Origin of the sequence: Flavobacterium sp. N2550 (assembly GCF_025947265.1) — a bacterium.
Taxonomy (GTDB): Bacteria; Bacteroidota; Bacteroidia; order Flavobacteriales; family Flavobacteriaceae; genus Flavobacterium; species Flavobacterium endophyticum.
On the sequence record NZ_CP110007.1, the window covers coordinates 3,057,656 to 3,115,326 of the forward strand.

43 protein-coding genes (1 of these 43 cut by a window edge) are annotated in these 57,671 nt (G+C 45.3%); 14 read left to right on the plus strand and 29 right to left on the minus strand.

Annotated elements, in window-relative coordinates:
- From OLM56_RS13505 to OLM56_RS13530, 6 genes are all read left to right on the plus strand, one after another.
- On the plus strand, window positions 1-702 hold the 3' portion of the coding sequence (locus OLM56_RS13505) for a helix-turn-helix domain-containing protein (RefSeq protein ID WP_264527334.1). The gene continues 87 nt to the left of window position 1, outside the view; 702 of the gene's 789 nt are visible here — the last part of the coding sequence; its start codon lies beyond the left edge, outside the window; the stop codon is at window positions 700-702.
- A gap of 32 nt (window positions 703-734) precedes the next feature.
- On the plus strand, window positions 735-1,574 hold the full coding sequence (locus tag OLM56_RS13510; RefSeq protein ID WP_264527335.1) for an RteC domain-containing protein: 840 nt from the start codon (window positions 735-737) through the stop codon (window positions 1,572-1,574).
- A gap of 131 nt (window positions 1,575-1,705) precedes the next feature.
- Window positions 1,706-2,008, plus strand: coding sequence for a helix-turn-helix domain-containing protein (locus OLM56_RS13515; protein ID WP_264527336.1), 303 nt, complete (start codon window positions 1,706-1,708; stop codon window positions 2,006-2,008).
- Between the two features lie 74 nt (window positions 2,009-2,082).
- The gene (locus OLM56_RS13520) at window positions 2,083-3,486 is read left to right on the plus strand and encodes a DUF3945 domain-containing protein (RefSeq protein WP_264527337.1); all 1,404 of its coding nucleotides are present in this window, start codon (window positions 2,083-2,085) and stop codon (window positions 3,484-3,486) included.
- A 20-nt stretch (window positions 3,487-3,506) separates the two neighbouring features.
- Window positions 3,507-5,555: a type IA DNA topoisomerase gene (locus OLM56_RS13525; RefSeq protein ID WP_264527338.1), complete on the plus strand. Its 2,049-nt coding sequence runs from the start codon at window positions 3,507-3,509 to the stop codon at window positions 5,553-5,555.
- 121 nt (window positions 5,556-5,676) lie between these two features.
- Window positions 5,677-10,020: a hypothetical protein gene (locus OLM56_RS13530; protein ID WP_264527339.1), complete on the plus strand. Its 4,344-nt coding sequence runs from the start codon at window positions 5,677-5,679 to the stop codon at window positions 10,018-10,020.
- Between the two features lie 156 nt (window positions 10,021-10,176).
- Here the strand turns inward: OLM56_RS13530 and OLM56_RS13535 are convergent, their stop codons facing one another.
- From OLM56_RS13535 to OLM56_RS13550, 4 genes are all read right to left on the minus strand, one after another.
- The gene (locus OLM56_RS13535; RefSeq protein ID WP_264527340.1) at window positions 10,177-11,751 is read right to left on the minus strand and encodes a UvrD-helicase domain-containing protein; all 1,575 of its coding nucleotides are present in this window, start codon (window positions 11,749-11,751) and stop codon (window positions 10,177-10,179) included.
- The gene (locus tag OLM56_RS13540) at window positions 11,726-13,639 is read right to left on the minus strand and encodes an ATP-dependent nuclease (RefSeq protein ID WP_264527341.1); all 1,914 of its coding nucleotides are present in this window, start codon (window positions 13,637-13,639) and stop codon (window positions 11,726-11,728) included. The genes OLM56_RS13535 and OLM56_RS13540 overlap by 26 nt, the downstream gene beginning before the upstream one ends.
- 109 nt (window positions 13,640-13,748) lie before the next feature.
- On the minus strand, window positions 13,749-13,997 hold the full coding sequence (locus tag OLM56_RS13545; protein ID WP_264527342.1) for a hypothetical protein: 249 nt from the start codon (window positions 13,995-13,997) through the stop codon (window positions 13,749-13,751).
- Between the two features lie 8 nt (window positions 13,998-14,005).
- On the minus strand, window positions 14,006-14,770 hold the full coding sequence (locus OLM56_RS13550; protein WP_264527343.1) for an XRE family transcriptional regulator: 765 nt from the start codon (window positions 14,768-14,770) through the stop codon (window positions 14,006-14,008).
- An 87-nt stretch (window positions 14,771-14,857) separates the two neighbouring features.
- Between OLM56_RS13550 and dinB the strand changes: the two genes are divergently transcribed.
- The 4 genes from dinB to OLM56_RS13570 are packed head-to-tail and all read left to right on the plus strand — an operon-like array spanning window position 14,858 to window position 21,101.
- Complete coding sequence (dinB, locus tag OLM56_RS13555; protein WP_264527344.1) at window positions 14,858-16,012, plus strand: DNA polymerase IV; 1,155 nt, start codon at window positions 14,858-14,860, stop codon at window positions 16,010-16,012.
- Between the two features lie 2 nt (window positions 16,013-16,014).
- On the plus strand, window positions 16,015-19,092 hold the full coding sequence (locus OLM56_RS13560; RefSeq protein ID WP_264527345.1) for a DNA polymerase III subunit alpha: 3,078 nt from the start codon (window positions 16,015-16,017) through the stop codon (window positions 19,090-19,092).
- Complete coding sequence (locus tag OLM56_RS13565; RefSeq protein WP_264527346.1) at window positions 19,089-20,468, plus strand: exonuclease domain-containing protein; 1,380 nt, start codon at window positions 19,089-19,091, stop codon at window positions 20,466-20,468. The genes OLM56_RS13560 and OLM56_RS13565 overlap by 4 nt, the downstream gene beginning before the upstream one ends.
- A gap of 12 nt (window positions 20,469-20,480) precedes the next feature.
- Entirely contained in the window at window positions 20,481-21,101 is a 621-nt protein-coding gene (locus OLM56_RS13570; protein ID WP_264527347.1) for an alpha-ketoglutarate-dependent dioxygenase AlkB family protein, read from the plus strand.
- A gap of 141 nt (window positions 21,102-21,242) precedes the next feature.
- Here OLM56_RS13570 and OLM56_RS13575 read toward each other — a convergent pair whose 3' ends face one another.
- The 4 genes from OLM56_RS13575 to OLM56_RS13590 form a co-directional block, all read right to left on the minus strand.
- Window positions 21,243-23,975 carry a hypothetical protein gene (locus OLM56_RS13575; protein WP_264527348.1) on the minus strand — a complete coding sequence of 911 codons (2,733 nt, stop codon included), beginning with the start codon at window positions 23,973-23,975 and terminating at the stop codon, window positions 21,243-21,245.
- Between the two features lie 98 nt (window positions 23,976-24,073).
- Window positions 24,074-28,396 (minus strand): hypothetical protein, encoded by a 4,323-nt coding sequence (locus OLM56_RS13580; RefSeq protein WP_264527349.1) that lies wholly within the window; start codon window positions 28,394-28,396, stop codon window positions 24,074-24,076.
- A 68-nt stretch (window positions 28,397-28,464) separates the two neighbouring features.
- Window positions 28,465-30,990, minus strand: coding sequence for a KAP family NTPase (locus tag OLM56_RS13585; protein ID WP_264527350.1), 2,526 nt, complete (start codon window positions 30,988-30,990; stop codon window positions 28,465-28,467).
- Between the two features lie 286 nt (window positions 30,991-31,276).
- Window positions 31,277-33,811, minus strand: a complete 2,535-nt coding sequence (locus OLM56_RS13590) for a UvrD-helicase domain-containing protein (protein WP_264527351.1) — start codon at window positions 33,809-33,811, stop codon at window positions 31,277-31,279.
- A gap of 405 nt (window positions 33,812-34,216) precedes the next feature.
- Here OLM56_RS13590 and OLM56_RS13595 point away from each other — a divergent pair, with 405 nt between their 5' ends.
- Window positions 34,217-34,687, plus strand: coding sequence for a JAB domain-containing protein (locus tag OLM56_RS13595; RefSeq protein WP_264527352.1), 471 nt, complete (start codon window positions 34,217-34,219; stop codon window positions 34,685-34,687).
- A 146-nt stretch (window positions 34,688-34,833) separates the two neighbouring features.
- Here the strand turns inward: OLM56_RS13595 and OLM56_RS13600 are convergent, their stop codons facing one another.
- Both OLM56_RS13600 and OLM56_RS13605 read right to left on the minus strand, forming a co-directional pair.
- Window positions 34,834-35,565, minus strand: a complete 732-nt coding sequence (locus tag OLM56_RS13600) for a UPF0489 family protein (protein ID WP_264527353.1) — start codon at window positions 35,563-35,565, stop codon at window positions 34,834-34,836.
- 253 nt (window positions 35,566-35,818) lie between these two features.
- Window positions 35,819-36,589, minus strand: coding sequence for an exodeoxyribonuclease III (locus OLM56_RS13605; RefSeq protein ID WP_264527354.1), 771 nt, complete (start codon window positions 36,587-36,589; stop codon window positions 35,819-35,821).
- 94 nt (window positions 36,590-36,683) lie between these two features.
- On the opposite strand from OLM56_RS13605, the gene OLM56_RS13610 reads away from it, so the two are divergent.
- Window positions 36,684-37,448, plus strand: coding sequence for a class I SAM-dependent methyltransferase (locus tag OLM56_RS13610; RefSeq protein WP_264527355.1), 765 nt, complete (start codon window positions 36,684-36,686; stop codon window positions 37,446-37,448).
- A 154-nt stretch (window positions 37,449-37,602) separates the two neighbouring features.
- On the opposite strand, the gene OLM56_RS13615 is transcribed toward OLM56_RS13610, so the two are convergent.
- From OLM56_RS13615 to OLM56_RS13655, 9 genes are all read right to left on the minus strand, one after another.
- Complete coding sequence (locus OLM56_RS13615) at window positions 37,603-38,148, minus strand: dihydrofolate reductase family protein (RefSeq protein ID WP_264527356.1); 546 nt, start codon at window positions 38,146-38,148, stop codon at window positions 37,603-37,605.
- Window positions 38,149-38,228: 80 nt separating this feature from the next.
- Window positions 38,229-38,960: a helix-turn-helix domain-containing protein gene (locus OLM56_RS13620; RefSeq protein ID WP_264527357.1), complete on the minus strand. Its 732-nt coding sequence runs from the start codon at window positions 38,958-38,960 to the stop codon at window positions 38,229-38,231.
- Between the two features lie 35 nt (window positions 38,961-38,995).
- Window positions 38,996-39,349: a nuclear transport factor 2 family protein gene (locus tag OLM56_RS13625; protein WP_264527358.1), complete on the minus strand. Its 354-nt coding sequence runs from the start codon at window positions 39,347-39,349 to the stop codon at window positions 38,996-38,998.
- Window positions 39,350-39,602: 253 nt separating this feature from the next.
- A complete protein-coding gene (locus tag OLM56_RS13630) occupies window positions 39,603-40,706 on the minus strand; it encodes an alpha/beta hydrolase family protein (protein WP_264527359.1) in 1,104 nt (367 codons plus the stop codon).
- 229 nt (window positions 40,707-40,935) lie between these two features.
- Entirely contained in the window at window positions 40,936-41,856 is a 921-nt protein-coding gene (locus OLM56_RS13635; RefSeq protein WP_264527360.1) for a helix-turn-helix domain-containing protein, read from the minus strand.
- Between the two features lie 254 nt (window positions 41,857-42,110).
- Window positions 42,111-42,533, minus strand: a complete 423-nt coding sequence (locus tag OLM56_RS13640) for a RidA family protein (protein WP_319800566.1) — start codon at window positions 42,531-42,533, stop codon at window positions 42,111-42,113.
- A 130-nt stretch (window positions 42,534-42,663) separates the two neighbouring features.
- Window positions 42,664-43,305 (minus strand): Crp/Fnr family transcriptional regulator, encoded by a 642-nt coding sequence (locus tag OLM56_RS13645; RefSeq protein WP_319800567.1) that lies wholly within the window; start codon window positions 43,303-43,305, stop codon window positions 42,664-42,666.
- A gap of 534 nt (window positions 43,306-43,839) precedes the next feature.
- Window positions 43,840-44,307, minus strand: coding sequence for a hypothetical protein (locus tag OLM56_RS13650; protein WP_264527361.1), 468 nt, complete (start codon window positions 44,305-44,307; stop codon window positions 43,840-43,842).
- Between the two features lie 410 nt (window positions 44,308-44,717).
- Window positions 44,718-44,858, minus strand: a complete 141-nt coding sequence (locus OLM56_RS13655) for a hypothetical protein (protein ID WP_264527362.1) — start codon at window positions 44,856-44,858, stop codon at window positions 44,718-44,720.
- A gap of 41 nt (window positions 44,859-44,899) precedes the next feature.
- On the opposite strand from OLM56_RS13655, the gene OLM56_RS13660 reads away from it, so the two are divergent.
- Together OLM56_RS13660 and OLM56_RS13665 are read left to right on the plus strand one after the other, a co-directional pair.
- The gene (locus tag OLM56_RS13660; RefSeq protein ID WP_264527363.1) at window positions 44,900-45,118 is read left to right on the plus strand and encodes a hypothetical protein; all 219 of its coding nucleotides are present in this window, start codon (window positions 44,900-44,902) and stop codon (window positions 45,116-45,118) included.
- A gap of 104 nt (window positions 45,119-45,222) precedes the next feature.
- Window positions 45,223-45,414: a cold-shock protein gene (locus OLM56_RS13665; protein ID WP_264527364.1), complete on the plus strand. Its 192-nt coding sequence runs from the start codon at window positions 45,223-45,225 to the stop codon at window positions 45,412-45,414.
- A 285-nt stretch (window positions 45,415-45,699) separates the two neighbouring features.
- On the opposite strand, the gene OLM56_RS13670 is transcribed toward OLM56_RS13665, so the two are convergent.
- The 10 genes from OLM56_RS13670 to OLM56_RS13715 form a co-directional block, all read right to left on the minus strand.
- Window positions 45,700-46,860, minus strand: coding sequence for a cation:proton antiporter (locus tag OLM56_RS13670; RefSeq protein WP_264527365.1), 1,161 nt, complete (start codon window positions 46,858-46,860; stop codon window positions 45,700-45,702).
- 108 nt (window positions 46,861-46,968) lie between these two features.
- On the minus strand, window positions 46,969-47,415 hold the full coding sequence (locus tag OLM56_RS13675; protein WP_264527366.1) for an Hsp20/alpha crystallin family protein: 447 nt from the start codon (window positions 47,413-47,415) through the stop codon (window positions 46,969-46,971).
- A gap of 812 nt (window positions 47,416-48,227) precedes the next feature.
- Window positions 48,228-49,142, minus strand: coding sequence for an NAD(P)/FAD-dependent oxidoreductase (locus OLM56_RS13680; protein ID WP_264527367.1), 915 nt, complete (start codon window positions 49,140-49,142; stop codon window positions 48,228-48,230).
- A gap of 134 nt (window positions 49,143-49,276) precedes the next feature.
- Window positions 49,277-50,053, minus strand: a complete 777-nt coding sequence (locus OLM56_RS13685; protein WP_264527368.1) for an SDR family NAD(P)-dependent oxidoreductase — start codon at window positions 50,051-50,053, stop codon at window positions 49,277-49,279.
- A gap of 26 nt (window positions 50,054-50,079) precedes the next feature.
- Window positions 50,080-53,130 carry an efflux RND transporter permease subunit gene (locus tag OLM56_RS13690; protein WP_264527369.1) on the minus strand — a complete coding sequence of 1,017 codons (3,051 nt, stop codon included), beginning with the start codon at window positions 53,128-53,130 and terminating at the stop codon, window positions 50,080-50,082.
- An 8-nt stretch (window positions 53,131-53,138) separates the two neighbouring features.
- A complete protein-coding gene (locus OLM56_RS13695; RefSeq protein ID WP_264527370.1) occupies window positions 53,139-54,182 on the minus strand; it encodes an efflux RND transporter periplasmic adaptor subunit in 1,044 nt (347 codons plus the stop codon).
- Between the two features lie 12 nt (window positions 54,183-54,194).
- Window positions 54,195-55,532, minus strand: coding sequence for a TolC family protein (locus OLM56_RS13700; protein WP_264527371.1), 1,338 nt, complete (start codon window positions 55,530-55,532; stop codon window positions 54,195-54,197).
- A gap of 54 nt (window positions 55,533-55,586) precedes the next feature.
- Window positions 55,587-56,204, minus strand: a complete 618-nt coding sequence (locus OLM56_RS13705; RefSeq protein WP_264527372.1) for a TetR/AcrR family transcriptional regulator — start codon at window positions 56,202-56,204, stop codon at window positions 55,587-55,589.
- Window positions 56,205-56,546: 342 nt separating this feature from the next.
- Window positions 56,547-56,999: a carboxymuconolactone decarboxylase family protein gene (locus OLM56_RS13710; protein WP_264527373.1), complete on the minus strand. Its 453-nt coding sequence runs from the start codon at window positions 56,997-56,999 to the stop codon at window positions 56,547-56,549.
- 68 nt (window positions 57,000-57,067) lie between these two features.
- Window positions 57,068-57,643: a Crp/Fnr family transcriptional regulator gene (locus OLM56_RS13715; protein WP_264527374.1), complete on the minus strand. Its 576-nt coding sequence runs from the start codon at window positions 57,641-57,643 to the stop codon at window positions 57,068-57,070.
- Between the last annotated feature and the right edge of the window lie 28 nt (window positions 57,644-57,671).

The window sequence follows — 57,671 nt, forward strand, 5'->3', positions numbered from 1 at the left end:
CTGGTCATTCTGGTCCGTGAAGGAAAGGTGGAACTTCGGGCAGACGGGTTGCAATATACAATAGATAGTGGCTATTTCATGGCGGTCCCTGTCAGCACGGAATATGCCTTCAGGACAGCAGGTAATATAAGGGGCACGGCCATCTTGGCTTCGCATGTGGGATTTCCTGCAAGCCGTCTTGCGTGGCTTGCCAGGCTACGCGGGATTTCGGTGCGGCTCGATCACGGCAAAGCCCTTATGGCAAATCTGATGAGGAGTGCCGTCCTTTGCCAGGAAGAGCGGCTCTGCAGTGAAGGGCTTATTCCAGGCCTTCTGGATCTCATATTCGGATTGGCAGTGGAAAACTATCTGGCAAACAACGATCTTCGCCATTTTCATGGTTCCCTGCTCATACAAGGCTTCCTGGGGCTTGTTTACAGAAACATACGCCGGGAGCATTCCGTGGGTTTTTATGCATCGGCCCTGCATGTTACTCCCTCGCACCTGAACCGGACATCAAAATCAGGCACAGGCCTGTCGGCCAAGGGCTGCCTGGACTGCTTTTTGGTCCATGAGGCGAGACAGCTCCTGGCTGATCCTGCGTACAATATCACCGAGATCAGCGACCTTTTGCACTTCAGCCATCCGGCAGTCTTCCAACGGTTTTTCAGAAGGCTCACCGGCACCACTCCCCTGTGCTATCGCGCACAGCTGGGCAGGTGATGGCAAGACAGAGAAATTGAAAAAAGACGCCTATGGTACAATCTGCCTTTTACAAAGACATGCTTGTCAGGGTCAGCTCCAAGGAACAGGAGGTGATCCTGGGCGGGCCCGACAGTATCGGCCAGTCGTATGTGATGGCCGCATTCCTGAGGGAAGCGCTCCAGGAGCTCAAGGAACATATCTTCCGCAAGGGGTTTGAGGACCCGCGCCAGGAGATAGAATTCTTCCGCAAGGTCAAGCCCCAGGTCCTGGGGCGGCTCATCTTCTACAACAAGGTATACAGGATCGAAATCTCCTGCCCCTTCCGCCTTGGAAAGATGTACCATAAGTTCTTTGCGGCGCAGCTCCAGCGCCTCAAGTCAGAATTCAAGCAGCACCTGGCCGATTCCGAATTCTACAGGTATTACCGATCGGGAAGGACGGACCTTGATGCGGTCTACTTCCGTCTTGGCAACCTGGAACAGTCCGTAGGGCTCAACAGCTATCTTTTTGAGATAGACCCGCGTTTCTCCACCTACTATGACTACAAGGCGGCGCGGATCATTGCCGCAGACTTGCTGTACGGCTACCTGCTTGCAAGGGCGAGTCCGGAGCAGGCCCTGGAAGGCCAGCACGCAGCGGCTGATATCTGCTGGACCGGAACCAAGAATGCTCTGATTGAGCTCATTTACGCACTGCATACCTCTGGAGCCATATCCGATGGAAAGGTGGGGCTGCGAAGGGTCAGCATGGTACTCCAGTCCGTATTCCGCATCCCCTTGGGCGACATCCATCATGCCTTCCACAGGATGAAGGACAGGGCCGGCAGGCGTACGCTTTTTATCGACCAGCTCAAGTCCTCGCTGGAGGAATATATGGACAGGGAACTTTAGGTCGGGAGAACAGATCATGGCAGCACTTCGGTGCTGCTTTTTTGTTAAAATTTGGTTGCCCATTGGCAGGACTTGGCAGATGCTGTCATCGGCATTTTGGAATTTTGGCCCATAACTTAAAACATATGGCCATGAATATTGACAGGACCGAATTTATTGCATGGATGGAGCGGATCATGGACCGCTTTGATATCATTGGCGAGAATATCGCCAAGACCTCCCAGCAGCGCAATGCCATAGATGGCGAGGAGCTCCTTGACAACCAGGATCTCCTGCAGATGCTCAAGATCAGTTCCCGCTCCCTGCAGCGCTACCGCTCTGGCGGAAAGCTTCCCTACTATACCATCAGCGGCAAGATCTATTACAAGCTCTCCGATGTGCACCAGTTTATCCGGGACGGATTCAGCGAATCGCGCAAGGTGGACCGCGGGTGACAAAAGGCGACCTGGACTGCCAGGCGCAATTCTGGCGCTTGGCATAGAATACATTAGCACCAAAATAAAAAGAGATGGCAACGGAGGCAGACAATAAGGATACGGCAGAAGGACAGGAAACCCTGCTGGTGATGGACAAGCACGAGAAAAAGGTCAGGGCTGTGAGCCGGATTACCCCTGAAGGACATATGGAAACGGTGGCGCCTTCGAGAAAAAATACTGCCCGCTTTATTACCGTGGACCGCGGCGGGGACCTGTTCTCCAACTTTTTTTCCAATTTCATGAGCCAGCTGCAGAATCCAACGAGGTTTTCCTTTTTCGTGGTACCCAAAAAGCTGGCTTTTGAAATGGCGCCGCTACTTTCAAGGGTACTGGAGAAGGCCGCCACCGCTATAATGCCGCTGAACCAGATCAGCATTCCCTCACTTGCAGAAGAAAAAAATAATTTAAATCAGGATACTATGGAAACAACAGAAAGAAATGCAGATGCAGCAGAATTGCGCTACAAGCCCGAACAGGTCAACTGGGAGGCTTTGGCTTCGATGGGACTTGACCGTGACAGGCTTGAAAAGCTGAACCTTCTTGAACCCCTATTGAAAGGTTACAAGACCAACGAGCTGGTGCCCCTCACCCTCACCATGGGGAATGCCGTGGTGCGCATGGATGCCAGGCTCTCCCTCCAGCCCAACGACTCGGGCGAGATCGTGGTGGCCATGCACGGCATCCGCAGGGAACCCAACCTCAACTATTCCTTTTTCGGGCACGAGTTCACAACTGAGGACAAGCAGAACCTGCTCAGCACCGGAAACATGGGAAGGGTCGTGGATCTCTACAACCAAAGGGACGCACAATATTATCCATCGGTGGTAAGCGTGGACCGCATGACCAACGAGCTGGTGGCCTGCCGCGCCGAATGGATGCGGATACCCGAGGAGATCAAGGGCGTGAAGCTGGACGATTCACAGAAACAGGCACTCTTGGAAGGAAAAGCCATCCACCTGGAAGGGATGATCTCAAAAAAGGGCGAGCCCTTTGATGCCAGCGTGCAGTTCAATGCCGACAAGCGCTATGTCGAGTTCCAATTCGACAGGAATCCGTCAAATGCCAAGGCACAGGATCTTACCGCGCCGAGGATCTTCAGGGACAGGGAACTGACCAACGAGCAGTATGGCAAGTTCAAGGAGGGCCAGACCATATACGTTCCCGGCCTTATCGACAGGCAGGGTAAGGAATACAATGGATACATCACCTTCAGCAAGGAAACGGGCAAGACGGACTTCTCTTTCCAGAACCCGGACAAGGCACAGAAGGTCACCCCGGCTGAAGAGAGCAAGACCCAGGTGGCGGTCAACTCGGAAGGCAAGACCAATGAAGCCACCAAGGCCCTAAAGGAACCGCTCAATACGCGCCAGCAGGAACTCGAGACTGAAAAACAGCAGGAAGAGCAGACTCCTGCCCGCAAGGGAAGGAAGATGTAACCCTTAAAAACCGATTCCGAATGAAAGCAATCATAGCAGAAAAGCCGAGCATGGCGAGGGAAATCGCGGCCGTGGTGGGCGCCAGGGAAAGGAAGGACGGATATATCTCCGGCAATGGGTACCTGGTGACCTGGGCCTTCGGGCACCTGGTTGGGTTGGCCATGCCGGAAGATTACGGTATAGTTGGATTCAGGGAAGAGAACCTGCCCATCCTGCCCGACCCTTTTCTCCTCACACCACGCAGGATAAAGACGCCAAAGGGTTATGAGGCGGACCCTTCCGCCCTCTCCCAGCTCAAGGTTATAGCCGGTGTCATCGGCCAGTGCCAGAGCATCATCGTGGCTACCGATGCAGGTCGCGAGGGGGAATTGATCTTCAGGTACATCTACCAGCACCTGGGATGCCGCAAGCCCTTCGAGAGATTGTGGATAAGCTCCCTTACCGAGAAGGCTATCCGCAAGGGGATGCAGGAGCTCAGACCCGGAAAGGAGTTTGAAAGCCTGTACCTCTCGGCCATGGCCAGGAGCCATGCCGACTGGGTCATCGGCATCAATGCCTCGCAGGCCCTCTCCTTGCGCGCCGGCGAGGGAACCTACTCCCTTGGGCGTGTACAGACCCCGGTCCTGGCAATGATCTGCCTGCGGTATCAGGAACACAGGGAGTTTGCCAGCAGGGACTATTGGCAACTGCAGCTGCAACACCGCAAGGAATATACGGATTTTACCAGCCTCTCGGAAAAGAAATGGGAAGACCGCAAGGAGGCCCTCGCCGCACTCAGGATTATAGAGCGCGGCGGCAGGGCCTTTGTGAAATCCGTCGATATCAAGGCAGTCGCCGAACAGCCTCCCCTGCTTTTTGACCTCACCGGCCTGCAGAAACAGGCCAATCGTACCCTCAGTCTTTCGGCTTCGGAAACACTTGAGATCGCACAGTCACTCTACGAGAAACGCTTCATCACCTATCCAAGGACCGCCAGCCGCCATATCACCGAAGACCTTTGGCCCGAGGTCCCTGCCCTTATACGCCTGCTGGCAGAAAGGCTATCTTGCCGCACGGCTGCTTCAAAGGCAAACCCTAGCCGTCTCAACAGGCGGATCGTCGATGACCTGAAGGTAACCGACCACCACGGGCTGCTCATCACCGAGAAGATTCCCACTGCACTGTCGGCACGGGAAAATGCTATGTACGACATGATTGCCATGCGGCTTCTTGAATCACTGGCCGAGCCCTGCCATAAGGAGATGCAGAACATACAGCTCGAGGTTGGGCACCACGACTTCACCATACGGGGCGCCAAGGTGCTTCAGCCCGGATGGCGCGCCTTAAGCGGCAGCCTTTCGGAAAGTACTGAAGAGCTTCAGTCGCTGCCCACTTTTAAGGAAGGTGATGAGATAAAGATCAGCAGCGTACAAGTCTTGGACAAAAAGACAGTCCCCCCTGCCCTGTACAACGAGGCGTCCTTATTGCAGGCCATGGAATCAGCAGGAAAGCTGCCTGATAATCCTTCCCTTGCGGCCGTCGGACTGGGAACGCCCGCCACAAGGGCGGCCATAATAGAGACCCTGTTCTCCCGAGAATATATCCGAAAGGAAAAGAAGCAGCTCATTCCAACCGAAAAGGGGCTACAGGTATATCAATGGGTACACGATATGAAGATTGCCGATGCGGCAATGACTGCGCAATGGGAATTGGCATTCAAGGCTATTGAGAATGGCGAGACCAGTCCTTATACCTTCCAAAAGGATATTGAGGAATATGCCAGAGCTGTCACTTCAGAACTTTTAGGAATTACATCTGTGGGAAATCAATATCCTCAGCTCCCGTGTCCAAAATGCAAGGGGCACAACCTGATCTTCACCAACAAAATCGTCAAGTGTCCTGATATTGCCTGCGGATGGATACAGTTTAGGATGGTCTGTAAAGTTCAGATCTCCATTGAGGAAATCATAAGCTTGATTACAAATGGAAGGACCTCTTTAATCACTGGTATGCAAAGTAATTCGGGAAAGAAATTTGATGCTTACCTTTATCTTAGCAACCATGCAAAGGTTTTATTCAAATTTGACTAATAAAATAGGTTGAGATTCGTATTTACAGGAAAGGATTTGTAGTTTAATAAGTCCTAGAAAAGTTTGAATAACATTTTTAAAATTCAGACATTTAGACAGTGAATAACAAGTTAAAGTACCTATGAAAAGACCTTTAATATCCCCTGAATTACATTTCCTTATGGTAAAAGCCGATGCAAACCCTTTTGCAGATACATATAAGTCGGAATGGTACAAAAAAAAGGAAAGCTCAGTTTCAAAAAAGGAACAGGATATTATAGATTTCTTACATTTTTGCAATAGGGAATTCATTAAGCATACAGATCTCATTTTAAAAAGCATTGATGAGCTTTGCTTAAATAGAGATGAGTTATTTGATTTTATCTACTGTCAGGCCAACAACAAAACACTATTGGCTATCCCTGAGCTCACAAGGCAGATGTTTCCCTCGCTGATAATCACGGTTGAAGATACTGAATTTGCCAAATATCGGGACAAAATGGGAAATGAGCATTCCATCAGCTCAATTGTGGAAGTTGCAGCCGATATTACTGCTTACCTTCAATCCCTAATTGAAAAATTAAATTTTCAAGATGGAAAAGAGCATAAAACTTCTAAAATTGACAAGCATTCGTTATATGATCGAATGTGGTTTTCCGCAATGCATATACTGAATCTTGAATACTTATATGACCAGATAATTTATGAGAACGCAGCTGTGAAATGGTCAAAAGATTCCAAGAAGGCAAAGATAATACCCGGCCTGAAGGAAATTGAATTGATAAGACGTTGCGGTGAAATCCGAAAGGACAAAACGATTCAGGAATGTGTTATTTTCCTACACTCTAGATACTTGCAGAAGAAAGTAAAAAAAAACAGGCTAAAAGAACTAGAAGTGTACGATGGTGCATTAAGGCCGTCCATTGAAAACGCATTTCAGAGTGAGGATGATTTTCTCTATGATGCATCATATATTGGCAAATACTATTTTTACAGCGGGATTAAGTTTGATTTTTACAAAGGCCTCACCCTCTTGGATATCAACGGGATTCTCAAAGCTATAGTACAGCTTCCCAGAAAATGCCTTAACGAGGGTAGGAAGAGTCTAATTACAAATAAAATTCCCTATAAGATCAGTGAAGAAATTTTCTTAAATTATCTCGCCGGCATTACATCGCTGAAAGTTGTACAGATAAAGCTTGTTCTTGATGCCATAACTTCTCAAGAGAATCGTCCATTTCCGTGGAGAAAGCCCTTCATCAAGCATAATGGCTATTATTACTTCACTTTGTCTGCCTTAAATAGTCCCAATAACACGCTTATTTTTGAAGAAGTGCTTCGTTACGCTGGGTATGGCGTCGCAGAAAATGAGCTTTTATTGCGAGATACTATCCGTTATGAGTTACTAAAAACCAAGAAGGGATATGCATTTGAAGAGATTGATACAATCGAACTGGTTGCATCTGACATCCTGTCTCAAAGACATCTCCTCTATAAGCTCAGAGATTACTATGTACTGATAGAACCTGTATATTTCGAACATCCTGTTATTTCTATAGACTTAAACAAAGTTCTTTCTAATTTGGCAGAAAGGGTAATCGATTTTAATAAATATATTGACAGGCTCATTAAGGAATTTAAGAATGAAAAGATAATTCCATTGATTGCTTCGCATCACATGTGTCTTTCCTCCTTAAGCATGGATAATGTGCATATTGTAGACATTCAAATGCTTGCAAACTATTTTACCAAAGGCTCATTTGGCCGTGCCCAAGTTATCATGGAAGGGAATAAAATACACCATGCAAATGAGTTTGCGACCGTACAATATTATCGTGATGAAAACGATTTCAATCAAAATTTTCTTCAATTCATTAATTTCCCTCCCCAGATAAGTTCCATTTATAGCAAGCTGGTCTGGAAGGAAATCCCAATGTCATTCAAAGGATCTGTTCCCGAAATCATTACTGAAAGCATCGATCTTGTGGAGACAGAAAGTACTGTCGCAAGCGAGATAAGGATAGTCAAAACTATGCTGGAAAATAAGAAATATCTTGATTTTGAAAAAAAAAGATTTACAATTACCGATGAAGCAATAGCCTATTACATCAACAATATATTGCATACGATAGCTTTTAACGAATATAGCATTACGCTATATCGCACCGAACTATATAGTATTTTAAGTCAATCTAATTTCGAGGGCTTCGCCCACATGATATTGTTTTTACAGAAGGCGTTGAGCAATATATCATTTGCTAAAATAAGGCCTGATAAAAAATTCAAAGGACTGTCCTACCAAAGCGATGAAATTTTAGAAATCCTCAAGAAAATAATCTCGGAATATCCTTCGGGAATTTCTTTTGACTTATGCATACCGGAAGGTAATCTTACAAAACAGGAAGAAAAAAAGATCGTCTCTTCGGCCATTGACGTACTCTCGCTTATGACTGTAAATGAACTTGATGATTCCCAGCTTGATACGCTTCACTTCCAGATCATAATCCTCAATGCTTTACGTCGAAAATATAATTTAGATTTTGAATTTACCCAAGCCTGCAGCAATTATGTATCACTCTTAAACTTCAACCGTAAGTTCCAGAGGGCAAGGAATTTTGCGGAATCAGTCCTAGCAATTGCAATTCCTGAAAAGAAACATTATATGGGCTGGTCACTCCTGTACAAATGCTTTACTGAACAGGAAAATCCTTACTACGCCTCAATATATGGTACACTCTACAACATATCGCTGACAGTGTTCACAGAAACAAAGTATTATGTAGCGGTCGATCTCCTAACCCTTTCTCTAAAATACTTCAGGACATTTCATCTGTACGACATGATGGATACCCTAATGGAGTCAAGAGAAATGTTCAAACTAAACAAATATGATGATCAAAAAATAGCCTTAGTATACTTTCAAGCCAATATGATAAGGGTAGACAGGCACACATCAGCTATAGATGATGCACTTCAATATTTGCAGAAGCACCGTGAATCGATAAAAAAATATGGCTCTTTAGCAATTGTTCCATGGCTTAATTACTTATATAATATCAAAAGGATACATTCGGAAGGTTTTGAAGGTTTTGATAAGGAAATCGATGTTATTATCCTGGATCTTGAAAAAGAAATATCGGAAGAGAAATATCAAGTCCTGAAAAAAAAGCATTTTGACACGGTAGACTTAAAAAATGATTTTATCAAGTCACTAAACGGAGCCTTTGAGACATATGATTCGGATGACTTTCAGTTTGAAATAAAACAACTTGAAATGTCTGCAAAAAGGCTGCTGTCAAATTCAATCATAGACAATGATGTCGAGGGAATTCTACTTTGCAGTCTGGTACTTAATGATAATTCAGCTAACTATAATAATGAATATCCAAAGGACAGCTATAAAATAAGTTCAGTTATTGATCCTGGCCAAGAGATTATATATAAGTTATCGGCCTATAAGGATTATATCATCAATTCTATCAAACTGGAAAAAGATGAACTATTCATTTGGCTGTTTAATATAAATGATAGAATATACATTCTGACCATTAACCATGAAGCTACAGTAAATACTAGAGAATTGCCTGATTGGGATTGGTTGAAAATGACTGATTGGTTGAAAAACAAAGACAGTTTTTATTACAAAGGCCATCTTTACTCCAGCTTGGGAGAACAGGAAGAGCATTATGAGAAGTTATTGGATGCCCTTTCATTTACCGAACTGTCTTTGACACAGAACTATAAGGAAATCTTTTACTGTAGCAGCATCGATCTTGTACAATTCCCTACAAATCTAATTGAAAACAACCTGGACTTCATCAGTTCAAGAGTTCCGGTAACGAACATAATTTCATTCGAATACCTAATCAATTCAAATAGAAATAGTCTCTTATCTCCCAAGTATAGCTCTACAGCATGGATTCCTATTGTAGATCAGGATGGTTCTCTTCTGGTTAGTTATGATAAAATAAAGCCGATTTTACAAAAAATGGGCGCCAAAATCATTACCCAAAGGCAAATCACTGAAAAGATAAATACTGATGTGAATATATTCTTGGCTCATGGAGAGCTAAATCTAAGAAGTTTTAAGGGAATATATACTAATCATAAGGCAGAGAGCGCAATAAGGCATACCGACTATCTATTCGGTTCAGGCAGGGTAGCAATCCTTTTTATTTGTAATTCAGGCGTGGCAAACGATGACATACTTTCCAATAGTATACTTTCACTCAGTCATGATATCCTCAAATTAGGTTACGAAACTGTAATTGCCCCTTTTTGGAAACTCGAAATATCAATAACACCCTATTGGCTCGAAAACTTCCTTAGTGCATTTAATGAAGGATATAAAGTATCTGAAGCTGTCTATCTGGCAAACGCATCACTGGCAGAATATAAGGAAGATATCTCCAATTCATTTTTTGTAGCTGAAGGAAGGCTTGACATGCATATTTATGGAAATCCATATTTGAGAATAAAGCTCTAGTATCATTTTGCAAAAGACACACTCTTGCGAATTTGCGAACGCTATTATAAAAGGTTCCTAGCGATTTACCCCCATTCACACTTCGGAATTTCAGAAATTTTTGATCATGATAACAATTGCAAACTTCAATAACCTAATGTGAATTGGTGAGTTTCTTTAATTAAGTATATCCACTCCCAAATTTTCGAGCTTATCAAGGGTATTTCGTGAAACTTCGGTCAGGCAACCTATACACAGAAACTTTTTGGCTCTGCTAAAAGCAACATATCCTAAGCGAGGATAGTCGGTGGTTTCCCTGGTTCGTACTTTATCCCTTTCTGCCATCCGGGTTTCCAACCATAACTTGAGCTCATCCTCCCCTTTAGCAATAACAAGAACGCTATCGTATTCCAGCCCTTTTATACTGTGTATTGTAGAAACAACAGGAATGCCTGGTGAGGTGTTCCTGTTTATCGAAAATCTAAGGCTCTCTATTTTTACAGGCAGGCCCTGTTTTGGAGAACGTTTTAGTTCATCTTGCAAAAAAACAACAAACGTATTCTCATTGGTGATTGTACCATCTTCAATAGCCCATAGTATTCTAAGAGCATCTTTGCGAAGCCCATATATATCAGTATTGTATACTTCAAAATATTGCTTTGAGCTCATTCTGATAACCGATAGCAGCGTATCTTGAATCATTTTTAAAGGATTACTTTCACTGCCCTTGACAGGTCCCATAAACTTATCATTTATAGCAGCAGTTATCCTTTTTATGACCTCGCTCTTTTTTGCGATAATACATCTTTGCGAAAACGGCACGTCCAACGCTTCACACCTCTCATAGAACTTATCTATAATTTCCTTCACCACACCTTTACCCTGAATATAAGATATGCTTCCTTTTAGCTCAGTATCCTCCTTTTTTATTCTGACCTGTTCAAATACAAACTCTGCCCTGCCCTTGCCATATGTGCGGGCATTGAACTTATTGAGAAATGTCACGATATTTTCAGCACACCTATGATTAGAGGTATTTACTGAAACATCATAGCCGGTCGAGGAAGCTGCCTTGAGTATTGGTATGTTACTAAAAAACTTAATCGACGAATCATAACTCATAATGTATTGCTCTGGATCCCCTACGCAGTAAAGTTTTGTGAGTCCTGCTTTACGGATCGCCTCAATTATATTGTAAATGGAATTCCCTGAATCCTGAAACTCATCTACAAACAGGAATTGAAGCCTGTTGCCAACAATATCCCGGATTGTGGTATTACCAATACATACCTTGGCAATACTGATGGTCTGATCATAGGTAATATATCCCTTTTCATTTAGCCACTTATTAGCTATGGATTTGAGAACAGCCAATTCCTTTGGAGATTTTCTTTTTGTGTCGTTCTTTACCTCAAGCATTTTTTTTACTACTTCGTCGAGATCACACTGCATGAAGAGCTTTTCTTCTCCCATATTGGCTATCCCAAAATTTGAAAAGGGAATGACCAAAAACCTATTCAAAAAGGCATGCATTGTACCTATAAATAAATTTTCCGGTATAGCAATCCTTTCGGAGAGCCTCCGGTAAATATTTTGACGGGCAGCATTGGTATAGGTGATGACTGCCATATATCGCGACGCACTCAATTTGGGTAGTTCAGAAATGATCTGTTCTACCATGTTGTGGGTTTTCCCCGCACCTGGGCCAGCAATGACAAGTGTGGCTTTATTTTGTTGCTGTTTTTGTGTCATCGTTTAAAGAAGTTATACCTCGCTCTATATACTCAGGTACATTAAAACATGTTTTGTCCTTGCTATATTTTTGCTCACTCAACATTAACATGAGCGAATAGGCAAATTCAGATTTATATTCTTTTATAAGCGCGAAGTATTCTTCTGCTGAGATAGGCTTGGCCTTTAATTCTTCACAATACTTCTTACCACTATTGGGACGTACTTCCTTAATAACTTCAAGCAGTATCTTTCTTCCTTGTCCTTTGGTATTGGCATTGATAAGATCAATCTCAAAGGTACTTGCTTCTGTGATCCCGACGGTAATATCAGCCACGCCTTTGTATTTTTCAGCAAGATTGTCCGCCCTGTCTTTTGTTTTAGTTTCAGAATCCCTATCAGTGAGCACTAGACATTTGCGGAAAAACCCATTTTTTATAATTTCAAGAAAATAGCTAAATGCCAATCCATTAACATTAACTATGCAACACCCCAGTTTTTCGGTAGTGGCATTATTAAGGCGCTGGAAGAATACAGGGAGTAAAAGTTTTTCAGAAATGCCCTCAACAAGAATAATCTTGCTTGAGTAGAAAATATTGGTATTCACAGCATCCAGATATTTGTTGAGATATTTTATCTGCCGTTTTCCAAGAGCTGTATCACTAAAGCCATCCAAGATATAATGAGCCTTTAGCTTTTTATTATCTTTAAAGAGCACCACAGTGTTTTCATAATCTATCTTTGTAGTAATATGTGTTGAATGCGAAGTAATAAGCAGTTGAATGTCTTTACGATAAGCATCTTTTGACTCGTTCTTTATGAGGTCATCAATATTATGTGCCAAGTGGTCCTGTAGGTTAGGATGTAAATGTGATTCAGGTTCTTCCAGACCTACGACCCTGAAGTAAGAACTGTGCCCTCTGGTAATATCTTCGATGTATGATAGGACCAAGGATATAAACAAGAGATTATTTCTACCCGTCCCATTCCTATCTATGGTTATTGGATTGTCTCCGTATACCAAACTGATCTTCTTAAGAAGGTCCCCTACGTCGGGCAACGTGAATATCAGATTAACCAGATTGGTAGTATCATCTACTGCCAGTGATATCTTATCCAGCTGTTCAGAAATTCCTTTCTTTATTGTTTTTAAGGCAGCATTATCATCAATGGCGGCCTGCAATCCTACTAGTTGCCCCTTTAGATCTTGGTATTCTCTTTCTTCTTTAGAATTCAATATCCGATATAAAAGCCTTGAATGATGGCTGGCCACCAATTCAGTACCTGCATCACGCAAAGCATCAAGGAATTCAAAACGCAATTGATTCAAATGGTAAGTATTGACAGCAGCTGAAGCATCTGCACCGCCAGTGAGCGTATAATAATACTTTGAAATGGGAAAATTTATCAAATCCAGCCTTGCGGCTTCAGATAAATTCTGATAACATTCCTGTCCGTTATCATCTATGAATTTTTTAATAAATGCCCGTTGGAATTCCAGTTCCTCCTTCTTGACAAATTTACCCACAGGCTTAAAACTGTAGGTAAGCTTGGCTTCGGACATATCGGAATTGCTAAACCAATCTGCAATTACAGATTCTTGGTCCTTATCCCAGTCTTTTAATGTTGCCTCTATAAAAATTTCTGGAAATTCAATATCCTCAATAGGTATGGCAAAATCCAAAACCTTCCTTTTGAACTCTAACATAACATCATAATTGAAGTCAGCAACCTCCAGCATACGTTTTTTGAAAAAAGATATATCCTGTCCGAGTATCAACCCGATAGAATCCAATAGATTCGTTTTTCCGACATTGTTTTCACCAATGATGAGAGTCAAAGGTTTGAGCTGTATTACAAAATCTTGGAATGTCCTGTAATTCCTAATTGCAAGTCTAGAGATATACATGTAAGGTCTGGTATTAGAATTTTCTCGTTAAAAATAAAATTTTTAATCCAAATTCCAAACCATAAACGCCTTAATCATAGGAGATTCGAACACGACAGATGAAAGTGCCTCAAATAGTAATGCTTATGATATCTCCAAGACCTTCTTCGTGAATATATGATTGTATATAATTGGTTACTTCCTTTTTTTTGCTATTAGCCGTTAAGAAGTAATGTATATAGTTAATTTCGTCCGCGTCATCATAATGAATAAGATCTGTAAATGCGCTTGAAATGATACTGCCCTTGAGCTTGAGTATCTTTCTTGCCGTAGGGGTATCGACCTCCTTTTTTATTTTCAGGCGTATAGTGGTATTCATCTTTTCAATCAGTGTTTTAGCTTCAATGCCTTTATCTCCTCTTTTATCCCTGCCAGCATCTCCCTTATGCTCTGTGGTTCCATTGTATCCGGCTCGAAATCCCTCGTTGCAATGCTCCCGACATATTCCCAGATTTCCAGGATCTCGGACAGCCTGACAGTATAGGGTTCGTAGAAGGTATTGTCCGAGCTCAGTACCAGACCGTTCTTCTCGTGCCCGCTCAGCCTCTTGTATACGATACCCTCGTCCTTCATCAGGAAAACATAGCTCTTCCCGTTGCGGATCTCGCCCAGGTTCTCCACATAGCGGCCCACCACAAAGGAGCCCTCGTTGTGGGGCGGCATGGAATCCCCCTCGATCGGGAAGGCCCTCATCTTGCCCCTGCCGATAAAGGGCAGCGAGATCTGCTGCAGCCCCTCGATGAACTCCGGATCGCTGTAGCCGTTAAGGTATCCGGCCTTGGCCCTGTGCGGGATGATCTCGATGACGTTCTCGCCCTGCCTGTCCACGGTAATGGGCAGCAGGATGCGGTTGTCCTCCAGGCGGATCATCCCCCCCGTATCCACCTTGCGGATGTCCACCGAGAGCAGCAGGTCGATGCTGAAATGGTAATGCTGGGCGATGCGCCTGAGTATTTCATAGGGAGCCTCGGAGGCCCCGGACTCGTACTTGACATACCGCGCTCGCGTGATCTGGAGCTCCTCAGCAAGCTTTTCCTGGGAAATCTTCTTTTGGAGCCTCAGGTACCTGATGTTGTCGGAAAAGAGAGACATACGCTAATTGTTACTATTTGGAACAGCAAATATATACAATTTTGTTACAATATGATCTAATTTTGTCCGGTACAAAAATGATGGATTATGGAACGCTCGATTGTGCATATGGACCTGGATACCTTTTTTGTCTCCTGCGTGAGGCTGCAGAACTCTTCCTTGGAAGGGATCCCGCTGATCGTGGGCGGCGGTGACCGCGGCGTGGTGGCCTCCTGCTCTTACGAGGCGCGCAGGTTCGGCGTGCATTCGGCCATGCCCATCAAGATGGCGCTCCGCCTCTGCCCCGAGGCCCGCGTGGTCAAGGGCGACATGGAGCTCTTCTCGCGCTATTCCAATACCGTATCGCAGATCATAGAGGAAAAGGCACCCGTGATGGAAAAGGCATCCATCGACGAATTCTACCTGGACATCACCGGCATAGACCGGTTCCACGGTTCCTACAAGTGGACCAATGAATTGTCATCTCAGGTAACCCGGGAGACGGGACTTCCCATAAGCTTTGCCCTGTCGGTGAACAAGACCGTCTCCAAGATCGCCACGGGTGAGGGCAAGCCCAAGGGGAGCCTGGAGATCCCCCAGATGATGGTGCAGCAGTTCCTCAACCCGCTTTCCATACGAAAGATCCCGATGGTGGGCGATACCACCTTCAAATTATTATCGCGTATTGCCATACGCAACATACAGACCCTTGCCGAGATGCCCGTGAACGTCTTACAGGAGATGATCGGAAAGAACGGCATCGAGCTCTGGAAGAAGGCCAACGGCATCGACAACACCCCCGTGGAGCCCTACCGCGAGAGGAAGTCCCTCTCCACCGAGGACACCTTCCACCAGGATACCACCGACCTTGCCTTCCTGCGCTCGGTGCTCTCGGCCATGGTGGAAAAATTGGCCTACCAGCTGCGCAGCGAGCAGTGGCTCACCTCCAATGTGACGGTGAAGATCCGCTATTCCAATTTTGACACCGAGACCCGGCAGGTGACCCTGGCCTACACCTCATCAGACCATGTGCTGACCAGGGCGGTCCTGGAATCCTTCGAGAAGCTCTACCAGCGCCGCATGAGCCTGCGCCTTGTAGGGGTGCGCTTTGGCAAGCTGGTGCGGGGCTCCTACCAGATCAACCTCTTTGAGGATACCCAGGAGATGATGTCCCTCTACCAGGCCATGGACAGGATCAAGAATCGTTTCGGTGCCGGGGCCGTGATGCGCGGCAGCGGCATCCGTCAATCAAAAGCCCAGTAATCATGTACCTGAACTGCCATTCTTTCCACAGCCTGCGCTACGGCACCATTCCCGTTGGCGATCTGGTAGCCCAGGGAAAATCCCTGGGTGTTACCGCCATGGCCCTTACCGATATCAATACCGTCACTGGAATCTACGAATTCTACAGGGGCTGCCTGGAAGCGGGCATCAAGCCCCTGGTCGGCATGGAATTTCGTGAGGACAACCGGCTGCTGTATATCGCACTGGCAAAGAACCGTTCGGGCCTGGCCGAGATCAACCGCCACCGTACCCAACATAACCTTGAAGGATTGGCGGTACCGGCGCTTGCTCCGGATTTTCGGGAGGTACTGGTGGTGTATCCTATGGAAAATGTGCCCGAGGTGCTTAGGGATTTTGAATTCATCGGCGTCCGCCCTGAAAACCTGTCCCTGCTGATCCGCCCCGAGTGGAAGGCAAGAGTGGACAAGATGGTGGTCCTGCAGCCCGTCACCTTCCGCACCAAGGCAGAATACAACCTGCACCGCATCCTCAGGGCCATTGACCTCAACACTCTGGGCAGCAAGCTCGTGCCGGGCGATTATTGCGCGCCGGATGAGATGATGGTTGCCCCGGAGGAGGTCATGGTACGCTACAGCCAGTATCCCGGGATACTGGAGAACACCTTTGCCCTGGTGGGCCAATGCTCGTTTGAATACGAATTCGGGGTATCCCGAAATAAGAAGCACTATACGGCAGGCCGGGATACGGACCTGGAACTGCTGACCAGCCTGGCCCATCAGGGACTTATCCGCAGATACGGTGCTGACAATATCCTGGCCAGGGAACGCGTGGAGAAGGAACTGGCCGTGATCCACCAGCTGGAATTCAGCGGCTACTTCCTGATCACCTGGGACATCATCCGCTACAGCAATTCCATGGGGTTCCTGCACATCGGGCGCGGCAGCGGCGCCAACAGCATCATTGCCTACTGCCTGGGCATTACCGACATATGCCCGCTGGAGCTGGACCTGTACTTCGAGCGCTTCTTGAACCTGAACCGCAAGAGCCCGCCAGATTTCGATATCGACTGGTCCTGGAAGGAGCGCGACGTGATCCTGGATTACATCTTCAGGCGCTACGGTGCCGGGCACGTGGCCTTCTGCGGGACTAATGTCGAGTTCAAGTACAGGTCCATATTCCGCGAGGTCGGCAAGGTCTTCGGGCTTCCCAAGGAGGAACTGGATGCGCTCTCGGGCACTTCGATGGACAAGCATGACAGGAACGAGGTGGTACGCCTTGTGCACCGCTACGGGATGATGATGGAGAAATACCCCAACCAGCGCTCCATGCATTCCTGCGGCATCCTGATATCGGAAGACCCGATAACGGATTTCACCGCCCTTGAGATGCCGCCCAAGGGATTTCCGATCGTGCAGTTCGACATGCACGTGGCCGAGGAGATCGGATTCGACAAGTTCGACATCCTCTCCCAGAGGGGCATCGGCCATATCGACGATTCCGTAAAGCTGATCAAAAAGAACCGGGGCATAAGCGTGGACATCCGTGATACTTCCATCTCCAAGGACGAAGCTACCTGCAATGAGTTTCTCGGCCAGGGCAGGACCATCGGCTGCTTCTATATCGAGAGCCCTGCCATGCGGGGACTGCTGCGAAGGCTCAAGTGCAACAACTACAAGGTGCTGGTGGCCGCCTCGTCGATTATCCGACCGGGAGTGGCCCAGAGCGGGATGATGAAGGAATACATCTTCCGCCACAATTATCCTGACCGGTTCGAGTACTTCCATCCGGTATTCGAGGAGCAGCTGGGGGAAACCTACGGCATCATGGTCTACCAGGAGGACGTGATCAAGATTGCCCTGCACTATGGCGGGGTGGCCGCCGCTGACGGGGATATCCTGCGCAGGGCCATGAGTGGCAAGGGGCGCTCCCTTAGCGCACTGCAGAAGGTCAAGGATAATTTCTTTGCTTCCTGCGCCGCCCAGGGGCATCCCGAGCAGCTGAGTACCGAGATCTACCGGCAGATCGAATCCTTTGCCGGCTATTCCTTCTGCAAGGCCCACTCGGCCTCCTATGCCGTGGAGAGCTACCAGAGCCTTTACCTGAAGGTGCACTACCCCATAGAGTTCATGGTGGCGGTGATCAACAACCAGGGCGGCTTCTACCGCACCGAGGTATACGTGCACGAGGCGCGGATGTCAGGTGCGGCCATACACAATCCATGTGTCAATAAAAGCGAGGTGGAGACCACCCTCTACGGCAAGGATATCTACTTGGGATTCATGCACCTGCAGGGACTGCAGGGCGATATAGCCCATCGTATTGTGGAAGAGCGTCTGGCAAATGGGGAGTACCATTCCCTGGAGGATTTTATCAACCGCATACCCATTGGCATTGAAGGACTGCAGCTGCTGATCTATATCGGCGCGTTCCGCTCTACCGGCAAGAACAAGAACGAGCTGTTGGTCATGGCCCACCGCATCATGATGAATTTCAAACCGGAGCACCGCCAGCCCCAGCTACTTCCGGAGCCGGTACGGGAATACAAACTCCCGGAACTCAAAAGGTCCCCCTTTGAGGACGCCTTCGATGAGATCGAGCTGCTGGGCTTCCCGGTATCGGTGACGCCGTTCAACCTTTTGAAGACCGGCTACAGGGGCGATGTCATGGCACGGGATTTGGTACGGTACCACAAGCGGCAGGTAAAGATGCTGGCCTACCTGGTATCGCGCAAGCACGTGCCTACCAAGATGGGCGCCATGTACTTTGGGACGTGGATTGATGCCAATGGCGAATTCTTCGACACGGCGCATTTTACGGGAAGCCTCAAGGAATACCCCTTCAAGGGAGGCGGGTGCTACCTGTTGCTGGGTACCGTGGAGGTGGACTACCACTTCCCCACCATCACCATATCCAGGATGGAAAAGATGCCCTTCATGGCGGATCCCCGCTACAGGGAGACCGATGCCGAGAGCACCCGCACCCAGGAGAGGCTGCGCGAGGACGTCTCGATGACCCACCGCGCACCCTACCCGCAGGAACAGGAGATAGGCCTGCCAAGGCACAGGATGAACAGCAAGGAACAGAAGAAAGCGATATGAAAATGACGGAATATGCTATAGTCGACATCGAGACCACGGGCGGCAACGCCTCGGGCAGCCGCATCACCGAGATATGCATCATCATCCACGATGGCATGCAGGTGCTCGAGCGCTGGGAGACCCTTGTCAACCCGCAGAAGGAGATACCTCTTCCCATCTTTGCCCTTACAGGAATCAGCAACGAGATGGTAAGGGATGCCCCTGTATTTGACGACATCGCCGAGAAGGTGCTGGAGATGCTCTCGGGCAGGGTCTTCGTGGCCCATAATGTAAACTTTGACCATTCCTTTGTGCGCCACGAATTGGAACTGGCGGGCCTGAAGTGGATTACCCGCAAGCTGTGCACCGTACGCGCCGCCCGAAAGATAAGTCCGGGGCTTCCCTCCTACAGCCTTGGCAACCTCTGCAGGTCCCTGGAAATCCCGCTGGAGCGTGCCCACCGCGCCGGAGGCGATGCCGATGCAACGGCCATCCTCTTCTCGCGCCTGTTGGAATGGGATACTGAGGGTGAGATTGCCCAGATGATAAGGCGGAATTCGCACGATCAGAACCTGCCTCCCAACCTTGCCCCATCGGATTTCGAGCAGCTGCCCGAGAGGCCCGGCGTGTATTATTTCCATGACAGGACCGGAAAGGTGGTGTATGTCGGAAAGGCCAAGAATATAAAGAAGCGGGTGGCGCAGCATTTCGGGGGCCACAAGATCACGCCACAGCGGCAGCACTTCATGCGGGACATCCATTCGATCTCCCATGAGCCCTGCGCCACGGAATTCATGGCACTGCTGCTGGAATGCTGCGAGATCAAAAAGCTGTGGCCGGCGCACAACAGGGCGCTCAAGCGCTTCGAGCCCCGATTCGGGCTCTACCATTACCAGGCCCGCAGCGGCTACCAGTACCTGGCCGTGGGAAAGCTGGCAAAGGGACAGGCCTGCGTGGAGCTGTTCCACACCCAGTACGATGGGGTGAACCTCTTGCTTTCCCTGGCCGCGGAATTTGGGATCGACCACAGGTTCTGCCATTACGGGACACATGATGAAGGCGACCTTCTCATCAGGAAGGGCAATGACAGCCTGCCCGATCTGGACGAGCACAACCTTAGGATCGACAGGGCGCTGGAACACCTTTCCCTCAGCAGGCCCAGCTTCGGAATAGTTGACAAGGGACGCTCGGCTGATGAGCGGAGCTGCGTCTGGGTGGAAAAGGGCCATTTCTACGGCATGGGCTACCTGCCCTCGGATACCGGCATCAGGGAGGCATCAGAGATCAGGGATTATGTGACGCCCTACGCCAGCAACGGCTACCTGATGCAGCTCATCAACGCCTACGCCGAGAAATATCCCGGCAAGGTCGTCAGGCCTACAGTTGACGGCAATTGAAAAAAATGAACCATGACACTATTTAACGATACGGAACTCTTCACTGCCGGCAGCATGCCTAAGAAATGGTATGACCTGCCTGATATGGAATTGATGCAGTATGATGGTTTTGTTCACAAGGAACAGGCCGACCGATATTATACTACGTTTTTGAACAATACCCCATGGCGGCGCTATGAGATGCCTATGTATGACAAGATCGTAACGGCACCCCGTATGATCGCCTGGTATGGCGAGCCCGATGAGGCTGGCGAGGGTTCCCTTGCCTGGACCCCGGAGCTTCTGGAGTTGAGGTCCATGGTCGAGCAGGAAACAGGGCTTGAATTTAATGCAGTACTGCTGAACCTGTATAGGAATGGCAATGACAGCGTGGCCTGGCATTCGGACAAGGAGCATAAGATCGGCCGGAATCCCAATATCGCCTCGATGACCTTCGGGCAGACGCGTCCCTTCAGGTTCCGTCACAAGACTGACAAGGCACTCGGCCAGGTGGAAATCCCACTGCACCACGGCACACTGCTGCTGATGTCGGGAACCACCAATACCTTCTGGGAACACCATATCCCGAAGTCTGCAAAGAATATGTTGCCCAGGATTAATTTGACCTTCAGACAAGTGAAGTTGCAATTATAAATATTTAAGGCACAAATAATTAAGATTTTTTCATTCTTAATTCAAAGCTATTGATAAGCAAAAACATATCTAGTGTCTTGAATATCTTCAGACGATATTGTCTTAATCTAGTCGAAACTGGACACTATGTGACAAATATGCCTACAAAGTTCCAAATATTGACAATTCATAATCTTCTCCGGTCTGGTCAAGCTGCTGTATATATTCCTTAATAATTTTATCCTGTTTTGCGTAATCCTTATCTTCCCTTATATCTGTTTTATCTATTTGGTCAGTGCGGCCATATCGCTCGGCTATCACTTCTGCCTTTTCTTTTGAAAGACAGCTGTACGCTTCGAGAATTGACGAGTAGTCTTTTTTAGTTCCCAAGTTGCGATAATAATTATCAACCAATGGCTCTAATGCTGTTGAATACCAATTTCGAGTATCAGTATTACCATATGCGAGAAAATAGATAAGTATTCTGAATTCGTACTGGCTTCCCTCATAATAGCGTTTAATATTTTCAATAAGAATGTCTCCGTCTATAGCCATCACAATCTGTTTTATAACCCTGGAACCTGATTTTCTTGTCAATTCACCGAGTGCAGAAATTTTCTTCCAGTGCCTCGGTGTGGCCTGCTGAAGCTGTATTGCCAAACTTCTAATATCTAATACTGAGAGTATATCCTCAAGATGGTGATCATAAAAGTTGAGTTCAAACAAACCTGTATTCAAAAGCGGAATGTCCATTTCTTCCAATGGACAATCCTTAAGAAGCTTTTTGATGGTATCAACAACAAACTCGAGGTGACTTTTTCTGAAACTCAAACCATTTCTGAAAAATGAAACCACCTCCATCAAACTAGAAATATCACCTCTATTTAGTTTCCCAACAATCCGTTGAAAGTCTTCATAATTCAGATCTTCCCTCACTTCCCTAATCCATTCTGGATTACTTTCATAAATACCATAAAAGAGGAATCCCAAACTATCAAATTGGTAAGGCTCTGCATTTTTCACCATACCAATAAAGTGCATCTTGTCAATAAGTGGCAACAGGTTTCCAAAGATTTCAGTAGCATGATAACGTATTAATGTTACAATTTTACCAATAGCCGATAAACTACGAAAATCTGATTTGTTAATTTGCGCAGCAATGATATCCTCAATACCACGAAGAGAATCAGCTATAACACCATCCCTAAATTTTGGATGTACGGTATGCATCATATCCGCAATACCTCCCAAAGTTTGGATATCGTCAATAGAAGCAGCCCGAACGATCGCTGCCCAAGAAGTTACTTCAGGATTGTACCAGTTTCTCAAATAAGAACCTACCTCAGTACCTCGCAGCCAAGACCATAGATTGGCTATTTCCCTTATTAAGGTGGAATCCTTAAATATCATATCCAACAGCTCTCCCGAAATTTCCCGATGATAAGGATAGAAACTACTGATATATTTTCTTGCAAACTGTCTGTGTACAGTCTTGTACCTTCCCCGTTCCATTTTGAGCATACGTTTGGAACATAACCTTGAGAGTTGATCTTCAAGCCATCCCTTCTCTGGAACGCCTTTGCCTTTAAGCACGCTGTTATATCGGTACAGTAAAAGTAATTCATCAATACTCACCCCTCTTTCGAAAGTTGAGATATGCTTCATTGCAATGTAAAAAAATAAGATATCGAACCGATCATAAGCCTTCAGCTCATGCTGCAGATCTGTTGCCTTGTCTATCCCTCCCCCTAATAAAAAAATAAACTCCCAAACTGTACCTGCCGTATTGGCAAACTGGTGTACTACATTTTTTAACGGTCGGGTAAACTCTGAAAAACCAATCTGATCGTGATCAGATCCGTCAAGTTTATGCTCCTTTAGGTACTGTACAATATGGTGCTCATTTTCTAATATATTTACTATGACTGAGCCCTTCAACCTTGGCCAATCAAGAAAAACAACCGAGTTTAAAAAGTGTTGTTCGATATTGCTATCTCCTGCAAAATCATTACGGGTGTTTATAATAATTATCCATCTTGAACTTGTAGCAGCCTTTAGCAATTCCTCAATTTGTGCAGAATTCATAATACTATTTGCATCATCGACGATTAGTGTTATTTTACCAACTGTTTGCGATAGGAAATAAAATATTTTATGAATTGATTGCTGCAGGTTTGTGTCATCTATGAATGCTTTGAAGGTTTTTCTATCCGATTGCATTCCTGCGATTCCTAATGCAAGGGTAGTTTTCCCACTACCAGATGATCCCGCGATTATAAGGCATGACGAGGATTGCAAAGTTTCTGTAGCCTTTTGCGCAAACGCTCCACGTGAAAGTGTAGCACTTATAAAAGGTGATGGTGAACCAAAAGAAAAAATTTCGGTAATATTCCCCTGCTGTTCATAATCAATATAAACAAATGTCCCAAACGGAAAGCTAACACCGTTTTTATTATAAAACAACGCTATCTCCCATAAGTGTTCCCATTTTCTTTTAAAGGTATATTGTTCCGCTAAAGACATAGCTTCTTTATGGACTATAACGTGATGAGTAGGACACAAAAGCATTAGGTTGCTTTCCGAGTGATCCTGTGTGATATGGTACTCCTCCATATGGTGGATCTGATAGGGTCGTCCATCATAACCGTCCGCACAGATCGCACATATACCACCGCTTTTTGCTAAAATATTTGCAATCGTGTCTACTGCAATAGGAGCACGGTTTACTTTTTCCCGAATAAGGGCAACTTCCTCCTTTGAAAAACCCGCTTTTTCTAAAGCTTGCTTACTTTGATTTTGGAGCCCAGAAACTGTCAATGACTTTATCCCAATTTTATTGATTAGGTCTGTCGGAAACCCAAGAGCTAAGAATTTATTAAAGGTTCGCTTTTGCATTTATACTCGGTGTTATAATTAATATCCAAAACTTAATTATTCAATACTATTCAAGCCATGTTTTAGACTGGTAGGTTAGGTTGTAAGCAACATACACGCTATTCATTGCTAAACATTTTATCCCAGAATTTAACAGCCTTTAGTTTTCCATTTTCTTCCCAGATCAAATATTTTCTAACTTTCTGACAGAATGGAACGGATTTTATACTGTCATTGATTGAGTTTTTATTTATGATGGTCATGGCAAACCAAAAACGTACAAGTCCTTTCTTCTTCAGATTTGATGTCCATATACTATCATCAACAATCAAAATATTTTGAGATTCTCCGAAAACATCGGTTTTGACCTTGTGGGAGACGCCAACTATTGAATTCTTCTTATCGAGATAGCTGCTTCCTTCCAATGCCACTATTCCCAATGCCTTTCTAGCCTTTTTGGAGGGCAAATAAACCTCCTCTTCCCCTTCCACATTTTTTCTTACTATCTTCGCAAGTGAAACATCAAACGTGATGCTATCGTTAAAGTGCCTTCTTCCTCCATCTTCTGCAATCCAGTCCATCCATACAATATCGGACGGATTCGAATAAATATCTGTTCTGGGACTGGCATAGAACTGCAGGTCGTCACGTAAAATTTTTTCATTGAAACTCTTGGAGAGGTCTTCCCTGAAGGCTTCGAAGTCATTCTCTTTGATAAGGCAGCAGTGCACCTCAATCGAGCTCTGTATCGTCTTGGTCGAATTGTACAGCGCTGTATAATTATACAGTGCTGATCCACGCTGTCCCTCCTTTAGAAAATCAAAATCCGATCTGTTGTAGTAGATCCAATCTGCAAAGTTTATTGTGGGCTCATTGTCAACGGCTGCCTGAATTGATCCAGCTATATCCTTGCCATCTGAGAGCTCTGGAGCGAGCACGTCACTGATCAGCCATTTGGCTGGGTTGAAAAAGGTGTCTACCCTGCTTTCAAAGTCGTTGTCGAAATCCTCCCCAGGATTGTGGATTTCTGTGATGACGGAATAATCCTTTATCCAATATTTATCATCATAATCTGTATAGGGCAGGTAATCTGCCAAATATCCCTTCAGAAAATTTACTGCTAGCCATGTGTATTTTTCCTCATACGTGAATTTTTCACTCTTGCTTCCGTGCGACGCATCAGTATAACCGTTGCCCTTGATACGGTCTAAGCCTAGTGCCCTAATATAAGCAAGTGCTGCGGCCATTGCCCATTCCCTGCATCCAATCTCAAACTCATTACTGTGATGTGACTCATACTTCCTTATAAACACCTCCGTTTCCTTAGTCATTCCTTCCTTGCCATAGCCGATCTCATAAGTGAGGAACTTGTCGTATGCATCCCTGATCACATACCAGGCGAGGTCATGCACTATAGGATAAAACTCTTCCCTTGGATTTTCAAGATAACGTTGTTCAAGGGGAAGATAAACAAACTCCTCCAACTTACTCGGCCTTGCTTTGGCTACTTCGGCCTTGTCGATCAATCTCAATTGGAAGGCTTTTTCCACAATAGCATTAAAACCATATCTCACGATTACATTGCGGTGAATGATCTTGTTCTCAAAAATATTCTTGACGCTCCAAGTGGCTAGTACTGCAATGGCTGGCTTATCTTTACATCTGCTGGAGACCCCCAGCATCACAGCGGCAAGGTCCTCCTGGATCTGGGGATCGTTACAATCGAAAAGCTTATCCAGCAATTTGATGAATTCATACGGAACCATGACTGCCCACTCCGCAAGCTTTGTACGAAGATTTTCCCTTAGTTTTTGATCTAGCGTAGACAATCCCCAGGCATACATGAGCGGCCTTCCATCGTGCTTTTCAAATTCGTCAAGCCTACGATAGACATTCAGTACACTATTCAAACTCCATGAAGACTTGGGCTTACACACTGATTTTTCATAGCTGTCCAAACCTGACCAAAATTTATCACGGCTGAAGGCATCGGGAATATTATATAGGATACCATGCAGATAAAGCGCATTAAAGGGTGTGTCTGTCCTATTGGCCAAAGGGTAAATCAGCGATTTTAATATGGTAAACCTCTTCCCGTAGTCGTCCTTCAGTATTTCGCTTATCCACTTTTCAAACTTCTTCGCCAGCTCGTAAGGGGCTGTCGCCAAGGCTTCCAATTGCATCCCAAATATTTCTTGCTCAGTGAATCCTTTTTGCAGATATCCATCCCATCCGATTAGTTTTTCCGTCCGCAAAAATATTGAGTTGACGACATTCTGGATCAGCTGTTGGTTGGGTGCCTTATTGTATTTCCTTTGGAACTCTATAGGATTCATGTCAACGGGTAAGGCAAAATTTTGAAAGACAATATCCGGAAACTCCTCCAGCCCCCCATTGACAATTGCCTCGGTGATATTATCGGAGATCACGATCTCCAGGATTGACTGGTAGGTAATGGAATAGTGTTTTTCATACTTTTTGATCATACCTCTTGATTGCGATCTTTCAAAACGCGTCATGATACCATTTTCAGATAGGAACTGAAGCAGATGCTCGATTTCAGAATTATCCAGATAATGTTGCAGATCCGGCGTAATTCCCTCCTTTATGAATCTATGCGACATTTCGGGAGCGCTGTAGAACATCTCTGAAATAAGTAGCAGCGCATCAGTGACCGGATGCACATCCAAAGATTTCTTTCTAACCAGCTGGAGAAATTCTTCATTCAATCGACTTAACTTAAGGTTCAAGAGGGTACCCGTTGCGGTTTCAACACTGTCAACTTCTGTGATCGTTTTACCCTTATACTCTTCACAAAAGAGTCGCAATGCGAAAAGACTGTCAAGACCCCTGAACGAATCCAAGTTTGGAATCGATATGCTATACTCATCGAGATACTTAGGAAGTACTTCAAAGATGGCCACATCTCCTTCTCTTGGTAAGGTAAGTTCTTTCAACCAACCATTCTCAGAAACTTTGCTGTTATCGTAAAAGTAATCTCTTGCAGTAAATAAGAACCTTAATCTGGGAAATCTCCTAGAAATCTCTTCTACCTCGCTGATCCTGTCATACCAATTGTCCCAATTGGCAATGTCTTCCTCGAGGCCATCAATACATATCAAGACCTTTGAAAGCTCAAATTCAGGCTCTATGCCGACTTCATTTTGATTGGACTTCCTCACGTCATTCCTATGCGCCAAGGTTTCCAATGCAGAAAGCATCTCGCTGAGATTCCAGCTATGTAATCCCAGCTCAGAGCTTAGCAGGGATTCCCAACTTTTAGAATCGGATCCATAAGCCCGAATCAAAATGGCCGGGGCTCCTGCATTCAGAGATTCCTCAACCCCGAAAGCCAATCCATGGGTCTTTCCTGTCCCGGCTCTGCCATAGATAATGCAGCAGGGAACAGTGCGCAATTCTTCGCATAGCCTTTCAAAACCATACAGTAAATCAGACTGCAAGACATCAAGCTGGAGCACTAGCTTGTCGTACGTTGGCTTTTCAAGATTGGTAGGGATGTTTTCCTTTAGGGACTCTCGCAACTCTCCTACGGTTTCGTAGATCTCTTGGCTGTAGAAAGATAAATCTAAATTGCCTTCAAGCGCCTTGAGTGCCATCATCTTTATCTGATCCAGATAGGCAAGCACGTACTTTAGGGAAGCGGAAATATTGAGTATAATATTATAGTAATTTCGATTCACAGAGTACCTTACCAGTGGATCAAGTAGCAATTCAAATTCCGATATTTCCTTATGCAGTTTGGTTGCCGTTGAAAAAACCTTCTTTCTGAAGGGCTCCGAAAACGTCTGTTTACTGACCTGCATTTGTATAATGCCGCTACTGTTAAGATTTGGAACGTACCTTTCCTTAAGCCAACTGTTGGTCTTCTGCATTTGGAATCTTTCGCTCAACGTTTTGAAGAAGAAGATCTCCCTTTCGAACCAATATTTGTGGACACCTTCATTTTCTGGCTTTTGAATTTCTATTCCAAGTTCATGATCGAACCACCATGTGATATCCAGATCCGGGTAATCCTTACATAAATCTCTTGTAAGATTATTGATCCTGAACTCTTCGGAATCTTTTATTGGCTTCCTGCCTTTACCTATTTTGAGCGAATTAATATTTCTGGGAATGCAGATAATGTATTTTTTTATATTTGGCCTTAGTCCCATGGCCGTATGGACAGACTTCCTGATCTGGTTTATCTGCAGCTCTTCTAGATTGTTCCTGAACCACTTGGATTGTACAGCCAAGATCGAATTATCATTAAGCACGCCATAAGCCTCGATGCCCCCATCTCCCCCGGAACCATTTATGACCCTGAAATTAATTAGCTCATCTGAATAATTTCGATAGAGATATCTTTCGAATAACTGGTTGTTCATTGTCTCAAAAGCATCTTCAGGACTAAGATCGTATGTATTAAAAGAATTCCACATTGGTAACGTTTTTTTAACTTAAACAGATAAACCTAATTTTCAGCGTTTATTTATTGTAGCATGTAATTCTACAGAGGCAGACTCGTCTCCGGTTTTTTGCGGAGTTCGCTTTTAAAATTATACTCACTATATTTAAAGAAATCATTTTCTTTGCATGCGTCAAAAAACTCAATGTATTCACTTCTGGCGGCCTCATCGAGGAAATTATTGTCGGCTACAATCTTCCTTAACTCGAGCGGATCTTGAAATATTTTAAGTATCCTTCTATTGATAGTAAAATATGATTTCTCCCTGAAGTCTGCCTGGATGCTCATTCTTAAAAAATGTATCGGGTCATAATCAAGTAAAGCCTTCTTTATCTCTTCTGCCATCTTGTCCTCTATATACCAGTATTTATGACCCTTTGATGCATCATGAGCCAACGGTTCAAATTTCTCATATGCGGTCCAGAAAAAGATATATACCGCATCTTCGGACAATCCATCCTTTTGAAGGTGCTTCCTGAAAAATCCTATCTGGTAATCAACAAGTTCTTCGTTAGAGAGCACAAAGGGCCTTCCGTCCTGTCTTATATGATACACCAATTCGTTCTGGAATAGAAAAGGAAATGGCGCAGAGTCGAAAATAGCCTCGGCACACGCCTTGAACGCTTCCGGTTTATTATTGTAATATGCAATATTAGGATTATAGGAATTATTCCAAAACAAGCTTACAAGAGAGTCAAAGGGAAACGACCTCAATCCTTCCTGCTTCGCATATTTAGGTCCAAGGTAACATAGAGCATTGACCTGCAATTCAAATTTTTCCCTGTCGAAAACATTTAGCTGAATGACACGGGCACCAACTTGACGCATCATCTTACGCTCCTCATATATATCAATAAAGGCACGTATTCCGGCACATCCTTCATTTACTGCTCTATTGAAATCTTTCTCTGATAGCTCATTTCCGCTCAGACGGTACCGGAAATAGCGTTCAAAAAACATCGGGTATATTATGGAATTCTTGGCATTCTTTATTCTTTCAAAAGGGAAAAACATATGATGGAGTAGGCCTGCAATAAGCCCCAGCTCTTCTTCTCCATATTGTCCTTCACTTCGCAGAATTTCTATAATGCTAATTTTCCTTTCCTTGGCTTCGGTATAATTATCCAGCTCATAAAATTGGGCATGCAAATTTGCATAAGGTTGGTTACTTACAAACTCCTTCCTATTCTCATATAATCGATCATATATTATCGGAAATCTGAATTTTAATAATTCCAGCACGAAGAGGCTTTCAAAAAAGACTTCATCTTTTAGTTTTTCGTAGGTAATTCTAAAGCTGTTAACAAATTTTATAACATCGCGCGACTGCCTGAAAATCTTACTATAAGAATATTCATAATCATGATGAAAACCTGTGGCAATTATATTTTCTTTGTAGTTTTTAAGGTCTTCTTCTTTCAGAAATATCTTAAGGTATTGTTCAAGTAAAGCTTGAAGGCTGCCAGCTTCCCTCTTGGGTAAGGGAACTTCCAACTGTATTATCTTGTCTAGAAATCCACTGCCCGCATCAGTACGCAAGGTAGCGACAGCCTGATCAACATATTTCCTGTCATAGGCAACCAGGTAAAAGATATTGGTAAAATTACCGGTACTCCTGATTATACGGAGAACTTCCAGTATCTCCTCGTTATACAGTCGATCGAGATCATCTATCGCGACAACAATCTTCTTCCCCGAGCCTGCAAGTAATTCATTAATAATTTTATAATCGTCTGCATAACTTGTGTCATGGAACAGGCTCGTTAGAAGGCTTGCCTGTTTGAAAATTTTTGCAAGCGAGGATTCTGATCGCGCCAGCTTCCTAGAATAGTCAAGAATAAGACCGGATACCTTAGGATCAATCTTATATAACCTAGCGGATAGCAGGTCGAAAAAGTCTTCCTGTATGTTCGATTTTCCTTCCACACTCCAAGGATTGAATTCCATAAAAGATGTAGAGTTTTCATCAAGCTGCGAGCCAATAAGATTAATAAACGAAGTCTTACCACTTCCGTAGTCACCAAGTATTCCTATTGCAAATGATCTGCTGTTATATGTACTGTTTATTTTTTCAGCAATGTCCTTTGCAAGCCCCCGCCTATTAAAACTGTCTTCACTTTCGCTCTTAATTGGTTTGTCCTCTACAAATCCTTTGTCAAACTGTTGTGGTTCTTTCTTCTTTTTTGGAAGAAAGCTGAGCACGGAAGGAAATGATAAGGCAAAAACAATAATATCCCATATTCTAAAATATGCAAAAATCTTAAAAGAATAGAATGTCCAGTAATCGCTTGAAATTGTCAGGGCATATAATCCAATTGACAAAACAGCAATTTGCCTTACAAGTATCTTACTGGCAAACAGAATGAGTAATAGCGAGATGCAGATTGCAAACGCCATCACCAATACGTCGTTAAAGACACTGACCTCGAAATGAGAAATAAGCCAAACGACAACAAAATTGTTTAACAGATTATTTATAACTCCCCTGAAAAAAGACATCAGCGATATAAATAGAACTATCCACAAGAACCTGGACTGATTCTTTCTTAAATAAGGCAAGATCATCATTAATTATTCGATTTGAAGTACGTAAAAAGCTTTTGCTTTTACCGTCATAATGGATTCCAAATATAACTAAATTAGAAAGATATTCCGCGTCCAAAACTCAAATCACAGTATAACGTATTTAGCTTACTGTTAGCAATAATTCGTGTATTACCTACCTCATCCTCTATGCGAATTCTTACCAGAAGTAATCACTCAAAATTGCTTAATAACTTTCTCCCTTGCAGGGATGTCGTCCAATATGTTATAATATTGTATTCACCAATAAGCAAAAAATTCCGTGCCTGTGCTAAGCCATTATAATTTCGTTGTTTCTTATAATCCTTTTGAAATTGCAATGGGGATAATTGGAACATCCTAGGAATTCACTATAGGGACCCTTCCTTTCTACAAGCTGGCCGGCACAGTCAGGGCATTTTTCCCTCAGGGAATCATCATCAACATCCATGATCTCGCTAAGGAATTTGCTGGGGCTAAGGGTATTGTACAGCAGGAAATTCTTGTGCCTGGCCCTGGTGATGGCCACATAGAATACACGGCGCTCCTCCGCATTTTCAAACCGGTCCCCTTCATGGAGCAGGCAATTTAACAGGGGATCGTCGGCAATCTCAGAAGGAAATCCCATGATTCCCGAATTTACATCCAGGATTATGGTATAGTCGCAGGTCATACCCTTGACCCTGTGGGCCGTGTAGTATTCCAGCTTCAATTTGGGATAGTCACTTGCAAGTTGCCGGAATCCATCAGGTATATTGTGGTGGTATCTTCCGATCAAAAAGACCTTTGCCTCTTTTTTCAGCAAGGCAATCTCGTCAAGGGCAGATCTTACATCTCTCTCTTTTGCCTGCTGGCGTGCCTCACGGCTGCCTGCTGCTATAGATCCGATAAATGCAAAGCTGTCGTGCTCCGCCCGGCGGTCGGAAAAAAGCGTCTTTCTAATCTGGGAAGGATTTTTCTGGATGTAGTCGCTGGAGATCTGCAGGATCTGGTCATTGAAGCGGTAGGTGCGCAATATGGGCGTCATGCTGGTATGGCCGAAATGCTTCTCAAACTCGGTGATGATGGAGATGTCGCTGCCTGTAAAGCGGAAGATGGACTGCCAGTCATCCCCGACCGCGTATAGCTTGACACCTGGATTTTGCTTCCTCAGGCTTTTAAGAAGCTCGTACCTTCCAAGGGACATGTCCTGGAACTCATCCACCAGGATGTACTTGTAAGGCCTCTTGAACTCCCCTCTTGCTATATGCATTGCCGCGTGGTTGACCATGTCGTTGAAATCCAGCGCCGAATCCTTTTTCAGCCTGTCCTCATAGCCCCTGTAGACGGGCCCGAAGACATCCAGAAAGACCTTCAGCCTGCGGTCGCCTGTCCGGGCAGCGATAGTCTCGGGTTCCCTGGCATTGGACTTCATCAGGCCAAGGAAGGTATGGATCATGTTGATAAAGCTTTCATAGTAGGGGGATTCCTTTACCAGTGGCAGGATCTCCTCCGGCTTTCTTGGCTTGAGTTCTACCCCATGGTCCACCAGCATCTTTTTCAGGCTGGAGATCAGGCTGCCCTCTGCATTCTGGAACGAGTAGGTCTCTATGAGCGTGGTGCCGAGCTTCTTGTGTATGCCTCGTTTCCAGCTGATGCCCGCATTGTAGTAGTCCCTGGCCGTGGGATAGGGCGCCTTTGTCTGGAACCACGCCGGTACGTTGCCCTGGCGGTCAACCCCGAAATGCTCGTGCCAGATGTCATGGCCGGTCAGGTAGAAATCGGGATTATAGCTCCCAAAATCAGCATTGCGGTCCTCGGGCGGAAGCGGATAATGCTTCTCGTATTCGTAATTTATGCCAAAGAGGCAGAAGAAGTTGGCGATCTGCACCTCCTCCATGCTGTTCATTTTGTTTCCGTCCAGTGCCACATTCTCGAAGCTCTGTTCATGCTTGAGATAGTCGTCCTTGGTCTCAAACCGGAACTCATCGCGCTCGGGCCTGCTGAAGAATGCGATAAAATTGACCGCCTTGCGCTGGAAGTCAGCGTCGTTGATAAACAGGTCATCAAAGATTCCCTGCAGGCAGGCCTTGGCATCGTCTTCCTTCCCCTTGAATGCCAGGTGCAGCTCGGTATCAGAACAGTGCCTCTTGACAAGGTAGCCGAAACTGTTGAAGGTCCTCACATCAAGGTTTTCAGCTCCCGGAATGTGACCGCAGAATTTCATGCAGCGTTCCTTCATCTCGCTGACAGCGTTCTTGGTGAAGGAAATGATGAGCAGCTCCTCTGGACTGGCCAGGCCCCTTTCAAGGATATAGGCTACCTTGGCCGATATGGTAGTGGTCTTGCCTGTACCCGCCCCTGCCAGTACCAGATTGTTGTCCTCGTCCCTTATTACCGCCTCTATCTGGTCCTCGGACAGGGGATATTCTTCAAGCGAATCGAAAAGCGGGCGGTACTCCTGGGCTTCCCTTTTGACGAACGCATCGTTATACTCCTTGCGCACCGCAGAGATAGTGTCGTAGTTACTGGTAAATGCACGGATGGCCGCTTCATACTGGGGATCCATTCCAAGGTCGGCAAAGCCGTGTACGGCCAGCTTCCTTGTAGCGGCATAGGTCTGTATGTATCGCTGTTCGTGGCTGAAAGCAAAATATCTCTCAAAATTGGTAAGGCGCTCTACAAGGGCATTGCCCTGGAGGATCTCTTCACGGGCACCGACAAGGAGCTGGCGCTGCCTTTTCTGAAGGACATGCTTCTTGTAGAGGTACCAGATGCCAAAAACCGATACGAACAGCAGCACTGCGTAAAGGACAGAAACTATACCGGGTTTGCGACTCTTGCTCATTCGGCGGATGGTAAGGTTATTATGCGGCAAGAACGTAAAAAAAATCCTATCGCACAAGCAAGCGTGCCTGTAAAATTTTGGACACCAGACGGTAAGGCCTCTTGGCAATGCCGCTCCATAGGCCTTATTGCATCTTAATGCTCCATAATGTCTTAGATACGGAATTTCACATACTTGGCCGTGCTGCCTCCAATGGCAGTTCGTTTACCTTAGCTTGCCATTATAGGGCACAGTCCTATTTTACAGCCAATTATCTCACAAAGTTCGGCAGTATGGCAGCGGTTCGCTGGCAAAAAATTCCCCCATAAATGTGCAGCCGGGGCCTGCACTTTATTGCGTTGCTTTTTGCGCTCGCTGGCCAACGGCCGGAGGTGCTCCATAATTAAACTTTAAAATTCAGAAATTATGGAAACTTCGATCACAACAGCAGAATGGCAAACGGTTTCAGAGATCCAGCTCGTTTACAGGACCAAGGTAGCGCCTTCAGAGCGTCCAAAGATCAGCTCATCACAGTCTGCCTACGACCTGCTCCTGCAGGCATGGGACCAAGACAGGATCGAATTCGTCGAGCAGTTCAAGATACTGCTGCTCAACAAGGGCAACAGGGCCCTTGGATCCTACGAACTGTCGACCGGAGGCACAAGCGGGACCGTCGTGGACATCAGGCTGATATTTGCCGCGGCACTCAAGGCCAACGCCTCCGGCATCATCCTGGCGCACAACCATCCTTCGGGCAACCTCGTGGCAAGCCAGGCCGATAGGGAAATTACGGCAAGGGCACTCCAGGCAGGACAGTTGCTTGGCATACCGGTACTCGACCACCTGATCATCAGCACCGAAGGATATCTGTCCTTCGCAGACCAGGGACTGCTGTAGTCCCTGTTTTACGCAGTCCCATTTTTACAGTTGCGTCTTCGCAGAAAATAGAGATCCTTAAACTTCTTTCAGGTTTTTTATCTTTTTTAATTACAATGGGCCATAGGGGGCAATTGGAAAACCCGGAAAGTAAAATCAATTGTAATCTAGGGCAATTCCAATTCAAAATCCAGATGAAAGATTTCTTTTATAATCTCAATAATACAATACGCATTTTCCCAACCTCCGCAGCATTCTGGACTCATGCAAAACGTAAATACCGCCACGCGGTCACTAAACATTCTCAACAGTGAGAAGAAATCCCTGATGTATACTTCTGAAAATAATACGATTTTTCGATCATCGTAGCTGTCGCCGAAGAAAAAATCCAAATCGACATTGACAATCCATTGGACTTCGCCATTTTCCTCATCAACTAAATTATTCAGATTGGCAAGCAAATCGTACGTTTCGAAATCTTCCGTAATGAAATTCGCTAACCTGTTTCCCATCCTATGGGTACAAAAAAATTTTTCAGCAAATAAATCAGGATAAAGAATATTAAGATTGCCAATATAGTTGTCCCATCGAAAAATTGGGGCAGTTTGATTATTTCCAATCGGTCGCCGTAAATCAAGATATTCCTGTAATTCCAGCGAATGTATCTGGATGTTCTTGTCAATAATTTCAGACTGCATTACTTGGGGATAATCTAACAAATCATAATGACGATCAACATGCAGTAATTTATAGGTACTGTCTGTATCCAAAGTATTTAGCCAGGACCAGCCGGCTGCCAAATGATTATCCATGATAAAAACGTTCTCAAATCGGTAGAGAAAGTTTAAGTTGTCGGCTGAAGATTCTTGCAAAGGATTGTTGGGTTCTTTTATCCACATAGTTTCAGGAAATTACACATACATTAAAACGAATTTACAGCGAAAATTGATGAACACGCGCTACGTAATGATGTTCAAGCGTACAATACTAAGGAAAAGAAAAATATGCCTTTGGATTTTTTTCTAAAATTAATTTCTAACCCCAATTAACAATCCGATGCGGGAACCTTGACCGCGGTAAAGACCTGGGTGTTGGGCGCCATAAGATTGGTGCTATTAGATGGCGAAAAATCGGCTATTCCATCGCAACAGCTTAGGACAGCTCAATCCACACCGGAGCGTGGTCGCTGCTCTTCTCCCATCCCCTGGCCTGCTTGTCGACCCCACCTTTCTTTAATCTCTTTGCCAGGTCCGCGCTCAGCAGGAAGTGGTCGATGCGCAGGCCTGCGTTTCTCCCGTAGGCATTCCTGAAATAGTCCCAGAAGGTGTAGACGGCCTGGCCCGGATAAAGCGTGCGCAGGGCGTCGGTCCAGCCCTGGCCGAGCAGCTTGTGGAACGCATCGCGGACCTCGATACGGAATAGGGCATCCTCCCTGTACTTCTCCGGCTTGTAGACGTCCAGCTCGGTCGGCATCACGTTGAAGTCGCCGACGATGGCCACCGGGACCTTGTGCTCCAGCAGCGCATGCGCCCTCTTTGAAAGCCTTTCAAACCATTGCAGCTTGTAATCCAGTTTCGGGCCCGGGGCAGGATTGCCGTTGGGCAGGTAGATGCAGGCCACCACGATGCCGCCCACGAGGGCTTCTAAGTACCTGCTCTGCAAATCGTCGGGGTCTCCGGGAAGCTTGCGCCCTACCTCCTGTATCTCCATTCCCCTGGCCAGGATGGCTACGCCGTTCCACTGCTTCTGGCCATGCCACACTGCATTGTAGCCCGCTTCCAGGAGCGCCTCTTTCGGAAACCTGTCCTGCGGGGCCTTTAGCTCCTGAAGGCAGACAATATCTGGCGAGCGCTCCGCCAGCCATTGCAGCAGTACCTTCAGCCGGCCGTTTATGCCGTTTACGTTGTAAGTGGCTATCGTCATACTTTTTCTTTTAAAGATACGATTTTTAGGCCTTGGCAATCTGGCCCTGGCGGTAGATTTTTGTAACTTTATCAGATCATCTAAAAACAGTTCAATGGACCCAGGCAAATCATTCAAGGACAATTTCTCAAAACAGGCAGCGGTATACTCAAAATTCAGGCCCATGTATCCTAGGGAGCTGTTTGAGTTTCTGGGCAGCTTGACCACTGAGCACCGGCTTGCCTGGGATTGCGGCACGGGAAATGGGCAGTCAGCAGTACAGCTGGCTGGTTTCTTTGAAAGGGTCTACGCCACCGACCCGAGTGCCGAGCAGATCAGCAATGCCTTTGCGCACGAGAAGATAACCTACAGGGTAGAGAATGCGGAAGCCCCTTCCGGGCTGGATGATAATTCAGTTGATCTGATAACGGTCGCACAGGCCGTGCATTGGTTTGACTTTGATCTATTTTATGCCCAAGTCAGAAGGGTTTTGAAACCGGAGGGCATACTTGCTGTCTGGGCTTATGGCATCCCTGCTGTTAACAGTGAGCTGGATGCTATCATCAGGGACTTTCACGACAATATAGTCGGCGAATTCTGGCTTGCGGAAAACAGACTGATCGACAAGGAATACGCCACGATACCTTTTCCCTTTGAGGAAATCAAGGTTCCGGAATTTTTTATCCGGAAGCAGGCAACACTTGAAGAAGCCCTTGGCCATTTCAGGAGCTGGTCGGCAACCCAGAAATACATTGACAGGTATGCCCGGGACCCTATCAGTTCGCTAAGAGAAAGATTGCAGGAATACTGGGGCGATACTGCAACTGAAAAAGAAATCACCTGGAAGCTTATAGTAAGGGTTGGAAAAGCAGGGAGCTGAGCACCTTGGCTTTGACGTGACTTCCCATTGCCATAATTCCTCCCGGCCAGAAGCACCCTCCCTATTCCAATACCTGCCAGCAGGCCCAGTCCGATTTTTTTTGGCTTGGGAGGCCGGAGGCTTATTATCCGCGCCTTCTCTCCATCACCAGGAATTAGTACGCTGGTTCATAAATGAGCTGCACCACGCCCGACCTGTAGCTGTTCATTTTGGCCAGCTGCAGATTGAGGCGCTGCTTGAGGTCTTCAAATAATGGCTTGCCACTGCCCAGCGCCACCGGATGCACCGATATCATGTAGGTATCCACCAGGTTATTCTCTATGAATGTCCTGATAAGGCCCGCCCCGCCGTACAGCCAGATATCCTTTCCCTGCTGCTGCTTGATCTCATTGACTTTGGAAACGATATCGCTGCTGATGAAAGTGGCCTTGTCATCCGTTCTTTGCTTGCTCGAGAAAACGTATTTCTTTTTGGCATGCACCTGCTGCCATAACTGCCTGTCTGCCTCGCCGGCATAATCATCAGGATTGTATCTCCCCCATGCATCATAGCTTACCCTGCCGTAAAAAATAGTGTCGACCGTTGCCACAAAGCCTTCAAAGTCCATATCATCCTCGAGTATGCACCAGTCCACTTCCCCATTTGGGCCTTCAATGAAACCGTCCAAGGTTACTGCTAAATTCAAGATTACTTTTCTCATAACATGTTTTGCTTTTATATTATTATAAGGCAAAAATAAGGGGCGCCAGCCTGGAATGTTTTTGGAAAAAAACGACAAAATTATAATTGTGTCGGGGTGAGGCCCGTAAATTTCTTTATCTCGTTAGCGAGATGCGCATGGTCGTAGTAACCGCAGTCAAAGGCGATTTCAGAAAGGCTTGCGGCTTTTGATTTTTCCAGTTGGGCCATGGTATTCTGCAGGCGTATGATGCTGCTGTACTCCTTGGGCGTAAGGCCGATATGGGTTGCAAAATTGCGCTCCAGCTGGCGGACTGTTGTGCAGTTGCGGCTGGCCAGTTCGCGAATGTTGAGGTTTCCCCTGCAAGCTGATATATCGTCCAGTATATGCTGGAGGTTCAAATCCCTATCCCCCATCCTGCCGGTAAAGAACCTGTTGAGATACCCTTCTCCTTCTTTCATGATCCGTGATGTATCAAAGGAAAGCCGGCGGTCAAATTCCACCGTGGCGTTGGTCAGTTCCTTCTGCGGGGCAAAAGTGTACAGTGAGGAAAAAGTTCCGGGCTTTAGGCATACACCAAGCAGGTTCGTATCAGATCCTATAAAACTCTCCTTGAAGCTAGTCATCGCCCCTACGGCATACGTCTTGCCATGCTCCATTACGGTCTGCCCATTATCAGTAATGCAATCATCACCAAGATTGATTACGATACCCGGCCGGCCATCTGGAAATATACGCTCCCATTGGCTGTCTTGCATATCTCCTTTGAGCTTCCAGTATGAATGTATGTAGGGCTGCAATGCTGCACAGGGATCTGCCTCGCTGTATATCATGGCTATAATGTTTTATGTGGGCAAATTTATCCCAATTAATTGTCCTTTGCAATGACGAAGGCCCTCAATGCTGCCATCTTCCCATCATGGAACCGCCAGACATCGCAATAAGAATAATCCGACATCTTACCGTCTTCCGCCCTCAGTCTGATCGTTCCGATTGCGGCAACAGAGTCATCTTCTGCAATCAGGTCCTCCACCATGAATTTTGGAGGCTCAAGGTAGGTTACTGCCATGTACTCACGAACCGCCAGCTTGCCCTGCAGTGTCCTGTCACCGACAAATTCCCATACTACATCGTCCGTGCAGTAGGAAAGAAATCTTTCATGGTCGCCTTCGGTTACGGCCGCATTTGCAATAATCAGTATTTCCTTGTTAGATAAGCCCATAATTTGTCATTTTAAGTATTCTATTCCCAATTTAAGCAAATAATACCATGATGCCATGACTATTTATGATTTTGTAAGTTCATTTGATTCCCCGGTACCTTTGACAATTCCTGCATGGGTTCGGCCTGTCTTCATGGACATGAAAATCTGGCACAACTTGGTTAAATATTGTTGACCGTAATGGATATAAGCCGTCCCAAAAGGGACGGCTTATTGTCTTAAGTAAACAAAGGAAGCTTGGTATAATTTAAGCTTATTTATTATCAATACGTCCTTTTGAACCCGGGACATCATTGAGCGCCTTTTGGGCATCAGCCCAGCTGGTATCTTCCGGGCGCAAGGCACTGCGCAGGTAGGCGAGGATGCATTGGTTCACGAATTCCACCCTTTCAGGGCTTTCATCAGTGGTTTCATTGGAATCGTATCCCGATATTCCGCCAAAGATGTGTTCAGCGCCGTATACTGTAAGCAGGCTTTTGTGGCCCGGACTTGAATAGTACCCGTCAGCGCGCCAGTTGTCTATGATCGAGAAGTTTGGATTTATGTCCTTGTCGCCATTTACTATCAGCACTGGCTGGACCATGGTCGAAAAATCGCCATTATTCAGCACGGGGTAATGTTCTTTTGCAGACTGGACAAGTCCCTCAGGGGCACCGGGAGCGCCAATCATCACATAAGCCTTCAGGCGTTTTTCAATGGCATCTACCCTTTTAGAGGTAGCCGGATCTTGGACCTGCATTCCGGCAAGCATTCCGACAGTATGCCCTCCCATGGAATGACCGACCACGCTTACCTCGTCTTTGCTGACACGGGTGCTCAAGCCTGGAACCTGCGAGAGGATCTGCTCGAGATTATCAATAATAAATGTGATGTCCCTTGGACGTGAGCTCCAAAATAGCGGAGCTTCCGGAAGGTCTGCGTCAAGTGCCAGTGTCTTTGAATTCTGGTGGGTAGGCTGGATAACCACAAATCCATTTTTTGAAAAGAAGTCGGCCATTGGTCCGTATCCGTACAGCGAGGAAAGGAAGTTCGAGCGTCCATGGCCATGGGAAATGATAAGGACAGGAAGGTCAGCCCCTGTTGCAGGAGCAGTCACTTTCAACTGAAGCTCGGCGTGACGGCCAGCCACGGGCATTACGATTGGGCCGTAAGACATTACGGCAGTTTCTGAATTTTTCATGTTATTAAAATTTTTGATTTGATTTTTGGATTCGGATAAAGCCTCTTCTTGGGCAGATAACCCAAAAATGGTCAGGCACGAAGCAGCGATCCAGTTGACTGCTTTTGATTTTAGTTTTGAAGCCGCCGCGGAGATGCCGGACTGGCTTAGTATTATATTATTAGGTGTAGATGCCATGATATGCTGATCTTTAATTACATGACAAAGTTCCGCAAGTAATCCTGCTGAAGCCTAACCGAACTGAGGGAATGCCTAACCGAAATGGAGCGCTTTTAAAAAAGCCGCATCGGAATAAATGCAAACCCTTACTGGCGCCATGCATTGCCCGGTATTGGTCAGGGACAGGCAAAAAAAAATACGGCGTAGCCGTATTTGGTGAAATATTATAATTCAGTGTGTACTGCCGTCAATTAAAGGTTTGCCGAAATTCACCCGGTGAAACTTTAGCTTTCATTTTGAAAAAGCGGCTGAAAGACTGCGGATGCTCAAATCCAAGGTCGAAGGCGATCTCTGCAATGGTCAGCGAGGTCAGCGATAGTTTTTCCTTGGCTTTTTCGATGAGCTTGTTATGGATGTGCTGCTGGGCATTCATGCCTGTCAGCGCACGCAGCATGTCGCTGAGATAGCTCGATGAGACGTTGAGCTGTTCCGACAGGAACTGCACTGTCGGAATACCCTGGCTGGCTGTCTTTTCATTCTGGAAATAATCCTCCAGCAAAGCTTCAAGGCGCTCCAGCAGGTCATTGCTGGCAGTTTTCCGGGTAATGAACTGGCGCTTGTAGAACCTGTTGGCATAGTTCAGCAGCAATTCGATCTGTGATAGGACCACTTCCTGGCTGAACTCATCAACCCTGCTGTTGAGCTCCTGCTCGATGATGTGAAAGACCGACAGGATGATCTCTTTTTCACTTTCAGAGAGATGCAGCGCTTCATTGGTGGCGTAGCTGAAATAGCCATACTGCCTGACTTTACGGGAAAGTGGATAGCCCTGCAGAAAATCAGGGTGGATCAGCATCGTATAAAAGGAAAGATCTTCCGTATCATCTTCACCGTCACTTCCGATGACCTGGTTGGGCGAAGCGAACAGCAAGCCTCCCTCGTCGAAATCGTAATAGCCCTGTCCGTAGCGCACCTTTCCGCTCAGAGCTGTCTTGAATGAAATTTTATAAAAATGCAACACGTGGGCACCGGATGGCCGGCGGGAGCCTCTTAAGTCCTGAGCATTCAAAAGACTGATAAGCGGATGCTGGGGCGCCGGCAGCCCAAATGCCCTGTGTACAGCGCTAATCGATTCAAAATCTTCGGTATTGCGGTCTTCTCTTTTCATAAAAGTAAATTTAATAATGTTGCCCCGTCGGCATTTTGTACAAAGGTAAATACTTATCCATCGCAGTCCCTAACCTAAATGAGCGATATCGTAACCAAAATGGGGAATATTGTTTTTCCTCATTCAGGGATTGAAATTTTAAAAAACCGGCACAGCAGACAAATTTCAACTAATCCGTATATTTGATTAAAATTAACACAGATGCAAAAAGCCATGATTAGGCATGGCTTTCAGGGCTGTATTGTCCCCGATAGTTACTTCACTACGGTAGCTTCCAACTCCACGTTCAATGTTTCATACAAAGCAACCACCTGCATAAGGGTGACGGTCTGCTTCATGCCATGCTTTGCCACGAAAGCCTGGAATACGTCAAAGCATTCCTTAATAAATTCATCTGACGAAGTCGAATAAACCGTAAGCCTCACGATATCCTTAGGGTCGTAGCCGGCCTGGCGGATTACTTCTTCAAGATTCCCTATCGCCAATCCCAGCTGGGTTCGCATGTCTGCAGTACTTGAGGTACCGTCGGCATGCACTGCAGCCTGCCCTGAAACATAAAGCGTGCCTTCTGCGTTTTTTACTTCAACGGCCTGTACATAACTGAGGCGGTCCTGCCATGCCCATGGGCTGAATTCTTTTTTTTCCATCTGTCTTTCCTTTTTTGTTCTGCCCCGCAAGCGGTGCAGCGGTTACTACTATAAGTGCAAAAATCTTAACCGATCTTCTAATGATCTGGTGTTTAAAATTCATGCACCAAAGTTCGCAAGATAGCGTGCCAGATTTTCGTGACAAATCTCACAATTGCATTTAACCGCCCTGTTGCGTGGTAAGCCTGCTCAAAGTTTCCCTGGTCACGCCAAGGTAGGAGGCTATAAGGGTATGGGGAACGCGCTGGAAAAGCGCCGGGTAACGGTCAAGGAGCTTGTCGTACCTTTCCCTGGCATTGCTGCTGATAAGATCCAGGATACGCTGCTGTGCGCTGATATGCCCCCTGTTGGTTTTTTGCAGGAAAAAGTAGGTCATCTTTGGAAAGTTGTCGCACAAGGAATTATAATCCTTTAGGGTCATGCAAAGCACCTGGGTATCTTCAAGTGCCTGAAGCGACATCGTGGCAAGGCCCCGGTTAAAGAACGCGTAATAATCGCCTTCCCACCAGTCCTCCATGGCAAATGCCACCACGTGCTGCTTTCCGGCGGCATCCTCGTGCTCAAGCTTCAGAAGTCCTGAGACTACCCAATACACATATCTGACCCCTTCACCTTTCCTGGTCAGGAATTCGCGTCTTTTAAAGCTCATAAACGAAAAATGCGTCATAATATCATCGAACTCCTCATCGGTGAGTGCTACGACTTTTTGGATATGGGCCCTGAATAATTCCTCCATGTTACACTTTACTGCAACACCAAATATATAAAAAGATAATTGCAGGAAAGGCACATATCCGGTCATAACTGTAAAACTTGCATTTCAAAAAGGCATTGCCAATACTATTGTCTTTTACGCTGGCCCGGAGCATAGGCCTTCGCGCTTTTACTCCCGGACATTTTCTTTGCCTGTCCCGGGGGAACCTTTCCCGATCCCGAAGAGGTGCTGACCCTGCAGCTTGTTGCCAGGAATACCATTAAAACCGCAGCACAAAGGTATTTAAGAGATTTAATCGTATTCATAAGTTCATTTTTTCAAAATTACGCATTTTAATGGATTCCTGAACAGAAATCCTGCCGGGGAAGCCATGGAGCTAAATCAGATATTTGGCCTGCCTATAATTCCGATATGTGATCGGTAAACGTGTAACAAATAAATCAATGAAAAATTGTTGGCGGCACTAGTGATTTGAAGGAAACCGATATGTGCCACTCAAAATAGCTGCCAATCGGAAATATTTACAGGGATTTCGTCTTAATGAATTTGTGACAAAAAACCTTCTGAATAAGTGATAAATGATCAGGAGTCAGTTGTTATATGACTTTGCTGATCCTCTGACTATAAATAGGGCTCAATCTTTGACAAAGGATCATATTTGAATATCTTGAAGGCAATGACCACTACCACGGCAAAGAGTATATGCCCGAAGAACAATTGGATGTAATAGGCCCTGCGCGAGACATTATCGTGTATCGATGAGGAATAGATCCCATACCAGCAGGCTATGCCGATAATACCGCTGGCGATCCCGAAGAGTATCCCTGAAACAAATCCGAATTTTATGATGGTGTACCTCCAGAGGGCTTCATAAATGAATACCATGAATAGCCCGATAACGTAATGTGCAATCCAGCCGCCCAGCTTGTGCCACCTGCCCTTGAGTTGGAGTCCAAATCCCTCTAATATAAAATTCATCATTACCGGCTCCTTGAAAAGCTTCTTGTATCTGGCGGACAAAAGGTAGCTGAAGGTAGTCATTACATTGGTTGCCGAAAATGCCGCTATGAATATCTTAAGTAGGTTCATATTTTACGATTGTTATATAAGAGCACTACGAACGACCTCATTTTTATAAATAGAGTAGCCTCATGCACTAAAATAAGGAATTAGGCTAAAAGCAGTCAACCACTTTAACTTTATTTTGTTACAAGATTGCATGCACGTTGTCAGCTTACGCTATGCGGGGAATTTACAATCGTCGCCCAGGTTGGGGCCAGCCAAGCCAATCCTGGGCCTTTCATGCCAAATAGTTGTTTTCCAGTGATGTTTCCGGCAACCCCAGCAGATTATAACGTTGCCGGTCGGGAATAATTTCGTACTTTTGGGGATAATTCCCGCAGCCTTGCCTGTGTTACCCGGCTTCAAGCACCACCAATTTTCCATACAGTCCCTCACAGCTAAGCTTTACACTGTCAATACTTCTTCATATTGACCCACTATGGTGAATACCTTCTCGAGCAGGCGATCTGCCTGGCGTTGATGGATGCCGGACAGCAGCCCTGGAAAGTACCGCTTCCCGTAGGATCATAACCTAATCTGGAGCCATCGCATCTCTTGGATAAGGCAGTGCGGCGCATGGGGAACTACAACAATTAGTATAACTATAAATCAATAATATATGGCTGATTCTTTTCACAAAAAAGAAAGTATAAAAAAGAATGCCCTTAGAAAGAAGGTCAAGGACCAGAAAAAACAGGAGCGCAAGACAAACAATAATAAAGGAAAGGGACTCGACAGCATGATTGCCTACCTGGACGATTACGGGAATCTCTCATCAGCCCCACCCGAAAGGATCCTGATCCGGAAGGCTGCGGTAGAGGACCAGGCCCATTCATAGCCAAGCCCTGCTGGGATTGATTCAGCGTCAGTTGAAAATAAACCCTTATATTTCAAAAAGTTCCGTTTATAAAGATTATCTTTGCGTAAATCAATACATTTAAAATGCAAGAAGGTACAGTAAAATTCTTCAATGAAGAAAAAGGTTTCGGATTCATAACTCCAAACAACGGAGGACAAGAAATCTTTGTTCACGTTTCAGGTTTAACAGAAAATATCCGTGAGAACGATGAAGTACGTTACAATGTGGAAGAAGGCCGCAGAGGTCCAAACGCGACAAACGTAGTCATAGCTTAATACTATATACAGTTAGTTTATAAAACACCTGCCAATGGCAGGTGTTTTTTATTTATCCGGTAGCCATACTGGCGGTAACAGTGGTAAAGTTACAGCTGCTTTAAGTTCATATCCTCTACGCCTGTCAGATCTCTTGACAGGCACAGTAACGCTAAGTTAGTGAATTTCCTGCGCGCAGGGACAATGTAAGCCAACATAAAGTTAAGGTTCAAAGAGCCCTCCATAACCTTTATAGCACAGGAATCCCTTACAGATGCTTCCGCTAACTCCGTAGGGAGTGTTAGCTCAGGGTTTATGTACTTTATAAATGAATTTCTGGATGGCTTCAATCCATATATTTGTCGCCAGCATTGTCAGGGCTATCGCAGCCAGGGTGATCTGGTGCGTATAGCTTCCGACCAGCCTCAGGTCAAAAGCAAGTGTCATCAGGACAAAACTGAACTCCCCTATCTGGGAAAGCAGTGCCCCCGCATAGACGCTGTCGCGCCAGCTGTGTCCCGTAGCCCTGAAGACAACGGTATTGACTAGGCTATTGATTACAAGCACCGACAAGGCCACGAAAAGTATTGTACCACTATTTTCCCTTATAAATTCCAACCGTATCTGCAGCCCGATGGATATGAAGAAGAAAGCCAGAAAAAACACCCGGAAAGGCTCCAGCGACCTGCCGAGCCAGCGGGTAGCCTTGTCCTGCCCTACCACGATGCCGGCGGTGAAGGCGCCCAGTGCAGCCGACAGCCCGAACCAGTGGGTTACCCAGGCCATTCCGAAACATAACGCGAAGCCGATGAACAGCTGCAGGTCATGGTCGGCGAGAAGGTCCTTTTTGAACGGGATCCTAAAGAGCCTTTTCATAAAGGCGGCCCTGAGGAAGGCGACTATAAGCGCGGCACCGATGGTTGCCTTTACCAGTTCGGCGGGCGCTACGGCGCCACGCGCCAGAAAATTCAGCGTGAGCATCATGGGCACGATCAGGATATCCTGTACCAGAAGCACCCCGCAGGTAATAAGCCCCAGTGGGGAATTGATCTCCCCGCTGCGCGAGAGGTACTGGAATATGATGGCCGAACTGCTCAGGCTGATGATGAACCCCGTAAGCAAGATGGTGGTAGGCGACCAGTCCAGGTAATGCCCTATGCCCCACATCAGCCCGACACTCAGCAGCAGCTGGACAAGGGCTGCCAGCAGGGGCTTCTGGAAGTTGCTGGCAAGGCTGGGGAGGTTGATCTCTGCCCCTATAAAGAACATCAGCAGGATGATGCCCAGCTCGCCCAGCTGACCGATCGATTCGCCCTTGCTGATGATTCCCAGCACTTCAGGACCCAGCAGGACGCCCGCCAGCATATAGGCAATAAAGTAAGGCTGCCTCAGGCTCCTGAGAAGCAGGATAAGCAGCAGTATTACAAAGGATAGCACGACAATGCCGCTGAATATTGTTGAAGTCATAAGCACAGGTTACAGTTTGTAAAAAAGGCTGCCCTGCATGGTGCGGGACAGCCTTCCGTTAATCAGAAAATTGAAAAGTGGATAAAAACAACCGGATCAGATCAAGCCTTAGGCGATCTCAATCATTCTCGGTGCCTTTCTTTTGGCCTCTTCCCTTTTTGGAATGGTGATCTGAAGCAGCCCGTTTTCATAATGGGCATTGATATTGTCCTCGTCCACTACCTGCTTAGGCAGCTCGAAGGTGCGCTGGAACGACTGGTAGCTGAATTCGCGGCGCGTATAGTTGTCGTGCTTGTCCTCGGTGCTGTTCTGCCTTGCCGAAGAGATGGTCAGCCGTGTGCCGTCAAGGGTAATGTTAAAATCTTTTTTTTCCATACCCGGAGCGGCTACCTCCACCTTAAAGGATTCATCGGTTTCCTTGATATTTACTGAGGGGATGGTGGTACTGGTTGATGAATAATTAGAGTTTCCCAAGTTAAAAAGCTCGCGGGTGAACAGATCATCAAATCCCGGAAACGCTGGGAGCATAGCTCCACTTCTTTTCATTAGTGACATAATACGTACTTTTTAAATAGTTATACAATAATTTTTAAGAACCGAGCGGCTTTTTTACCGCTGCAGTCACAACAGAACAAACAAAATGCCAAAGCATGAGAATGACATTTTTTCAGAATTAAAATGAAAAATTGGCATTTCTAAAAATGAATTTTTGACAGTCGGCCCCTATCAAGGTTAAATAATTCTGGCGGTCCGGCACGGGAACGAGCGAAAGATTTTCTATCGTTAGTACTTAAAACTTACAGCGATAGTAGTGGATCTTATAAAAAACCGGATTTCTGCATGCATAGTACTTCTTGGCATCTTCTCCCTATCGGCGATTGCCCAGCAAGTGCCGGAGGTCAAGAATGTAGTGCTCGTTCATGGAGCCTTTGTCGATGGCTCGGGTTGGGAAATGCTTATCGCGAATTGACGCAGAAAGGCTACAAGGACCCGTGGGAGATTCTCGAAAGAACATGCCGCTTCCAATAGGAAGAGAAAATCCAAGAACATCATTATAATCCTGTGTGTCTCCAGGAAAATACCGACCAATGCCCGATTGAAACAGATGAACTGAATAGTATCGTAGCAGTTAACCCTTCAAGGAAATGACTTGGGGGTTAAGCGGCGTATTGAAGTTTTTATCCTGATCCGGTTTAATACTTGTTTTCTGCGGACGGATAAGTGTTTGGTGTCGTGATGGTGTTCCATGCTTTGTCTGGCCGCAACTGAAGACGAAGACAATCTAAGGTAAAGGTTTTATTCTACCGCTGGGCTGCGCTAGGTCAGCCGCCGTAACGCCAGGGACAACTTATGCGCAGCTCCTGTAGTTATTTTGAAAAATCTTCTTCTGTCATTGCATTATTCAAGAATACCCCCGTATTATTCCCTGTGGATACAGCATATGATACGGCACGCAAAGGATTGGTACTGTCTCCGCAGGCGAATATATCATCCACGGTTGTTTTCTGAAAAGCATCTACTTTGACAAGCCCCTGTTCTGTCAGTTCACAGCCTAGTAGTTCGGGGATTTTGCAGTGCTGTTCAAAAGGAGGTCTTGAGTAAATGGCTTTCAATTCAAAACTGGAACTGTCTGAAAAAATTATTTCTTCAACAACGCCGTTTTTGTGCTTCAATGAGGTGATTTCCTTTTCAACTATTGCAATATTGTGCCTTTTGATTTCATCAGCCTGCTCTTGTGTCAATTCTGATTTTCCATTGGTAAATAGGGTTAGGTCCTTTGTCCAGTTGCGAATGAGCCGGGCCAAATGAAATGCACCATGTCCATTTGCCAAAATCCCTGTTTTTTGATTCTTTGCTTCATAGCCGTGGCAATAGGGACAATGAAGTATGCTGATTCCCCAGCATTCGGAAAATCCCGCAATTTTTAGCATCCTGTCTTTTAAGCCTGTTGCAAAAACAAGCTTTCTAGCTGAAAATGTTTTCCCGGATTGCGTTGAGATCTCAAATCCTTTATCGGTTTTCGTTCCGCTAACGGCAAGGTCAGCTAAGAATTTTACTGTGTCATATTTCAACACTTGTTTTTTTGCCTTATCCGCGATAACGGCTGGTTCTATTCCATCTTGCGTCAAGAAGTTATGTGAATGTGGAGTCTGCCTGTTACAAGGCAGGCCGCTGTCGATGATCAGGACATTTCTTAATGCCCGTCCCAAGGACATTGCTGCCGAAAGCCCTGCGTAGCTTCCGCCAACTATGATTACGTCAAAATTTCTGCTGTCTGTCATTTCATTGAAATTTAAAAATGATGTTAATGGTAAAGGTAAAGCTAAAACTGACAGAGCCAGTCCGCCTTTTTTTACCAGTTCCCGTCTTGATATTTTTTTTGTTTCGGACATTTGTTTTTTAGATTGGTGCAATATCATTTGGCACTTGCCAGCTTCATCTTTACTTTCATCATCACTGAGTCTGGCAGTATTCCTGCTAAAATGGAATTGAACCGGTTTTGGAAGCCTATGATTTTTTTACCTTTTCCATGCAGCAACAGTTTCACTCCTTCAGCAGCCACCGTTTTTACGGGGGCGGGCTTGTTGGATTTTAGCAGATTGGTTTCCCGCATTTCCTGTGAAATAAATGCTGTTTCTGTAACCCCAGGGGCAAGCGTGGTGACCACTACGCCAGTTCCTTCCAGCTCTGCAGCGATGGTCTGGGAAAAGGCCAAGACAAAAGACTTGGTGGCAGAATACACCGACTGGTAAGGGAAAGGCAGATAGGCAATCACTGAAGACACGTTCATGATTCTGCCCGATTTTCTGCCCGCCATATCTTTTGCAAATAATTTGGTAAGGACAACCAGGCTGCTGACGTTGAGTTCAATCATATTCAACTCCTTTTCCAGCGAGGTTTCCAGAAAACTTCCATAGTCGCCAAATCCGGCATTGTTGACCAGATGCGATACCTCATAGCCGGCTCTCTTGATATCATCGAACAATTGAGCCGCCTGCCCTGTTTTAGTTAGGTCTTTGGCCATGTAGTGCACATCAATTCCGTATCTGGAAGCTAGTTCCTGCTGCATGGCTGCCAATTTATCCCCGCTGCGGGCAGTGAGGATAAGATCGTATTTTAAAGCGGCAAGCTGTTGTGCCATTTCGTGACCGATTCCGGATGATGCTCCGGTTATCAATATGTATTGTTTCATTTTGTTTCTTTTTATCTGATGAATGATTAATTGCTTTCGATCCTTGGCGGAATCAGTTTGTACATTACCGGTGTTACAATCCTTGCAAGGATTGTCGAGCTTATAAGTCCTCCAATTAATACAATCGCCAAGGGAGATATCTGGGGATTGGGATTCACCGCCAGGGGAATCAGACCACAGATTGCGGTAACGGATGTCAAGACTACGGGAAGAAAACGGGTCTTACCAGCAATGGCAATCGCTTCGTCGATGGACTTTCCCTCCTGTCGCAATTGATTTGTAAAATCGACCAGAAGAAGGGAGTTTTTGACCTGAATTCCCGACAATCCAATGAAACCGATAATGGAAACCAATGACATTGGATTTCCTGATGCTATTAAAAACAACACGCCTCCTAAAATACCTAAGGGAATGATGGACATAACGATAATGATTCCTTTGAATGTTTTAAACTGAAGCAGTAAAACAGCAATAAATAAGAACGTACTGAGGATGATTACAGACAGGAAGTTGCCTCCCAGGGCATCGCCTTCTGATTCTTTTTCTCCGGATAGCTTGTAATAATAACCTTTTGGCATTTCAAGTTTGTCCAATTTCGGTGTGATATCTACCAGCAGGTCATTTGCCAGATAACCGTCTTTTGTCATCGCACTGACCTTTGAAAAGGGAGACTTGTTGAAGTGGTTTATGGCTGTTGGTGCTGTCTCAAAAGATACTGTTGCAATCTGGTTCAGTGCAATTGGCGCTCCCTGAACATTATTTACATATAAATTTTTCAATGCATTAAGATTAGAAAACTTATCCCTTGGCAAAGTAATGGTCACGTTTCTTGCATCTCCACGGTCGTCTATATAGTCTCCAACCGCTAAACCGGCAACAGCCATTCGAATTACCTTATCGGCCTCACTGGTCAGTACGCCCAATGTCCTTGCTTTTTCTTTATTAATCTTTACCTTGACATCGGTCTTATAGGTATTCAGCTCGTTATTGATATAAACTGTCCCTTCCTGGTTTCTCAAGATGGTTTCTACCTGAGAAGATAACTTGCGCAGGACCGCCTGGTCTTCGCCGAATAACCGCACTACGATATTGGCTTCCAACGGGGGGCCCTGTTCAAAATCTTTTACCTCCACTTTAGCATCAGGCATCGTTTTAAATTTTTCGCGCAATTCTTGTATGAGACTGGTTTTCTCCGAAGGTTTTGCTTCATCGTCCAATTGCACGAAAATCTGGGCAAAATCAGATTTTCTGTCCTGCGGATGCACGTTGTAGTAGATCTGAGGGTTTCCGTGTCCCACATTCGAAGTGAAATACACGATTTCCTTGTGGTTTTTCAATTCTTTTTCCACAAGTTTTGTTACCCTGTCACTTTCAGAAATATTGGCCTGAAGGGGCATTTTTATGTTGATTAAGAACATAGGTTTTTCCGAGGTTGGGAATAATTTAAATCCGGCTAACGAAAACAATCCAAACGCTATGACACTTAAAACCAGAGAGATGGCAATAGTCGTTTTTGGAAATTTTAATGCTTTTGGCATAATATCCCTGTACGCTCTGGTAAGAAACTTTTGCAAATATTGAAGAAAGATGTTTCCTTCAGCGTGGTCGTGCGTTTTTAAAAATCGGCTTCCCAAAAACGGAACCAATGTCAGGGCAACAACCATGGAAGCCAGTACGCTGGTGATAACCGCCATAGGCAGGCTTCGGAGAAACTCACCTGCCATATCCGGAAGAAAGGCCAGCGGTATAAAGGCTATAACCAAAGTAGCGGTAGTACCTACAACAGCAATGCCTATCTGTTTTGTTCCTTTCAAAACGGCATCCATTTTAGAATGTCCTTCGCGCAGCCAGCGCTCAATATTTTCTACCACCACAATGCTGTCGTCGACCAGCAGTCCCAAAGCGACTACCAGCCCCACAATGCTTAATTGGTTTAGGGAATATCCCAAAGCATTCAGTGCTATTAGCCCTAAAGCCAAAGATAAGGGGATGGATATCATTACGATCAGAGAGGCCCTCCCTCCCAGCGGCACCAAGGTAATAACAACCAGAAGTATGGCCAAGCCAAAATCAAAACCCAGATGCCCCAAACGTCTTGATACCATATCGGCCTGGTCAAAGTTTTTTATTAGTTTGATGTTGGCAGGCAGATCCTTAGAAAATGCCTCTATTAGCGGCAGATATTCTTTTTGGACATCGCTGATGTTTACATTGTCTTTCATTCCGGCAGTAACCAAAACGCATCGGTGCCCGTTGATTCTGGTGATATGGTTTACAGCTTCAGATTTATAGTTTACCTCGGCCACATCTTTCATATAGATGATTTTTCCGTTGGCATTGTAAACCACCGTATTGGCAACATCGTCCGCATTTTTGAATTTGCCGCTTGTCTTTACGTTGAATACTTTGGCACCCAGATCGATACTTCCGCCAGGAATATCGGCAGCTTCACTCTGCAGGCTTCCCATTACTGCATTTAATGGAATCTTTAATTGTGTCAGCTTTTCCAAATTCAGGTCCACCCGGATTTCCTGCTCTGGGATTCCCGAGTAATTCACTTCCTTGAGATCGGTTATTTTTTCAATTCTTGCCTTTAGCCTATCTGCCTCATCGCGCAATTTTTTGTCGGATGCATTTTCGGAAACCAAGGCTACCTGAAGAATTTTCACGTCCGAAGACGAATTTTTTTCAGTTTTTATCTGATAGATATCTTTCGGAAGTCCGCTGTTTTTAAGGGCATTCATTTCGGTGGATATTTCCTGATACTTATTGTCAATATCCACCCCGTATTTGAATTTTACCTGGAAAGCGGCGACACCATCTTCTACCGTTGTCAGTATTTTTTCAATATTTTCCAATCCGTAAATCTTATTTTCAATAGGCTTTACGACCTGTTCCTCCATATCCTTTGGACTCGTACCGGGATAGATAACGGTAATCAGATATTGCGGCGGATGTGTCGAAGGGTCTTCCGATCTTGGCATCGTGAATAAGGTAAGGACCCCTACCACGGCAACCAATAGGGCCAGGATCAGCGTGAACTGGTAATTCTTGACGGAAAAGTTTGTAATTCTCATACGGTTCTTTATTTAATGATTTTGATAGTCGATTGTTCGTTGAGATAAGCACTGTTGGAAATAACTATCCGGTCTGTTTTTTGAAGTCCGTCCTTTACTAATACCTTGTCATTGTCGAATTTATCAATCGTGATGGGCCGGCGTTTTACCTTGCTGTTTTCTATGACAAATACAAAGGCCTTGTTGCCGTCGGCTTCAATGAGTGAATTATAAGGAATTACGATAAAATCTTCAGCCCTATCTGCTTTGATTTCTGCCTTTCCAAACATTCCCACAGCCGGTCTGCTGTCCTTCATATTCAGTTTTAGTTCCACCTGGAATGAACCCAATGCAGCGTCTGCCGCCTGCGACTTTCTAAAAACAGAGGCATCAAAGCTCTCCTCGGGATAGCCGTCAAGGGTAACGGCTGCCTTCTGGCCTATTTTTACCGCCGCCCATTCTTGGTCTGTCAGGCCGACTTTTAGCAGGTAATTGCTGTTCTGGCGGGTTTCGTTTATTGCCAGGATTGGAGATCCTGCCCCCACAACTTCACCTTCGTTGGCAATTTTTGAAGTGACAAAGCCATCGGCCGCGGCATAAATTTTTGAATAACGGGCATTAAACGCAACAGCATCTTTCTGTTTTTTTGCAATGTCAAGGGCCGTTTTTGTGTTCTGAAGCTGCTCTAGAGTATATACGCTGTCCTTATAAAGGTTTAAGGCCCTGGTATAATCACGCTCGTATTTCTTGACATTCAGATCGGATTGATTCAGGCCCGAACCGATTTCGGTTGCGTCTAAAGCTGCAAGAAGCTGTCCTTTTTTGAAAAATTGTCCTTCCTCGACAAAAATATGGCTGACAACTCCGCCGATTTTGAACGAGTAATTGCCTTGGTTTTCTGTTGCTACCAATCCTGATGCGCTTATATTTTTAGTAAGCGCCAGGGATTCGGCCGCAGCAGTTCTAATGGAAATGACATCTGCGGTTTCGAAAGCGGCGTGTCCTTTCTTTTCTTCCTTGCAGGCTAAGAAGAGAGGTACTGCGAATAGGGAAATAATTATTGATTTGTTCATGATCTTAATTTTTTATTGGTTTAAGGTAAAAGTTGCATTGGCCCTTTCTAATTCTGCATAGGCAATCCACGAATTATAAAGTGCTATGTTGGTATTGAGCTGTGCATTTACCCATTGGTTCTGGGCATCCAGGAGTTCAATATAGATGGCCTGGCCTTCCTTGTATAATTTGGTTATATCCTCATTATATTTCCTGGCTGAGTCTTTTTGGCTTTTATCGGCATTGAATTGTTCCAGGGCTGACTTCAGATTGTTTTGCGCAACTTGAAACTGAAGCAGCAGCTGCTGCTTTACATTGTCAATCTGGGAATTTATTTTTTGGGTCTCTTCTTCTACCTGTTTGAGCTTGAATTTGTTTTTGTTCCCCGAAAAAATATTCCATTCCAAAGCAACACCTGCGAAATAATAGCGGGAGTCCTTGTTTACCTCAAAATCAAAATCCTGAAAACCAAAGTCAGCAAAAGCGCTTAATCTTGGAAACCAATACGATTCTGTCAGCTTGCTTACATTGCCGTTAAGCTCCTTGACCAGGCCGAGTTTTGAAAGTTCTTCCCTGTTCTGCGTATTCTCACTGGCCATTGTATTAGGCAGCAGCTCGTTTTCATAACCAGCTTCTATTTCGGTATCCAGCTTCTGATTGATCAGGAAATTGAAATACGACTTTGCATTACTGCTTGCCTGCTTTGCAGTTTCAAGATTTGCTTCTATGCGGATTACCTCATTATCACTGCGCAGGACCGCCGTGCGGTTTATTTTTTCATTTTTAAACAGGGAATGGTTCACTCTCTGATTTTCCTTGACCAGTTTTAAAGCCTCCTGGTAAATTTTAATTCCCTCCATTGACTGGAGGTACCTGTAATAGGCAATTTTTATTTCCTTGACCAGCTCTCTTCTGTAAATTTCCAGTTCTATTTTTTGAAGGGAACTTTGCTGCTTTTTGATTCTCTTGTTGTAGATGATCTCAAAATTCAGCAATGGCATCGTAGTGTGAATTCTGGCATCATAAAAGTTATCAGGATTTATGAGAACTGACTGATTCTGCAAAGCCGGAAAAGCATTAGAATTAGTCAGCTGGTTCAATGTGCCGTATACCGGATTCAGCATATCGCCGATAGGAATGTCTATTGTCCTGCCGCCCTCAGCCTTCGTGTAGTTGGCATTTAGGGAAAGGCTGGGGTAGAAAAGTGAATGTGCTTCCTTTAAGGCATACATGCTTTTGTTAATGTCAAAGTTATGCTGCCTGATGACCTCATTGTTTTTTAATCCGGTTTCGATGTAGCCGTCCAATTTACTTTGGGAATACCCCTGATATCCGAGTAAGATTGCAATTAGGATTAGTGTTTTTTTCATTTTAATCATTGTTTGTTATTTGAACGTTGTTCAATTTTTTGGGCTAAAAAAAAATTATAACTTATCTATTATTTTCAAGTAGGCATTGTATCCGTCAAAAAGGATAGTATCAGGGCTGGCAAATTTGACACCTTTTGTCCGCTGCCTGATTTCAAGGCAGCACATGCCGTGTACGAGGCTCCAAATCATAAACGACAGCGATTCTACATCATGCCCCTCAAAATGTCCCATATTGATGCATTCTTCAACTGTTTTTTTAACAAGGCCAAAAGTTTCGATGCCTTCATCCCAAAAATCGCTGTCGGATTTTTCAAGAAACTCCATGGGCGCTTTCAGATTAAACATCAGGTCGTACATTTCCTGGTTCTCGATTGCGAACTTGATATATACGATCCCCATCTTTCTTAATCTCTCCATTGGGTCGTCAATGGCGAATAGCTCTTGGAAACACTTTCCAAGCTCTTGAAATCCAATAGAGTGCAAATTGTGCAGGATATCATTCTTGTCCTTGAAATAAACATAAACCGTCCCAACGCTATAATCTATCTCGTCGGCGATATTCCTGATGGTAGTCTGTTCGATTCCTTTCTCTATAAAAAGCTTTTTTGCTCCTTTTAAAATCAAGGCTTTCAAGGCTTCTTTCTCTCGCGCTTTTCTGTCTGCTACACTCATAAGTATTATTAACTTTGCAAATGTATATATTTTTTTTGAACGTTGTTCATTTTTGTGAAAGTTTTTTCAAACTTGTCCTTTGAAGACCTGATGAATGTAATCCATCAATATGCCCCGCATTCTGAAATTGGGTTCAATACGAATCAGAACGACACCGAAGTTTCTGTAAAAAGGCGCCTGAAAAAAACCTGAAAGGAAAAAAACTCTTATAAAACAGACAGCAGTCCATACTCATTTGCGTTGACCTTTCAAAGTTGAAATTCTTACTGAGCTAAAAAAATCGCATATTCTTTCTAAAAAAAATCGCAGGCTTGATTGCCTGCGATTTTTTTTTCAGTATTCTTATGCCAGGCTTTGTCCAATCGGCAAGTGGGTGCTTAACACGACCCTGTTCCAAAGATTGATGGTGATTACCGCCGTTATGATATCCGCAATCTGGGTTTCGTTAAAAAGTTGCAGGGCGCCTGAATAGGTTTCATCCGATAATCCATTTTGATGGATCAATGTGACCTCTTCTGTTATTGCCAGCACTGTTTTTTCTTCTTCCGTAAAGATATCCTCGGCTTCCCTCCAGGCACTCAATAGAAAAATGCGCTGGTTTGTCTCGCCGTTTTTAATTGCGTCTTGGGTGTGGGTGTTGATACAATACGCACAGCCGTTGATCTGTGATGCACGGATTTTTATAAGCTCCTTGGTAGTCCTGGATAGGGATGACTGTGAAAGATACATTTCCAAACCAACCATCGCTTTTAGCGCATTTGGAGCAGCTTCCTTGATATTTAATCGTTTTTGCATGGTACTATTCTTTTAAAATTGTTCAATGCAAAGTTGGAGAATACCGAAAATAAAAAACTTAAACTGGTTTAAGAAAGAAGCCTCTTGCGGATTTCGCTCAAATATTCGGGAGTGAATCCCAGATAGGAAGCAATCAGGTATTGCGGAACACGTTGCACAAATTCGGGATGATTCCTGACAGCCTGGAAATAAAATTCTTCCTTCGAAAACGAAAAAAGAAATTGGATGCGTTTCTGGGCCGCCGCATAGGCCCGCTGGTAGACGTAGCGGAAATATCGTTCCATTATCGGAAATTCCTCCAATAGCTTTTCCTGTTTCTCTTGACTGATATAAAGAATCATTGATTTTTCTACGGCCTGGATATAGAACTCCGTAGGGACTTGGTATTCGTAGGCAAAGTTATCGGTAATCCACCAGGTTTCTATGGCAAACTCGGTTGTCTGCTCGCCGCCCTTCTCGTTGATATAGAACTTTCGCAGCAGGCCGTTCAAAACAAAATAATGATGCCTGCAGATCTGTCCCTCCGCGACCAGGTTTTCCTTTTTGGCCACCTCTTTCGTTTCAAAGTATTTTCTGATTCCTTCAAATTCATCGTCAGAGACCTGCGCGAATTTGGCGATATGTCTTTTGAATATATCCAGCATTTGGGTTAAATTTTGTTTTTAGACCGCA

Bases quoted from the DNA above. Each gene is read 5' to 3' on its own strand.
- OLM56_RS13510 (WP_264527335.1), top strand. From the start codon at position 735: ATGGTACAATCTGCCTTTTACAAAGACATGCTTGTCAGGGTCAGCTCC.
- OLM56_RS13515 (WP_264527336.1), top strand. From the start codon at position 1,706: ATGAATATTGACAGGACCGAATTTATTGCATGGATGGAGCGGATCATG.
- OLM56_RS13520 (WP_264527337.1), top strand. From the start codon at position 2,083: ATGGCAACGGAGGCAGACAATAAGGATACGGCAGAAGGACAGGAAACC.
- OLM56_RS13525 (WP_264527338.1), top strand. From the start codon at position 3,507: ATGAAAGCAATCATAGCAGAAAAGCCGAGCATGGCGAGGGAAATCGCG.
- OLM56_RS13530 (WP_264527339.1), top strand. From the start codon at position 5,677: ATGAAAAGACCTTTAATATCCCCTGAATTACATTTCCTTATGGTAAAA.
- OLM56_RS13535 (WP_264527340.1), bottom strand. From the start codon at position 11,751: ATGACACAAAAACAGCAACAAAATAAAGCCACACTTGTCATTGCTGGC.
- OLM56_RS13540 (WP_264527341.1), bottom strand. From the start codon at position 13,639: ATGTATATCTCTAGACTTGCAATTAGGAATTACAGGACATTCCAAGAT.
- OLM56_RS13545 (WP_264527342.1), bottom strand. From the start codon at position 13,997: ATGAATACCACTATACGCCTGAAAATAAAAAAGGAGGTCGATACCCCT.
- OLM56_RS13550 (WP_264527343.1), bottom strand. From the start codon at position 14,770: ATGTCTCTCTTTTCCGACAACATCAGGTACCTGAGGCTCCAAAAGAAG.
- dinB (WP_264527344.1), top strand. From the start codon at position 14,858: ATGGAACGCTCGATTGTGCATATGGACCTGGATACCTTTTTTGTCTCC.
- OLM56_RS13560 (WP_264527345.1), top strand. From the start codon at position 16,015: ATGTACCTGAACTGCCATTCTTTCCACAGCCTGCGCTACGGCACCATT.
- OLM56_RS13565 (WP_264527346.1), top strand. From the start codon at position 19,089: ATGAAAATGACGGAATATGCTATAGTCGACATCGAGACCACGGGCGGC.
- OLM56_RS13570 (WP_264527347.1), top strand. From the start codon at position 20,481: ATGACACTATTTAACGATACGGAACTCTTCACTGCCGGCAGCATGCCT.
- OLM56_RS13575 (WP_264527348.1), bottom strand. From the start codon at position 23,975: ATGCAAAAGCGAACCTTTAATAAATTCTTAGCTCTTGGGTTTCCGACA.
- OLM56_RS13580 (WP_264527349.1), bottom strand. From the start codon at position 28,396: ATGTGGAATTCTTTTAATACATACGATCTTAGTCCTGAAGATGCTTTT.
- OLM56_RS13585 (WP_264527350.1), bottom strand. From the start codon at position 30,990: ATGATGATCTTGCCTTATTTAAGAAAGAATCAGTCCAGGTTCTTGTGG.
- OLM56_RS13590 (WP_264527351.1), bottom strand. From the start codon at position 33,811: ATGAGCAAGAGTCGCAAACCCGGTATAGTTTCTGTCCTTTACGCAGTG.
- OLM56_RS13595 (WP_264527352.1), top strand. From the start codon at position 34,217: ATGGAAACTTCGATCACAACAGCAGAATGGCAAACGGTTTCAGAGATC.
- OLM56_RS13600 (WP_264527353.1), bottom strand. From the start codon at position 35,565: ATGTGGATAAAAGAACCCAACAATCCTTTGCAAGAATCTTCAGCCGAC.
- OLM56_RS13605 (WP_264527354.1), bottom strand. From the start codon at position 36,589: ATGACGATAGCCACTTACAACGTAAACGGCATAAACGGCCGGCTGAAG.
- OLM56_RS13610 (WP_264527355.1), top strand. From the start codon at position 36,684: ATGGACCCAGGCAAATCATTCAAGGACAATTTCTCAAAACAGGCAGCG.
- OLM56_RS13615 (WP_264527356.1), bottom strand. From the start codon at position 38,148: ATGAGAAAAGTAATCTTGAATTTAGCAGTAACCTTGGACGGTTTCATT.
- OLM56_RS13620 (WP_264527357.1), bottom strand. From the start codon at position 38,960: ATGATATACAGCGAGGCAGATCCCTGTGCAGCATTGCAGCCCTACATA.
- OLM56_RS13625 (WP_264527358.1), bottom strand. From the start codon at position 39,349: ATGGGCTTATCTAACAAGGAAATACTGATTATTGCAAATGCGGCCGTA.
- OLM56_RS13630 (WP_264527359.1), bottom strand. From the start codon at position 40,706: ATGGCATCTACACCTAATAATATAATACTAAGCCAGTCCGGCATCTCC.
- OLM56_RS13635 (WP_264527360.1), bottom strand. From the start codon at position 41,856: ATGAAAAGAGAAGACCGCAATACCGAAGATTTTGAATCGATTAGCGCT.
- OLM56_RS13645 (WP_319800567.1), bottom strand. From the start codon at position 43,305: ATGACCGGATATGTGCCTTTCCTGCAATTATCTTTTTATATATTTGGT.
- OLM56_RS13650 (WP_264527361.1), bottom strand. From the start codon at position 44,307: ATGAACCTACTTAAGATATTCATAGCGGCATTTTCGGCAACCAATGTA.
- OLM56_RS13655 (WP_264527362.1), bottom strand. From the start codon at position 44,858: ATGCGCCGCACTGCCTTATCCAAGAGATGCGATGGCTCCAGATTAGGT.
- OLM56_RS13660 (WP_264527363.1), top strand. From the start codon at position 44,900: ATGGCTGATTCTTTTCACAAAAAAGAAAGTATAAAAAAGAATGCCCTT.
- OLM56_RS13665 (WP_264527364.1), top strand. From the start codon at position 45,223: ATGCAAGAAGGTACAGTAAAATTCTTCAATGAAGAAAAAGGTTTCGGA.
- OLM56_RS13670 (WP_264527365.1), bottom strand. From the start codon at position 46,860: ATGACTTCAACAATATTCAGCGGCATTGTCGTGCTATCCTTTGTAATA.
- OLM56_RS13675 (WP_264527366.1), bottom strand. From the start codon at position 47,415: ATGTCACTAATGAAAAGAAGTGGAGCTATGCTCCCAGCGTTTCCGGGA.
- OLM56_RS13680 (WP_264527367.1), bottom strand. From the start codon at position 49,142: ATGACAGACAGCAGAAATTTTGACGTAATCATAGTTGGCGGAAGCTAC.
- OLM56_RS13685 (WP_264527368.1), bottom strand. From the start codon at position 50,053: ATGAAACAATACATATTGATAACCGGAGCATCATCCGGAATCGGTCAC.
- OLM56_RS13690 (WP_264527369.1), bottom strand. From the start codon at position 53,130: ATGAGAATTACAAACTTTTCCGTCAAGAATTACCAGTTCACGCTGATC.
- OLM56_RS13695 (WP_264527370.1), bottom strand. From the start codon at position 54,182: ATGAACAAATCAATAATTATTTCCCTATTCGCAGTACCTCTCTTCTTA.
- OLM56_RS13700 (WP_264527371.1), bottom strand. From the start codon at position 55,532: ATGAAAAAAACACTAATCCTAATTGCAATCTTACTCGGATATCAGGGG.
- OLM56_RS13705 (WP_264527372.1), bottom strand. From the start codon at position 56,204: ATGAGTGTAGCAGACAGAAAAGCGCGAGAGAAAGAAGCCTTGAAAGCC.
- OLM56_RS13710 (WP_264527373.1), bottom strand. From the start codon at position 56,999: ATGCAAAAACGATTAAATATCAAGGAAGCTGCTCCAAATGCGCTAAAA.
- OLM56_RS13715 (WP_264527374.1), bottom strand. From the start codon at position 57,643: ATGCTGGATATATTCAAAAGACATATCGCCAAATTCGCGCAGGTCTCT.